Genomic DNA, 55,633 nt, shown 5'->3' on the forward strand with positions numbered 1-55,633 from the left:
GTTCCGGCAGCCTTCAGTGGTCTTTGCAGAGTTAAGACAGGCGGCTTAGCGTTGCACTTCGAACTTGAATCCGCCGTTACTTAAGACTGAAATGGACCCTATGACACCCCCGCCAGAGCGGGAAAAAGAGCCGCGGGTGCCGCTCGATGATGCGCAGTTTGCCATCGTGGTGCTTGCAGTGACCTCTTTTACACTTATAATCTTCGTTCTGATGATTACGCTGTGGATGACCTGAGATCTCCGGCAGCGCAATACCAGTCATGAACGGAGAGCTGGATGATGGAAAACAGAGATGACAAACTTATCGCGGTAATTGGTTTACTCTGTGCCTGTCTGATTTGCGTGATAATCCTGTTTGTGATGACCTGGCTGTCAGATGTGCGTCATCCGCCAGAACCACCCATCGATGTCCAGTCCTGTTACCAGAAAGATCACGCCTTACGTCCCTGAGCATTCTGCATTTTGATTTGCTGACTTCGCAGTTCCAGCGCCAGTGGTTCATATACCGTGCGGTTACCATTTGGGTCGGGCAGTCCCAGCAGCGCACCAGGTGAACGGCGATAATCCGCCCATGACGGATACTCTGCCACCGGATACAGGGAAACCCCTTCAAGCGGAACCCCGTTCTCCAGCGTAATATTGACCTGCTCCATCACCGAACGCAGCCAGCCTGCGCGTGCATCGCCTTCGGCGCCAGTTTCCGCTAGCAACAGTGGCCGCTGATAGCGCAGCCAGACTTCCTCCAGTAACTGACTGAGCGGACGCCAGGCAGGTTGTTCCTGCGTCAGCGGCTCGCCATTACTGAACCACTGATTATCGGGATAGTAATTGACGCCAATAATATCCAGATAACGCGGGTCACCACCCAGTTCTGGGTGCAGGCGGCCGCTCAGCATATCCCAGGCTTCAAACTGCGCCAGATGCTGGCGCTGCGCTTCCTCAATCGTCGCTTCACTGGCGTCCGCCGCCGCGATATGCACCAGTGGATCGGTCAGCACAAAACGCGCCTCTGGCAGCACATCGCGAATGGCATCCATCGCCGCCAGGCTGGCGCGCACCAGCTGGCGCTTGAGGTCTTTTGCGCGGGCGCTGCTGTTGGGATTGAGCCACGCCACTTCCGCACCGGCCCAGGACCAGAAAGAGATCTGGTTGACGGGGGTGAAAAACGGCTGCGTATGGCCTTCATCCCGCATCACTTCGGCCATCGCCCGGGCAAAACGGGCAAAACTGTCAATAAACTGCGGCTGCCAGATATCAAGGTGCGCCGGATAGCCGAAGTGTGCCAGTTCCCAGATAATTTCCACGTCATGGCGTTCCGCCGCGTGCAGCATTGGCATAAAGGTGGACCAGTCATATTCGCCGGGTTGCTGCTCAATCAGATACCAGCGTGCACCGTCACGCGCGGTGTGCAGATGGTGTGTGGCCAGGGCTGCGTAGTCGTTGTCCAGCAGCATATCGTGTCCGCTGTTAATCACCAGGTCGACACGTTTCCCTTCGGCGCGGCAGGCGGTGGAACAGGCGAAGCTACCCTGGAAAAAGCTGCGGAACAGCTGCGGCTGGTGGCGCGGTTGTACGGACATAGGGCGATCCTCCGGTGCGCGGACTCTGTTCGCTAAGTCTAGACGAAATTGCACTTAAGGATTGTGGGCCGTCCAAAGGTATTCCGCTGACCGGCATATCCGGTATTATCTGCACAGAGCACCATCAGTCTGATAGAGGAACCACCATGTCCGACGCTTTTGCTGCAAAGGCTGGCTGGGATGATGCACCCGAGGCCACCCGTCTGGCGCAGGCGATTACACCGCGGCTGGCACGCCACCCGTTACAGAGTGGCATTCATCCGCTGGAAGAGGGGCTGGATGCGTTTGCGGCGCGCTATCTGCTGATTTCCATGGCTGAACGCAGCATCGACGTGCAGTATTATATCTGGCAGAACGATATGTCCGGGCGGTTGCTGTTCAGCGCGTTACTGGAAGCGGCGGATCGCGGGGTGAACGTGCGTCTGCTGCTGGATGACAATAACACCATGGGGCTGGATCGCACCCTGAGTGAGCTGAACCGCCATGCCAATATCGATGTGCGGCTGTTTAATCCCTTCTCGTTTCGCACCCTGCGTGCGCTCGGTTATCTCACCGATTTCGCCCGCCTGAATCGCCGGATGCACAATAAAAGTTTTACCGTTGATGGCATCGCCACCCTCGTTGGCGGGCGCAACATCGGCGATGAATACTTTGCGGCGGGCGATGAGCCGCTGTTTTCCGATCTCGATGTACTGGCGATTGGGCCGGTGGTGATAGAAGTGTGCGCGGATTTTGAGCGCTACTGGCGCAGCGACGCCGTTTCACCACTGCAGTCGGTGGTGGAGGTGGATGATGACTCTGAGGGTTCGGCGGTGCGCCTGCCGGAAGCGTGGCGCGACAGCGATCAGGTGCAGCGATATCTGCAGCGGCTGCAAAGTTCGTCATTTGTCACCCAACTGGAGAGCGGCGAGTTAACACTGATTTGGGCCACGACGCGCTTACTCAGTGACGATCCGCGTAAGGGGCTGGGCAGGGCGCGCGCGTCAACCATGCTGCCGCAGCGCATGCTGGAGGTGATCGGCACGCCGCAACAGCAGTTCGATATTATTTCCGCTTATTTTGTGCCGACACGTGCCGGGGTGGCACAGCTGGTGGCGCTGAAGCGGCGCGGAGTCAATATTGCCATTCTGACCAACTCGCTGGCGGCGAATGATGTCTCGATTGTTCATGCCGGTTACGCCAAATGGCGCAAGAAACTGCTGCGCCGCGGTATTGCGCTGTATGAAATGAAACCGGGCAGTGACAGTCCGGAAGCCAGTCACGATCGCGGCCTCACCGGGCACTCCGGCTCCAGCCTGCATGCCAAAACCTTTAGCGTTGACAACCAGAAAGTGTTTATCGGTTCGTTTAACTTCGATCCCCGTTCGGCGATGCTGAATACTGAAATGGGTTTTGTGATCGACAGTGAGACGCTGGCAACCGCAGTGCATGACCGCTTTACGCAGCGAATGCGTGACAAAGCTTGGAAGCTGCGGCTGGATCGCTGGGGACGGATTAACTGGGTGGAATATGAAGGGGAAGCGGGGGAGGTGGTGCATAAACACGAACCGCGTACCCGGCTGATGCAGCGTTTACTGGTGCGTCTGGTGTGGCGTCTGCCAATCGAGTGGTTGCTGTAAACGGCGGGGAATATCCCCGCCGTCGGGCGTCAGGCAGTTGCCGGTTGCGGCTTGCCGGAAAACAGGAAGCGCAGCAGCGGAATGCGCAGATGAATTTCATACAGCAGGAAGGCAATGCCAAATACAAACGCCAGTCCGACAAAAAAGCCCAGCGTATCATTGCTGATCGACGGAGTAATAAAGATGCCGTACAGCAGTGTCAGCGGGTGGTGCACCAGATAAATAAACAGCGATGCATTGACCAGATAAGTGACGCGCGGGGAATGTGAGTTCAGCAGGCGATGGCCGAGGGCGAACAGCACATTGACCATCCAGACTCCCAGCGGCATGGTAATCAGCACATCAATCTCATACAGCCAGCCTTCGCCGAGGTTATAGCGCTGGTTCAGCATATAGGCGACAAACGCCAGCGCCGCGCCGACCAGTGTCCACGGGTTAAACTTCACCAGCAGCGATTTAATCGCTTCATGCTTCCACGCCATCGCCCCCAGCATAAAGAACGGCAGATAGAACAGCGTCTGCATCACCGCAAAATTAAACAGCGCATCACGCAGTAAATCCGGGTGAAAAATAAACAGCAGGCGACGAATCGTTCCCCAGATCAGCGCAAACGCGACAAAACTCAGCGTTAATTTTGTCCAGTTAAGCTCGGAATAGTCCGTTTTTTCTGCACGGCGATAACCGAAATCACGCAGGATGCGGAAGGTTAACAGGCTTAATGAGGTTAACAGCACCAGCACCAGCAGGAACCATAAATGCGAGATCAGGTTCCACGCCAGCGCATTGTACTTGTCATACAGCGAAAAGCTTGGCCAGTCGCCGACGGCGGGCGTCCAGTCTTTCAGCAGGAAAAACTGCGGCAGCGTCAGTAACGGTACGGCGGTGAGCATCGGAATCGCGACACGCTCCACACGTACTTTCAGCCAGCGCTGAGGCTGATAACGCAGGTACAACATATAGGAAAAGTAACCGGAAATAACAAAAAACACCTGCATACGGAAGGCGTGAATGATGTCATTCAGTACCGTCAGCCAGACGCTGGTTTCCGCGCTGTTAACGGACCACTGATGACTGGAGTAAATCAGGGACAAATGAAAGGGTACACCCAGCAGCATCAGGTATGCGCGGATGGAATCAAGGAAATACTCACGTTGTGGTTTTTTTATGCTCATAGTTATCCATTTTTTGACCAAATTAATCCTCTGGTTCGCCCTGAACCAGGCTAAAGCATGGGCTTACTTTACTGTAGCAACAAAGAGTATACTATCAGCCAAATCCGTATCCGCTAAACGCTTGAGATATGGGCGCTTAGCGAGCAAATACACGGGAACAAAATCCCGCGCAGGCTGTCGGAAACCAGAATTATCCATTAAGATTTACCGGATTGCTTTAAGCACACGAAAGGGGGAGATGTGCTGATTAAAATGAAAAATGAACCAAAACTGATCAAGATGCGCGGGATTGGCGCGGCAGTTTTGCTTTCGCTGTATGCCAGCTCCAGCTGGGCGTTCAGCATCGATGATGTGGCAAAGCAGGCGCAAGAGCTGGCCGGAAAGGGTTTTGAAACCCCGAAAAGCAATTTACCTTCACAATTTCGTGAGATGAAATTTGCTGATTACCAGCAGATTCAGTTCAACCACGATAAAGCGTACTGGAGCAAGCTGAAGACCCCATTCAAGCTTGAGTTCTATCACCAGGGCATGTATTTCGATATGCCGGTGAAACTGAACGAAGTGACCGCCACCTCGGTGCGCGAGATCAAGTACAACCCGGACCTGTTTACGTTTGGTAACGTGAAACACGATCCGGAAACGGTGAAAAACCTCGGTTATGCCGGTTTTAAAGTGCTTTATTCGCTGAACAGCAAAGATAAACACGATGAAATTGGCAGCTTCCTCGGGGCGAGCTATTTCCGCGTGATTGGCGGCGATCAGGTGTATGGCCTGTCTGCCCGTGGTCTGGCGATCGACACCGCGCTGCCTTCTGGCGAAGAGTTCCCGCGTTTCAAAGAGTACTGGATTGAGCGGCCGAAACCGCAGGATAAGCATCTGGTGATCTACGCGCTGCTTGATTCACCGCGCGCAGCGGGCGCTTACCGCTTTATTATCCGTCCGGGCAAAGAGACCACCGTCGACGTGCAGTCTAAGGTCTATCTGCGTGATAACGTCGGTAAACTGGGCGTCGCGCCACTGACCAGCATGTTCCTGTTTGGTCCAAATCAGCCTTCTCCGATAGTGAACTACCGTCCGGCGCTGCATGATTCCAACGGTCTCTCCATTCATGCCGGTAATGGCGAGTGGATCTGGCGTCCGCTGAATAATCCGAAGCATCTGGCGGTCAGCACCTTTACCGTTGAGAATCCGAAAGGATTTGGCCTGCTGCAGCGCGGTCGTGACTTCAGTCAGTTCCAGGATCTGGATGACCGTTACGACAAACGTCCAAGCGGCTGGGTAGAGACGCAGGGTGACTGGGGCAAAGGACGTGTTGAGCTGGTGGAAATCCCAACCGCGGATGAAACCAACGACAACATCGTCGCGTTCTGGTCGCCGGAATCGCTGCCGGAGCCAGGCAAAGAGATGAAGTTTAACTATCGTCTGCACTTCACGCGCGACGAAGGTCAGCTGCACTCGCCGGAAACGGCGTATGTGAAGAGCACGCTGCGCTCTACCGGTGATGTGAAACAGTCCAACCTGGTGCGCCAGCCGGACGGCACTATCGCCTTCCTGGTGGACTTTGTTGGCCCGGAAATGAGCAAGCTGGCGGCGAACACGCCGGTAGCACCACAGGTTAGCGTAGGTGCTAACGGTGAAGTGGTCGAGCAAAGTGTGCGCTACAACGACGTGACTAAAGGCTGGCGTCTGACGCTGCGTCTGCGTGTGAAAGACAATAAGCAAGCGACCGAAATGCGTGCTGCGCTGATCAATGGCGACAAAACGCTGACGGAAACCTGGAGCTATCAGTTGCCTGCCAATGAATAAGTCTACCGTAACCCCTGCTGATTACATCGACTTGCTGCCTGCTTCCGCTGAGCGGAAGCAGGGACTGCAACAGGCGCTGCCGGAAAGCGGCGCGTCTGATGAAGTCTGGAGCAAGCTTCACCGCCAGCTGGGCCAGCATGGCCCGGAGGAAAGCCGCGCGGACGACACGCCGCTCGAATCGGTCAAATCCCGTATCGAGATGGCGTGGCCGGACTCTGTCGCCGGTGGTGAACAGTTCGATAACGACTATGTCGGTCGCACCACGCTGAAAGCGATGCCACCGGTAAAACGTTCACTGATGTTCCCGGAAGCCTGGCGTACTAACCCGCTGGCGCGCGCCTGGGATTCACTGCGTGGCCGCAAAACCACCCATCGCTATGCCAGTGCGGAAGAGCAGAAGTCAGAAGATAAATGGCGTCATGTCGGTTCTATTCGCCGCTATATTCTGCTGCTGCTGACGCTGGCGCAGACCGTGGTCGCCACCTGGTATATGAAAACCATTCTGCCGTATCAGGGCTGGGCGTTGATCGATCCCATGGAGATGATCAACCAGAACTGGCAGCAGTCTTTCCTGCAGATCCTGCCTTACATTCTGCAGACCGGGATTCTGTTCCTGTTTGCCATTCTGTTCTGCTGGGTGTCGGCCGGTTTCTGGACCGCGCTGATGGGCTTCCTGCAACTGCTGATTGGCCGCGACAAATACAGCATCTCTTATGCCACCACCGGCGATGAACCGATTAACCCGGAACATCGCACCGCGCTGATTATGCCGATCTGTAACGAAGACGTAGAACGCGTGTTCGCCGGTCTGCGCGCCACCTGGGAATCCGTGGTGCGTACTGGTGAGCAGCAGCACTTCGACGTCTACATCCTCAGCGACAGCTATGATGCGGATATCGCCATGGCGGAGCAGAAAGCGTGGATGGAGCTGGTGCGTGATGTTGGTGGTGCGGGCAAGATTTTCTATCGCCGTCGCCGCCGTCGTGTGAAGCGTAAAAGCGGTAACATTGATGACTTCTGCCGCCGCTGGGGCAGCCAGTACAGCTATATGGTCGTGCTGGATGCGGACAGCGTGATGAGCGGCGAGTGTCTCACCGGCCTGGTGCGCATGATGGAAGCCAACCCGAATGCCGGCATTATCCAGTCGTCGCCGAAAGCGTCCGGCATGGATACCCTGTATGCGCGTTGCCAGCAGTTTGCCACCCGTGTTTATGGCCCGCTGTTTACCGCCGGTCTGCACTTCTGGCAGTTGGGCGAGTCACACTACTGGGGTCACAACGCCATTATTCGCGTGCAGCCGTTTATTGAGCACTGTGCGCTGGCGCCGCTGCCGGGTGAAGGTTCGTTTGCCGGTTCAATTCTGTCTCATGACTTTGTTGAAGCCGCGCTGATGCGCCGTGCTGGCTGGGGGGTGTGGATTGCCTACGATCTGCCGGGTTCTTATGAAGAACTGCCGCCAAACCTGCTGGATGAGCTGAAGCGTGACCGCCGCTGGTGTCACGGTAACCTGATGAACTTCCGCCTGTTCCTGGTGAAAGGGATGCACCCGGTGCACCGTGCGGTGTTCCTGACGGGCGTGATGTCCTATCTCTCCGCGCCGCTGTGGTTTATGTTCCTGGCGCTTTCCACCGCTTTGCAGGTGGTGCATACGCTGATGGAGCCGCAGTACTTCCTGCAGCCGCGGCAGCTGTTCCCGGTATGGCCACAGTGGCGTCCGGAACTGGCGATTGCGCTGTTCTCCACCACACTGGTGCTGCTGTTCCTGCCGAAACTGCTCAGCGTAGTGCTGATCTGGTGTAAAGGCGCGAAAGAGTACGGTGGTGCGTTGCGGCTGTTCGTCTCGCTGCTGCTGGAGATGCTGTTCTCAGTGCTGCTGGCACCGGTGCGTATGCTGTTCCATACCGTGTTTGTGGTCAGTGCCTTCCTCGGCTGGGAAGTGGTGTGGAATTCACCGCAGCGTGATGACGACGCGACCCCGTGGAGCGAAGCCTTTGCCCGTCACGGTTCGCAGCTGCTGCTGGGTGCGGTGTGGGCGATTGGGATGGGCTGGCTGGACCTCAACTTCCTGTGGTGGCTGGCACCGATTGTCTTCTCGCTGATCCTGTCGCCGTTTGTTTCGGTGATGTCCAGCCGGGCAACGATTGGTCAGAAAACCAAACGTGCGCAGCTGTTCCTGATCCCGGAAGAGTATGCGCCGCCGCAGGAACTGCGTGATACCGATGCGTACCTGCAGCAGAACCGTGAACGTGCACTGAAAAATGGCTTTATGCATGCGTTGTTCCACCCATCGTTCAATGCGCTGGCCAGTGCAATGGCGACTTCGCGTCACCTGAAGAGCGATCTGCTGGAGTTTTCGCGCGATCGCCGTGTTGAACAGGCACTGAGCGATGCACCGGCGAAACTCAGTCGCGATCAGCGTCTGCAACTGCTGAGCGATCCGGTTACACTGGCGCGTCTGCATTTCCACCTGTGGCAGAATGCGGATAAGTATCATGACTGGTTCGAACAGTACCATGCCATGAAACTGAATCCGCTGGCGCTGCAGCCGGTGGACAAAGCAAGGCTGTAATCTCTCGCCATACGGCATCAGCGGTGTGGCGACAAATATGGCGTTCATCAAGACGGACGCGCAAAGGCGGCAGAAATGCCGCCTTTTTTACGCTACATTTACAGAGAATTTGCGCGCGTTTGCCGTCGCTGGCACGGTAGAATACGCGCCGGTAACAAACACGAGAACAGGCATGATAGCGAAAATTGGCCGGCTGGCGGTGACAGCTCTTTGCGTAGTGGCATTAAGCGGATGTGGCAGTATTATCAGCCGCACGGTTGCAGGTCAGGGGCAGGGACATCAGTATTATCCAGGTGTGCGCTGGGATGTGCGTGACACCCCATGGCGCTTTCTGACGATTATCGATCTGCCGTTGTCGCTGGTGGCGGATACGCTGCTGCTGCCGGTGGATATGAAACACGGCCCTTATGAGTAATTAGCGTTCGCGCTCATCATACTGATTGTCGGCGTCGGTGTTGTCATCTTCCCACTCTTCTGCGGCGGCGCGAGCTTCCTCACTGTCCAGTGGCGGCTCCAGCTGAAATTCACCTTCATCCCATTCATATAAGGTATTTTCCGCCTGCCACTCCTGGCGCAGATCGGGTTCATCGAAGTCACCATCAAAAATCATCTGGGCGGCCTCTCCGTTGCGTATCGGCAGACATTCACCTTCTTCATCTTCGTCGGTGAAAAATTCAGCCTGCCACATAATTTCGCCATCCTGCATCACATATTTTTGCAGGGCGAACTGGCTGACCGCCGCGTCATCTTCCGCGATATCCGGGTTGTTCGCCAGATACTCTTCACGGGCGTTATCAATGGCTTCTTCCAGAGTAGAAAACAGTGACATCTGAGCCTCCTTACAGTGTAACGGGGTGTCAGAAAAGAATAGTCGAAGATGCTGGCAGTAAAGCGGATGAAGGATGTTTTTTTATCCCGGCCGATCAGCGTGTTAAATAAGGCGTGCAGCCTGTCTTTATATTCAGATGCGCAGGAGAAAAGGATGAACAGTATGGGCATGCAGGGCACAAAAAATATGCCCCGTAACCCTCGCCTGAGGAGAGAAAAACAGCGTGCCTGTCAGGGCGGCTTTTGCCCGTTAATCCCCTGAAACCACTACTCTTTCAGAATTTGACGCAGTGCATTTCCCCGTACAATCCGTAATGATACTATCATTACAACAATATTGTTGAGGGTACTACGATGAACTACATGAAGGAATCAGCGTATCACCATGTCGAAGAGTCGCAATCCATGGTGACTATCACACGCAAGAAAGGCTCCCGCTGCGAGCATTTTAATCAGATCGTTGATGAAGTGCTGCACGAGCATATGGATGCTAAAACCCATATCGACAGTGACAGCGGCGGTTACGACAAAGTCATTATCCTGAAATAATCCGGGGGCGCGATGCCCCCGTTTATTTTCTGTTTCCTGCCCGTTTTACTCTTCCGTCAGATTGCTTGCTGTCTCTGGTTGCCCCGCCTGGCGTAGTGTCAGCCAGGAATAAAGTGCGTTAAACAGCACTACCAGCGCGGTGACCAGAAAGACCGCGCGGAACCCCCAGTTAGCCGACACCGCCGCCCCCATCAGTGGCCCCGATACATTACCGATATCGCGAAACGACTGGTTATAGCTGAACAGTCGCCCGGCGACTTTATTGCTGGCGTTATAAATCAGCAGGGTCTGTACCGCGGGCAACAGCGCGCCATCTGCAGCGCCGAGCAGAAAACGCAGAATCCCCAGCTGCAGCGGCGACTGTACCAGCGACATCGGGATCAGCAGCAGAACGGAGATCAACAGCATAGCAATCAGGATACGTTCCGGGCCTATGCGATCGCCCAGCTGACCCAGCCGTGGGGCACTGATCAGCGCTGCCACACCCGGTATCGAGGCAATCATGCCGCTGATAAACGCCAGGTTTTGCGTATGGCCTGCCAGCTCGCGGACGTACAGCGTCAGGATGGGGGCGATGGAACCGGTGGCAATCTGAATAATCATGGTGGTGACAAACAACGCCAGCACCAGCCGGGGATTTTTCAGTGATGAAAACACCTGACGCATATGCAGCATGTCTTTTTTCTGCACCGGAATAAACGATTCGCGCACAAAGCACTGAGTGATGATAAAGCAGAGAAACAGCACACCGGCGGTGATATAAAACACCATGCGCAGGCCAAAGGTATCTGCCAGCAGGCCGCCAATCAGTGGACCAATCAGCGCGCCGCTGACGGCGCCGGTCGACAGTGTGCCCAGCGCCCAGCCGCTTTTATGGCGCGGCACCTGCGTGGCGATCAGGGCATTGGCATTGGGCACAAAGCCGCCGAGCAGTCCCAGCAGGGCGCGCAGTACCAGTAATTGCCAGATATTGGTGGCAAATCCCATCAGCAGCATCACCACCGCCATGCCCAGCGCTGAGCGCAGCAGCATGATTTTGCGTCCTTTACGGTCAGCCAGCCCGCCCCAGAACGGGGACGCGATAGCAGAGAACAGAAAGGTAATACTGAACACCAGACCGGACCAGATATTCAGCTGTTGCGGGTCAGTGACGCCCAGCACTTCGACATACAGGGAGAGAAAAGGCATCACCAGGCTGAAAGCCATTCCGGTGAGAAAGCAGCCCAGCCAGGCAATATAGAGATTGCGTATCCAGTTAACCGGTTCGTCGTCCGCCGACATGAGTGCGGCTTCCTTTATGCATTATAAGCAGGCTAACTATATTAGCGACTGGTGTGTTGATTACAAGGGCGTAAAGTGGCAATAGATATGAAACGGGCAGCAAAGGTGGGGGTTTCTATACGGGTTTGCAGCTGCTCCTTCCCCCACAATGTGGGCTGGGATGAGGGAATTAACGGCCCGGGTTGCCTGTTTCCCCTCCCTGACCCGCCCCCACAATGTGGGGGAGGGGATTGTACGGTGCTGCCTGCACGTGAGGCGATTTGTATCGTGATGATCGGCAAATTAGTACAATGACGCCTCGCCCTCCGGGCGCGTCTTAAAGCGGCGATGCAGCCACATATACTGATCCGGCGCCATCAGCACGCCTTCTTCCACCACTTTATTCATCCGTGCGGCGGTAACGATTTCATCATCCAGCGGCATATCTGTCACGTCTGGCATAATGATCATTTCATAGCCTTTACCATGCGGCAGGCGGCGCGGCACAAACGGAATCACCGCCGGGCTGGCACTGCGGATCAGCAGATAGCTGCCTTTGGTCGTCGCGGCTTTTTCAACACCAAAGAACGGCACAAATACGCTGCTGCGTGGGCCGTAATCATGGTCCGGGGCATACCAGATAATGTCGCCATTCTTCAGCGCGCGGATCATGCCTTTCAGGTCTTTGCGGTCCAGCATGCTTTTGTTGGAGCGCATACGTCCCCAGGTTTGCAGCCAGTCGAGCAGCTTATTGTCGTTCGGCCGGTAAACGCCAATACCTGGGTTATAAATACCAAAAATACGTGCACCCAGTTCCAGGGTGAGAAAGTGCATACCGATCAGCAGCACGCCTTTTTGCTGCTCACGGGCGCGATCAAGATGTTCAAGACCACTAACGCTAAACCAGTGTTTGATACGCCAGTCCGGCCAGAACCAGGCCATTCCGGTTTCCAGCAGGCCCATGCCAACGGATTCGAAGTTGCGCACCACCATCGCTTCACGCTCTGCTTCCGGCATCGTGGGAAAACTGAGTTCCAGATTGCGGCGTGCAACAGCCACGCGTTGTTTCAGAAAACGCATCGATAACCGGCCCAGACCGCAGCCGGTGTAGTACAAAACCGGATAGGGAAGTAACACTATCAGATACAGCAGTACAATGCCGATCCAGCTGAGCCAGTAACGCGGGTGCAATAATTCGCGAGAAAATTGTGGCAGTTGAGTCATGTTTTTCCAGTAAAAATTGTCCAGGCCGTTATTATGGCTTTCATTCATTCTGTTGATTATGGCCTATTGTGCCATTTTTGGGTCCCAGACTGAAATAACTGACGGATTTTGTGAGTCAGCGCAGTGTTACTGGCCACTGAATATGGCAGGGAAATCAGCCGTTGTGCTATCAATTTGGGCGAAATCAGGTATTATGTCGCCGCTAAATTTCTCTCAGTTGTTTACAGGAAAAAAACACCATGCCAGTGTTACATAACCTTGTGTCCAATGAAGAGCTGAAGGCGCGTATGCTGGCTGAAACCGAGCCGCGCACCACAGTCTCTTTCTATAAATACTTCACCATTGCCGATCCAAAAGCGTTTCGTGATGCCCTGTGGAAGACCTTTACCGCCCTGAACGTGTTTGGTCGCGTTTACGTCGCGAAAGAGGGTATCAATGCGCAAATCAGCGTGCCGCAGAGCCGCTATGACGCGATGAAAGACGCGCTGTATGCGTTTGATCCGGCACTGAATAATCTGCGCATGAATATTGCGCTGGATGATGACGGCAAATCCTTCTGGGTTCTGCGCCTGAAAGTGCGCGAGCGTATTGTGGCGGACGGTATTGATGATGACTCGTTCGACGCCAGCAATGTCGGCGCTTATCTGAAGGCGGACGAAGTGAATGCCATGCTCGATGACCCGGATGCGGTGTTCGTCGATATGCGCAACCACTATGAATATGAAGTGGGCCACTTCGATAATGCGCTGGAAATTCCGGCGGATACCTTCCGCGATCAGCTGCCAATGGCGGTTGATATGCTGCAGGAAGACAAAGATAAGAAAATCGTCATGTACTGCACCGGCGGTATCCGCTGTGAAAAGGCCAGCGCCTGGATGCTGCATAACGGTTTTGAGAATGTCTACCATATCGAAGGCGGGATTATTGAGTACACCCGTCGCGCGCGCGAACAGGGTTTGCCGGTGCGTTTTAAAGGCAAGAACTTTGTGTTTGACGAACGTATGGGTGAGCGCATTTCGGATGATGTGATTGCGAACTGCCATCAGTGCGGCGCGGTGTGTGATACGCATGTGAACTGCAAAAACGATGGCTGCCATCTGCTGTTTATCCAGTGTCCGAGCTGTGCCGAGAAATACCAGCACTGCTGCAGTCCGCAGTGTATGGAAGAGCTGGTGCTGTCACCGGAAGAGCAGCGCGCCCGCCGTGCCGGACGTGAAAATGGGAATAAAATTTTCAATAAGTCACGCGGCCTGCTGAACAGCACGCTGCAGATCCCCGACCCGGAATAAGTTCACGACTGGCCTGCCGTCACCGATGGCTGCGGCGAGAGTGATATCGCCGTTGCCATCGGTGGCAGTCCCCCTCATCAGCAATAAAATACAAAATCATGGTGACATCCCGGCACGCTCTGTGCAGGATGAGATTTTTCTTCGCAGGGAACCGCCATGAGCGCAAAAGCCGCCTCGTTAGAAGGCCGAATCCGCCAGCACTGGCAGCAACTTTCCAGCCATGAACAGCGGCTGGCCGATATTCTGCTTGCGGCGCCCGGCCAGCTGGCGATGAATACCGCCACTGAACTGGCACAAAGCGCGGGCGTTTCTAAAGCCACCACCACCCGTTTTTTCCGCCATCTGGGCTATGAGAGTTACGATACTGCACGCCGTCAGGCGCGTGAGATGCAGAGCAGCGGATCGCCACTCTATCTGCAGCCGCTGTCCAGCGCTTCCCCGCTGGATGCGGTGATGCAGCAGCATCTGGAAAAAGAGATCGCCAACATCGTCAACAGCTACCGCAATCTGGAAAGTGCAGAGCTGCAGGGTGCCGTCAATGCACTGGCGCAGGCAAGACGTGTGGTGGTGATGGGCTGGCGGCACAGCCAGACTATCGCCCAGCTGATTTATCGCGACCTGGTGCATATTCATCCTGATGTGCGGCTGCTGCCGCGTCCGGGGGATTCGCTGGCGGAGCATCTGGCGGCACTGGGACCGCAGGATATGGCCATCTGTGTCGGGCTGCGTCGGCGCATGCCCGCGCTGGATGCCGCGATGGGGGTACTGGCGGAACGCCAGGTTCCCATGCTCTATCTGGCCGATGTGTTGTCCGGCAAACCCGCGCGCCACGCGCAGTGGGTAATTCGCTGTCATACCGACAGCACGCTGATTTTTGACAGCACGGTGGCACTTTCCGGTGTCTGCAATCTGCTCTGTTCGCTGGTGGCGCGCCAGATGGGCAAAGCCAGCAATGATTATCTCGCGCAGGTTGAAGCCCTGCACCAGTCTCTCGACGAACTCGAATAATGCCCCGCGCTGGCGCATGTTGCGCCAGCACTCTCCCCATAATGGTGCGCCCTGTTGATCGCGGGATACGGGTTCGCCTGCTTTTGTGAAATGTGAGAAAAATATAATTAATTTAAAGAAACATTTGTTTCTTCATGATTTTATGGAGAAAAAGGGTTTTCTCCGCCATGGCTGGTTGCGGTGGTGAAAAAACTGGCACAAGAAATGCTCTGTAGAAAAAGAGATTTCACCAACACCAGGGGAATACCACAATGAAAAAAACAGCATGGCTTATCGCCGCATTACTCACCGTCGGCACTCAGGCTTACGCAGATACGCTGGCTGATATCAAAAGCAGCGGCAAACTCACGGTCGGCATTGACCCGACGTTCCCGCCTTACGAATACACCGATGATAAAGGCGAAATTATTGGCTACAGCGTGGAAATCATGCGCTCCTTAGCCAGCGATCTTGGCGTGAGACTGGAATTTCAGAAAACGGCGTTCAGCGGCATTTTGCCCGGACTGATTTCCGGCGCGTTCAATGCTGAAGGTTCTTCACTGAACGTCACGGCAGAGCGCGCGAAGAAAGTGCTGTTTACCGTGCCTTACAGCAAAACGGTTAACGGCGTGCTGGTACGGGAAGATGAAGTGAAAACCTTCAGCGGTAAAACGCTGAGTGCGGAAAGCCTGTCTGGCCTGCGTGGCGCGGTAAAAGTCGCCAGTGTGCCGGAGCAATTGCTGAAAGGCTTTAATGAGCAGCTGAAACAGGCGGGTAAAAAGCCGATCACGATCATCAGCGTTGACTCGCTCGATCAGACCGTCAGCACCCTGATGACCAAACGTGCGGACTTCGTCTATGACGATATTTCAGTGCTGGCGCCAGTGGTGAAGAAATATCTAGAAAAAGTGGCGCAGGTGGGTGAAGTCGGGCCTGCACAGTGGATGGGCTGGGCGACACGCAAAGAAGACGGCAGCCTGAATAAAGCGCTGAGCGATCATATTCTCGCGCTGCAGAGCAGTGGTCAGCTCGGCAAGCTGCAGCAGCAGTATCTGGGCACCACCTTTACCGTACCCGCCAGCGATTTCATTCCCAAGGAGTAGTTATGTGCCAGTCAAACCTGACGGTGCCTGCGGGCCACGGGAAAACGTTCCTGGTGCGTAAAGGGCAGTTTATTACCGTCATTGACAGTGAAGGGCAGCAGGCCGCGGATTTCGTCGCGGTCAATGCGGACAACCTGAACGAGAAGCTGTCGCCAGTACACACCCGTCAGCACCTGCGTTCACTGTTTTTTAAGCCAGGGGATGCCTTGTGGTCGAGCGAAAACCGCCCAATGCTGCGCATTATTGCCGATACCATTGGCATTCATGATGCCAACGTACCGGCTTGCGACCGCACGCGTTTCAGTGTCGATTTCGGCGTCGATGGTCATCGCAACTGCGTGGACAATCTGCTGGAAGGCATGAAAGCGCACGGCGTCACCTACTTCAGCTTGCCGGAGCCGTTCAATCTGTTTCAGAACGGCCCGGTGACGGCAGATGGGCGGATGGAGGTTACCGATCCACACAGCAAAGCGGGGGACGCTATTGTATTTGAAGCGCTGTGCGACCTGATTTGTGCCGTCTCTTCCTGCCCGCAGGACATCATTCCGGGTAACGGTTTGCAGGTCACGCCAATCGATATTCGCGTCAGCGATCACCATCACGCAGAGGAGTTGCATCATGCTGTTAATGCGTGACGCCTGGCTGGAAACAGAACAACGCTCACTGGCGGATACGGTCGATGTCGCCGCGGGCAGTGTCGGAGCGATTCGTGTGCTGCGTGGTCAGCTGTTGCGTATCACGGCGCTTGGTGACGGGGCAGTGGCATCACTGTTTGGTTTCAGTCTGCAGGACCCGGAAGTGTGGCTGTCGGTACATCACACACGCGTGTTCAGTAACAGCTATCTGCTGGGTTCGGGGATGCGGCTGGTGAATAACCGCCGCCGCCCGATGATGGTGCTGGGTAAAGACAGCGTGAAACGTCACGACCTGCTGTTGCCAGGCTCAACGCGGGCGTTTCTCGCCGAGCGTGGTTACCACGGTGAAGGTTGTGTTGAAGCCGTCAGTGGCGAACTGGCTCGTCTTGGCATGACGGTGCCAAAGCTGCCGGACCCGATCAACCTGTTTATGCATGTGCAGCTGACGCGGGCAGGGGAGATTCTGCCGGAAAGCAACCTTACCAAAGCCGGCGACAGCATCACCTGCCGGGTGGTGATGGATACGCAATTCATTGTCTCGGCCTGTAACACCGGTATTGAGGGGAACGATCGGCCTGCGCCGCTGCGACTCTCAGTGGCGGAGAACCTGACAGGCTTCAGTACGGAGTAAAGGCATGGGGCTGGATCAACAGGTACTGGCGGCACTGCCGGAACTGGGGCACGGGCTGCTGATGACGCTGCTGTTAACCCTGCTGGCCTCGCTGGTGAGTGTGGCGATGGGGCAACTGGGGTGCTTTCTGCAGCTGCGTCGCTCCTGGATCTGGCGGGCGATCGGCAGGGTGTATGTCAGCCTGATGCGTGGCACGCCAGCGATGGTCCAGCTGTTTGTGGTGTTTTTACCCTGCCTTTCCTGGGCCTCGGCGGCCAGCCAATGCTGGCGGCGGTGCTGGCGATTGGTCTGAACAGCGGGGCGTATGTGGCGGAAATTCTGCGCGTTAACCGCTCGCTGGTCACGCGTGGTCAGCTGGAAGCCGCCCGCACGCTGGGGCTGAACCGTATGCTGACCTGGTGGTATGTGATTAACCCTCAGGTGATGCGCGCCAGCCTGCCGATGCTGGTCAATGAGTTCACCATTTTGCTGAAAACCACGCCACTGGCGTCCGTGGTGGCGCTGACGGAGCTGACCTATGCCGGGCAGATCGTGATTGCCCGTACCTATGAAGCGACGCAGGTGCTGTTGCTGGTGGCGGCGGGGTATCTGCTGATCGCGCTGCCGCTGATTGCCACCGCACGCAGGCTGGAAGCGAAACGGAGGCTGGCATGATGGACTGGCAGGCAATAATTCACTCGCTGCCTTCACTCGGCGAAGGGCTGGTGGCGACGCTGCAACTCTGTGTGGTCGCCGCACTCTGTGCGTTACTGTCGGGCGCAGCGATGGCGGTGGCGCTGATGCGGGCGCGGGGCTTGTGGCTGCGGCTGTTGCACGGGTACAGCAATCTGACCCAGGCACTACCGCTGCTGGTGGTGATCTACCTGCTCTATTTTGTGCTGCCGGAATATGACATCACGCTCTCTTCACCGCTGGTCGGAGTGCTGGCGCTAACGCTCTACTACGCGCCTTATATTGCGCAGGTGATCCGCGCCGCGATTGAGGCGCTGCCGAAAGGGCAGTGGGAAGCCTGCCGGGTACTCGGGCTGAGCCGCAGTGAGCAACTGCGCGATGTGGTGCTGCCGCAGACCTTACCGCAAATGCTCTCGCCTCTGGTGGGGCTGATGATTGGCCTGATCAAAGACTCCGCGCTGCTGTCGATTATCTCGGTGCAGGAGTTTATGTACGCGGCAAAACAGGCGATTTCCGAAACCTATGCGCCGCTGGAAATTTATCTGACGGTGGCGCTCTGTTACTGGCTGCTGAACAGTCTGATTGACTGGCTGGCTCGCCTTCTTGAATCCCGCATGACGCGTTATCGTCGCGGCATGCTGCTTTAACCAGGAGAAATAAACATGTCGGCTGAATTTCAGCAACGTGAGGTGGTAACTGTTCCGGCGCGCTTCGGCAAAGCAGTGCGCCTGCAGAAAGGTGAAGCCGTGCAGGTGATCAACCTGCATGGCACGCAGGTGGTCGACTGCTGGGCATATAATGCGCAGGATGTGACGGAATATATGTCTATGGAGGCGACGCGTGTCTGGAACCAGCGCCTCAACCCGAAAGTGGGTGACAGCTTTATCACCAGCCAGCGCCATCCGATTCTGACACTGGTGGCGGATACGTCGCCGGGCGTGCACGATACGTTTATGGCTGCCTGTGATGCGCGCCGTTATGAGCTGCTGGGCTGTCGCGAACCGCATCGTAACTGCCATGATAACCTGCATGAAGGGATGGCGGAACTGGGCGTAACGCTGCCGCACGGTAACCTGGCGTCGTTTAATATTTTTATGAATATCCAGGTACAGCCAGACGGTATCACACTGAAAACCCTGCAGGTGGTCACGAAGCCGGGGGATTACATTATTCTGCGTGCGGAGATGGATTGCTATGTGGCGTTTTCTGCCTGTCCGCAGGACATTGTCAGTATTCAGGGGCAGGGCGATAACACACCGCGTGATGCCGAACTGCGTATTCTGACGGGTGGTTTCCCGCAGATTACGCTGCAGGGCCCCTGGGTGCCGAGCCGGTTGTCTGATGCCGGAGGACGGCGGAGAAGAGTGTTATTTCCGCCGTCCGCCGTCAAGTGACGATGCCCGGGGATGCGCTGCACCGCCCGGCATCGTCAGTGGCCGGTTACTGGCGCACACCTTCGACAGAAATGATTAGCTCAACGTCCTGCGATGCTGGGCCGAGATCTTTGGTGATATTGAAGTCTTTCAGTGCAAATTTCCCTTCCGCTTCAAAGCCCGCGCGGTAGCCACCCCATGGATCTTTACCTTCGCCCGTTTTCTTCGCTTCCAGGGTTACTGGTTTGGTGACGCCATTCAGGGTCAGATTACCGGTAATTTTCAGCTCGTCGCCCTCTTTCTTCACCTCTGTTGAGGTAAAGGTTGCCTGTGGATGTTTCGCCACGTTGAGGAAGTCGCCGCTGCGGATATGCTTGTCACGCTCGGCGTGGTTAGTGTCCACGCTGTTGGTGTTAATGGTTACATTCACTTTATCTGCAGCCGGATTCTTTTCATCAAACGTGAAAGAGCCGTCGAAATCTTTAAAGGTGCCGTACAGCCAGCTGTAACCGAGGTGCTGAATACGGAACTGAACGAAGGCGTGCTGGCCCTCTTTATCAATTTTGTAGTCAGCAGCAGCGGCGGAACCCGCACCCAGCAGCAGGGCGGCAGTAGTCAATCCTAAGAGGCTCTTTTTCAACATGTCGGTTCTCCATTTAACAAAGTTAATCAATGCGATGACCCAGCATCCGTTTTAAGGTGATGTCACGGTCAACAAAGTGGTGTTTCAGCGCAGCGAGGCCATGCAGTACGGAAATAATCACCACGGACCACGCCAGATACAGATGAATGTCACCGGCCAGGTCGGCCTGTTCACCGCTGCCTGCCAGTGTGGCTGGTACGGAAACCAGGCCAAAGACATTGATAGCGGCGCCGTCAGCGGTGGAAATCAGATAGCCGGTAATCAAAATGGCGAACAGCAGTGCGTACAGCAGCAGATGTGCGGCAACCGCGCTGATGCGTACCAGCGGTGAATAGCTGCTGAGGGGTTTGGGCGGTGGCGAGATAAAACGCCAGACGAGGCGAATAATCATCACGGCAAATAACACCATACCGATGCTCTTATGCAGCTCCGGCGCCTGGTGATACCAGTTGTCATAGTAGCCCAGTGTGACCATCCACAGGCCGAGGGCGAACATGCCATAAACGGCTAACGCCACCAACCAGTGCAGGATGATCGAGACAGAGCCAAAGCGGGTTGATGTATTTCTTAATGGCATAAAAAGAGTCCGCAAAATCGTTAATGGTAATGAGACTGTACAACTGGACACAAAAATGCAACCAGTAGTTTACCCGAAGAATAAATTAATCAATCTTGATGATTTTATTTGAATGACATTTTCATGAAAAATTCAGTTTTATCGTAGGACTGCGATTTTTTTCACATTTTGTTCCGATACTATCAATGATAGTTCGATAAAATCGAAGTGGGTGGTTTTTATCTAATTCTAAAAAACTGAATGTTTGTTCAATTAATTGTCAGTGCATTGTCATTTTATGTAAGCGTGAGACGCTAGTTTATCTGCGGTAGGGTCTGCGTTGGTGGCGCAACAGCAGAACTGCATGGACAAAAAGCAACTCATTATCAATCATGATAAAAATAACTATGGAAATCGTAACGATGATAATTTTCGCGCGGGCGATAACGTGTGGCGGGAATATTTATTGGCGAAGGAACAGGCGACGGGGATATACCGCCGCCTTACAGGATAGCGTGTTATTTAAACCGCGCCAGAGAGAAAGGCGTTAAGTCAAATTCGCTGTGCTGTCCTGCGGCGAATTTCGCCGCAATTTCACCCAGCACGCTGGCGAATTTAAATCCATGCCCACTTAGCCCGCTAATGATCAGGCGCTGTGGATGGCCGGGTTGTGTATCAATAATAAAGTCTTCATCCGGCGAATTATCATAGGTGCAGGCTGCACCATGTAAACAAACACCGACGCCAGGCAGGAAGTGGCGGATAAAATTAAACACTTCACTGCCATCTTCGGCAAAGGCACCAAAGGGTTTGCGCTGGTCGGGGCGATCAATCGGTTGCCCGCCCTGGTGTTTGCCCACTTTCAGCGCGTTATTGTCCGCCGGGAAACCGTAATACTGCAGGCCATCGGTCATTTCGACGCTAAAGGCCGGGAACTGGTTATTTTCACTGTAGCGGCCATCGGCCTGATGCCAGGAGAAGACTTTGCACACGGGGGTGACAGGCAGTTCCGGGCAGAGAGACTTCACCCAGGTGCCGGCACTGATCAACAGACGACGGGCGCGGAAACGGCCATCAGCCGTGTGAACAATTTCCAGTTCACCTTCTTTTTCAATACGATGCACGGCGCAATTAAACAGCTGCGCACAACCCGCTTTTTCCGCCAGGCTAATCCAGCTGCGGATGGCGACTTCACATTTCAGGTAACCGGAATTCGGCTCAAAGACACCGATATAGCCATCGGGAACCTCAAATTGCGGCCAGCGTTTACGCACTTCATCCGCCTGCAGTACCTGGACATTGAGCGCAAATTCCGCCGCGCTGTCGATGACATTATTAATAAATGTAGAGGCGATGGGGGCCAGGTTGAGCACGCCGCTGCGCTGCATAATGCGTTCGCCACTCAGCTGCTCCAGCTGATCCCACAGCTGCTGCGCGCGCAGCACCAGCGGCACGTAACGCGCACCTTCGCCGTAAGCATGGCGGATTAAGCGGGTTTCGCCATGATGGCTGCCTTCCTGGTGCGGCGGATGCGCGCCATCAATCATTAATACTTTCAGACCTGCCTGGGTAGCATAAAAACCTGCGGCGGCGCCTACCGAACCACTACCCACCACGATGAGATCGTAAACCATCCGTGCTCCTCACTGCTGTAATCGGTTTCAGTCAGAATAGCAAAAAGTCGCAGACAATAAAAAGGCACCCATGATGGGTGCCTCTGTTCACATAGCATTGCATTAATGCTTCTTGTAATCACGTTCCTGGTAATCTGCAGCTTCGATTTTCGCGATGCCCGCTTCTAAAATGGAAATAAACTGTCTGGCGACATCCGTGGTAAGCCAGTAAGTCTGCCCCACGTCTGCATCTTCCACAGCCTGCTCTCCCGAAGAAAGCGAATGCAAACGAATCATCATCGCATCATAGCTGTCTACTGTGCTGATATCCCACCCAACCAGGGGATGTGTTTGGATAACATCTTTGTTTCTGTCCATTATAACCCCCTTATTACTCGTGAGAACGAAGTGATTTATCGAGGTTCAATGCGGCTTTTTTTCATAGAGCGAGTTAATTATAACAGCTTATTTAGCATTGGCAGGATGAAAAATGCGCAACCAGTAAAATGAATCGCTGGTTAAATTATATTCGGCAGAATACTTATTCACTTTAGGGGGCAGGAAAAATAAAAACTCCCGCAGCAGATGACGGGAGTTTTTTGCTCAGCTGGTGGCGTCCGGCTGCGCTTTAATCAGTCCGGTACGCTTTTCCAGCTCAGTCGCGAGGCGGGAAAAATGCTGTTGCATATGTTCATGATGATTCTGGTTTTGCGCTTCCAGGCGCAAATTGTGAATCAACAACTGGTTCGATTTTTCATCCAGGCAAAATGAGAGAGAGGTAAACGCATTCTCCAGCACCGCAAGACGATGCTGCTGATCGCGGATCAGCTCCAGTAACTCACCAAAAGTCATTGCCTCTTCAGGTTTCTCTGTTGTCATGGGGTGCACCTCCTGTAAAGCATGACGAGCGCCAGAATATGTCATCATCCGATCACAGTCTATACCAGAGATACAGCCGTGAAAGGGCGTAAGGCACAAAAGCGTACAATAAAAAAAGCCGGGTGGCGACACCCGGCAAGCAACACCAGCACAGTGTTAATCCGTGATAAACCAGTCGTCAGCGTTTTCCCAGGTTTCCTGCAGAATATCGCTGATCAGGTCTTTATGTTCTTTTCCGGCGCCCAGCACGCTGAGATTATTGGCGCTGGCATAACGTACCGATACGCTGTTTTCCATTTCAGGAAACTGTTTATCGATACGTTTGGTCAGTTCCTGCGCCAGCGCGTCGATCGCGCCAGCGGGCAGGGGAGTGGTTTTTGCTACAGTGACTTCTACACGCATGAGAGCCTCCGATGAATATACTGTTTATTTATACAGTTAATTATTCAGGGAGGCAAGCGGGAAATAATAAATCAGTCTTCCACAGCCCAGTTCAGCGTTTCACCAGCGAGGAATGGCACCAGGGTGTCGTCGCCCGCCGGGATGCTTTCGGTGACGGTGTACGGTTTACGCACCAGGGTAATCGTGCCTTCGTTCAGAGGCAGACCGTAGAAGTTCGGACCATTTTCGGAGCAGAACGCTTCGAAGTGCTGCAGTGCATTCATCTCTTCGAATACCGTCGCGTAGGCTGGCAGCGAGGTTGGTGCGTTAAACACGCCCGCGCAACCGAAGCTGTTTTCCTTGCGATGGCGTGCGTGTGGCGCGGTGTCGGTGCCAAGGAAGAAACGCGGGTTGCCGCTGGCAATCACTTTGCGCAGTGCGTCCTGGTGCACGTTACGTTTCAGGATTGGCAGGCAATACAGGTGCGGGCGCACGCCGCCGACCAGCATATGGTTGCGGTTAAACATCAGATGCTGTGGTGTGATGGTGGCACCGAGGAAGTGGTTACCTGCCGTGACGTAATCAGCCGCTTCTTTGGTGGTGATATGTTCAAACACCACTTTCAGTTCCGGGAGCTGTTTACGCAGCGGGTCCATTACGTTTTCAATAAAGCGCGCTTCGCGGTCGAAGATATCGATATGACTGTCGGTCACTTCACCGTGGATCAGCAGCGGCATACCGATTTTTTGCATGCGCTCCAGCACTGATGCGATGGCGGCAATATTGGTCACGCCGTGGCTGGAGTTAGTCGTGGCATGAGCCGGATAAAGTTTGGCAGCGGTAAAGACACCTTCGCTGAAGCCTTTCTCAATCTCATTCGGGTCGAGAGAATCGGTGAGGTAGCAGGTCATCAGTGGGGTGAAATGATGGCCTTCCGGGATGGCTGCGAGGATGCGATCGCGATAGGCAATGGCGCTGGCGACGCTGGTCACCGGTGGCACCAGGTTTGGCATCACAATCGCGCGACCGCACACCGCACTGGTATAAGGCAACACGGCTTTCATCATCTCATCATCACGCAGATGGATGTGCCAGTCGTCAGGGCGGCGGATAATTAATTTCTCGGGTTGTGCAGTCATCAGTTGTGCTCCGGCATAGAAGGGAATTCATATGGCGCATTTCAGCCGGGATATAAGCATAAGGATAAAGGCAACCGATTGCACATGCTTTATAGTGTCTGGCAGAAAAAACTGGGGTTTTGCTGGGGAACATCTGGTTTGGAAGGTATCCTCAGACGGCTACTTCCCCCGCAAGCGGGCGAAGGCCGGGATGGGGGCGCTGCCGACCCGGTGCCATTTGCTCCCTCTCCCCCATGCGATGGGGGAGGGGATCACGGCAGTGAAACCTGTTAATCCGTAAATGGAATCACCAGCTCACCCGGTTTCACTTCCAGCCCTTTAGCAAATTTCTTCGCCAGCGACTCCGCCTCACTGCGATCTGCGCTCAGCACATAGGCAGGCTGTTGTTCGAAGTAGCTTTTTAGCGACTGTTCCAGGTAAGGCGTCAGCGCTTTCAGCACCGACTGCATTTTCTCCGGCTGCACCTGCACATCAACAATCTGCAGATCTTTCAGGAAAATGGCTCCCTGCTGCTGGTCAAACACTGGCTGTGTTTTCAGCGTCAGGTTCATTTCTGCCTGCTGCGGACCAAACAGCGAGCTGATATCGACTTTCGCCGTGCCGGTCAGGGTGACTTTGTTGGGTTCCTCGCGGCCAATCTTGCTGCTGAGGTTGCTCAGCACAATATGCGCGTTCGCCAGTCCGGAAACGCCAATATCTTTTTCGTAGTTGTTGTGTTTCTGCAGCGCCTGGTTCACTTCCTGTTCGCTGATGCTGTACTGTGTCAGTTTGCTGCAACCGGCAAGCAGGCCGATAAAAGTCAGGGCCATCAGCCCGAAAAATGCCTTTTTCATTAACTGTCCTCTGGTGTGAACGTTCACGGCTGCCAGCTTGCCCTGGCGGGCAGCATTAGTCACCAGGATATCACTGAATCCCGTCAACCATAAGGCGACAAAAGATGTCCGGCAGCGCCCGCCGGACAGGGAAGGGGAATTACAGTGCGACGGAGGAGAGCAGATTAATCTGCGTCTGCTTCGCCATATTATCGCGGTAATCAGCAACGCGTGTTGGATACTCGATACCCGCGACCAGTGACAGCGAACGCAGCAGCGGGAACAGATGGATATCATCCTCCGACAGCTCGCCATTCACCGCGTTAGCTTTCACAATTAATTTATCCAGCTGGCGCAGGTCGTCGCTGATTTTTTTAATCAGTCCGACAGAGTGCTGCTTCAGTTCCGTGAAACTGCCCGCGCTGGCCTCTTTTTTGTTTTTAAAGTAGTTGCGTGCTTCCGGCGTGGCGAATTCGGCAAACGGCGCGGCCGCGATGCGTGGGTAAAGCAGCTTGTTAATGTATTCGCTCCCGTGGCGCAGCCAGGTGCTGATTGCCGGATTGGTTTTACCGGTCAGCAGCGGTGCGCCATCGAGTTTGTCGATGAAATGGACGATGTCCATGCTTTCCGGCATCGCGCTGCCATCGTCTTTCTGCAGGATTGGCGCCATCTTCTGGCCAATCAGGCGTTTTGGGGTCTGCTCATCGTCATTGAGCAGGACCACCAGTTCAACCGGTAAATTTTTTAAACCGAAAATCATGCGTGCTTTGACGCAGTATGGGCAGTGGTCGTAGATATACAGTTTCATCTGAGCCTCTCCTTATCAGTGTTGCTCACGCTATTGGCGCGAGCAATCATTTGATCATACTGGAGAAGTATGGGCCAGATTGAGGGCGACGGCAAACCCGTGCTTAGCCGCCGCTGAGCATCGCGGGCGCCACCGGGCGCGGGGTGAACTGCCACCATAGTGCAGCAAGCGTAATGAATCCGATGCCACCCAGCAGCAGCCATGGCAGTGTCGGCATGGCTAAATCCTGGCCAATATCGAACATCCATCCGCCGCCGCTGTATCCCAGTGCCCCGCCGAGCGCCAGGCCGAGGCGACTGAAACCGAGATAACTGCCGCGCGCCCGGGCGCTGGCCAGCGAGGCGCTGAGTGTTTCCCGCGCCGGTTCGGCGATAATTGAGCCGATGTAGAAGGTGCAGATCAGCATAAACACCTGCTGCAGACTGCTGACCATGCCCATTGGCAGCAGACTCAGCGTCATCAGCAGCAGTCCAGCCATTAGCCGCTGCTCCAGCCGGAAACGTTTTTCACTCCAGCGCGCCAGCGGGTAGAGCAGCGTCAGTGACAGCGCCGCTTCAATGGCGTACATCCATTTCACCGCGCCAGGTGTGCCGGCAATCTTGTTGACGACGATAGGCAACATCAGCATCACCTGTACTGCCAGCGCGTAATAACCGGTCAGCGTCAGCACATAGGCGCAGAAACGACGATCTTTCAGCACCCGCGCCATGCCTTCCCGCATTGGTGTATGAATGGTCGAGATGCGCCAGGCCGGCAGCAGCAGGGCGTTGAACAGTGCCGCCAGTACAAAGACGCCAGCGCCCACCCAGCACACCAGGCGGAAGTCATAAGCCAGCAGCCAGCTGCCGATCAATGCACCAATAACGGCGCCTGCGCTGTCCTGCATCATCAGCAACGAGAAGAAACGTCCACGCTGCTGTGGACGCACCAGTTTTACCACCAGTGCGGTGCGTGGCGGGTCGAACAGCGTACCGCCAAGTGCAGAGAGCACGCAGGAGAGGATCAATACCCAGGGATCGTGTGCCAGCGCCATGGCGGCGAAGCCAGCGGCACGCAGCAGCATGCCAATAATAATCATCGGCTTGGCACCAAAGCGGTCGGTAATCGCCCCGCCAAAAATACCCAGTCCTTGTTGCACCAGCTGACGCAAACCAAGCGCGATGCCCACCAGCAGTGCGGCCCAGCCCAGCTGTTCAACAAAGTGAATCGATATCAGCGGGAAAACGACAAAAAAACCCAACACCACCAGCATGTTGTCTAATAATAGAAAGTACTGACCGAGGCGACGCGCCCGTGTAACCCGAGACATGCTTGTTCCTGAGCAATAAGAGAGAGGAAACCTTCCAGTTGGTCTATTTTCCTCCTAAGTTACTGGTTTTCACAGCATTAACGACATGATATTTTTTAATCGTAGTGGTGCAAATCGTGCGGTTACGCTGGTTTCGCGTCACGTGCATAACGGCGTATTTTACCCGTGCGGGTGAGGGCGGTTATAGTGGAGACAGGCTGAGCCAAAATGCCCGCAGCTGTGGATGAGCTGCGCCAGGTAAGTCGTGGTGTCTGCTTCAATTAATTTCTTTTATCGGCCGTGAAATTCAGGAGAGAAGATGTTTGGCTATCGTTCTGCTGCGCCCAAGGTGCGCCTGACTACAGACCGGCTCGTGGTGCGTCTGGTCCACGAACGCGACGCCTGGCGACTGGCTGATTATTACGCGGAAAACCGCGCCTTTCTGAAACCCTGGGAGCCGGTGCGTGATGAGAGCCACTGCTATCCCTCTGGCTGGCAGGCACGGCTGGGACTGATTGCCGATCTGCATAAGCAGGGCAGCGCGTTCTATTTTATTGTGATGGACCCGGAAGAGACTGAAGTGCGCGGCGTCGCTAACTTCAGCAATGTGCTGCACGGTTCGTTTCATGCCTGCTACCTCGGTTACTCCCTCGGTGAAAAATGGCAGGGGCAGGGCATGATGTTTGAAGCGCTGCAGTCGGCGATTCGCTATATGCAGCGCCAGCAGCGTATGCACCGTATTATGGCCAATTATATGCCCCACAATGCGCGCAGTGGCGCGTTGCTGGCCCGGCTCGGTTTCGAGAAAGAGGGCTATGCCAAAGATTATCTGCTGATTGATGGCCGCTGGCAGGATCATGTGTTGACGGCTTTAACCTCCCGGGAATGGACACCAGACCGCCGCGGGCAACAATAACAAGAGGTTATGTAATGAAAACCGTTCTGACGCCCGCAGAAGCGCGGGTGATCGGTTGCCTGCTGGAGAAGCAGGTCACCACGCCGGATCAGTATCCGATGTCGCTGAATGGCGTGGTCACCGCCTGCAATCAAAAATCCAACCGTGAACCGGTGATGACGCTGAGCGACAATCAGGTACAGGATACGCTCGACCTGCTGGTGAAAAAGCATCAGCTCAGTACGCTGAGTGGTTTTGGCAATCGGGTGGTGAAGTATGAGCAGCGTTTCTGCAACTCCGAATTTGGCAATCTGAAACTCAGCAGTGCGGAAGTGGCGCTGGTCACCACGCTGCTGTTGCGTGGCGCACAGACGCCGGGCGAACTGCGTACCCGCAGCACGCGCCTGCATGAGTTTGCTGATATGACGGAAGTGGAACAGACGCTGGAACAGCTGCAGCAACGCGAAGACGGGCCTTTCGTGGTGCGCCTGACGCGTGAGCCGGGTAAACGCGAAAGCCGCTATATGCACCTGTTCAGCGGTGAGGTGAACGAAGCTGAACTGGCGGATGCAATGGCGTCGTCAAGTAATGACAGCGAGCTGGCCGGGCGTGTGGCGCAGCTGGAAGAGGACGTCGCGGCGCTGAAGCAGCAACTGGCGGCGTTGTTAGCGGAAAAAGGAGTCTGAGATGGCACAGCAGTTACGGGTGGGTGTGGTTGGGCTGGGCGGTATCGCGCAGAAAGCCTGGTTGCCGGTGGTGACGCATACTGATGGCTGGACGCTGGCGGGGGCAGTCTCACCGAATCAGGACAAGGCGCAGCGTATCTGCGCCAGCTACCGGATGCCATGTTTTGCCACGCTGGATGAGCTGGCGGCGCAGAGCGATGCCGTGTTCGTGCATACCAGCACTGCCACCCATTTCACGATTGTCGATCAACTGCTGCGTGCCGGGGTTGATGTCTGTGTCGATAAGCCACTGGCGGAGCATCTGGCGCAGGCGGAGCAACTGGTGGAGCTGGCGCATAAACGTGGCCGTAAACTGATGGTGGCCTTTAACCGCCGCTTTGCCCCGCGCTATCTGCAGCTGAAAGCCAGTCTGAACAATACCGCGTCGATTCGCATGGATAAACATCGCAGCGACAGCGTCGGGCCGCACGATTTACGTTTCACTCTGCTGGATGATTATCTGCATGTGGTGGATACCGCGCTGTGGCTGGCAGGTGGCAGCGGACGGTTGCAGAATGGTTGTCTGCACACCAACGACGCGGGCGAAATGCTGTATGCCGAGCACCACTTTACGGTCGGTGACACTCAGGTGACCACCAGCATGCACCGTCGTGCGGGCAGTCAGCGTGAGTCGGTGAGCGCCATTTGTGATGGTGGCGTGTATCAGGTCAGTGATATGCGCGACTGGCAGCAGGAAACCGGCGGTCGTCTGTCGGCTGATCCGGTGCCAGGCTGGCAGAGCACACTGGAACAGCGCGGTTTCGCCGGCGCGGCGCGTTATTTTATCGACTGCGTGAAAAATCAGACTTTACCTGAAACCTCCGGCGAGCAGGCACTGCTGGCGCAGCGTGTGGTCGAAAAAATGTGGCGCGACGCCGATCGTGAATAATCTGCTGTTCAGTCAAAGAAATTGGAGTTGCAACAAGGCGGCAAGCGAGTGAATCCCGATGAGCTGACGCTGGTCAGTGATTCGGGTGAGCGAACGCAGCCAACGCAGTTGCGGCTTCAATTTCGATGGCTGCACAAAGTATTATGTGTATCTCTCGTCCTCAAAGTAGACTAGCCGCTACTTCGGGGGCGTGGCGTTTTCCTGCCCTCACTTCGCCGGCTCGCTTATTTTCAGGAAGTGCAGTAAACCATGAATTTGTTGAAATCACTGGCTGCGGTCAGTTCGATGACTCTGTTTTCGCGTGTGCTGGGATTTGCCCGCGATGCCATTGTGGCGCGTGTGTTTGGCGCCGGGATGGCGACGGATGCCTTTTTTGTCGCGTTCAAACTGCCTAACCTGCTGCGGCGCATTTTTGCCGAAGGGGCATTTTCGCAGGCTTTTGTGCCGATCCTCGCCGAATATAAAAGCAAACAAGGGGAAGACGCGACCCGGGTGTTTGTCGCCTATGTGTCCGGACTGCTGACACTGGCGCTGGCGCTGGTCACCTTCCTTGGCATGATCGCCGCGCCATGGGTGATTATGATTACCGCGCCGGGGTTTGCCGATACCGCCGATAAATTTGCGCTGACCTCCTCGCTGCTGCGCATTACCTTTCCCTATATCCTGCTGATTTCACTGGCCTCGCTGGTGGGGGCGATTCTCAATACCTGGAACCGTTTTTCCGTTCCGGCTTTCGCCCCGACGCTGCTGAATGTCAGTATGATTGGCTTTGCGCTGTTTGCCGCGCCACACTTTAATCCGCCGGTACTGGCGCTCGCCTGGGCGGTCGTTGTCGGTGGGGTGTTACAGCTGGGTTATCAGCTGCCCCATCTGAAGAAGATTGGCATGCTGGTGATGCCGCGGCTGAACCTGAAAGATGCCGGGGTATGGCGTGTGATGCGGCAGATGGGCCCGGCAATCCTGGGGGTCTCGGTCAGCCAGATCTCGCTGATTATCAATACCATTTTCGCCTCTTTCCTTGTCTCCGGTTCCGTGTCGTGGATGTATTATGCCGACCGTCTGATGGAGTTCCCTTCCGGCGTGCTGGGCGTGGCGCTGGGTACGATTCTGCTGCCTTCACTGGCGAAGAGTTTTGCCAGCGGCAATCAGGAAGAGTATTCACGTCTGATGGACTGGGGGCTGCGTCTCTGTTTCCTGCTGGCGCTGCCGAGTGCGGTGGCGCTGGGTATCCTGGCGCAGCCACTGACCGTAGCGCTGTTCCAGTACGGTAAATTTACAGCTTTTGATGCCGCGATGACCCAGCGTGCGCTGATCGCCTATTCGGTGGGGCTGATGGGACTGATTGTGGTGAAAGTGCTGGCACCCGGCTTTTACTCGCGGCAGGACATTAAAACGCCGGTCAGGATCGCCATTGTTACGCTGATTGTGACACAGCTGATGAACCTGGCGTTTATCGGTCCGCTGAAACATGCCGGGCTGGCGCTGTCGATAGGTCTGGCGGCCTGTCTGAATGCGGCACTGCTTTACTGGCAGCTGCGTAAGCAGAAAATCTTCCAGCCACAATCGGGCTGGCGGGGTTTCCTGTTCCGCCTCGCGATTGCGGTGACGATGATGGCGGCGGCGCTGGTGGGGATGAATATGCTGATGCCGGACTGGTCGGTGGGCAATATGGCCTGGCGCTTGCTGCGTCTGGCGGCGGTGTGCGCGGTCGGTGGTGGGGTTTACTTTATCATGCTGGCGCTGATGGGCTTCCGGGTGCGTGATTTTGCCCGTCGCACGGTGGCGTAGCTTTTAGCCCCTTCCCCCGCATGAGCGGGGGAAGGAGATAAGCAGATTGCCCCCATAAATGGGGGCAATAAAGTGGTTGCTGTGTGTATCTTTATGTTTTGAATGGGCTGACGGCGTTATACCGTCGGCAAAAATATTATACTTTTGGCAGGGCTGAGGCTGTTGCCTGCCCCTGACCATTTGGACCGTAGAACGCCTGGCTGTGGTGCGGTTTGAGTATCGCCAGCGCCTGCTCGTTATATTTTATTTGCTGTTTGAGCAGCAGACCGCTGTGCTGATTGGTGTTATGCAGTTTTCGCGTCATCTTTTGCACGCGTTCCCAGCGCTGGGCCAGCTCCGCCTGAGAAGCGTAGGGTGCCTGAATGCCCAGCACCTTCTCCGCCTGATGGCGCATCCCGTCGAGGTAGTTCAGGGTATTCAACAGCGAACTTTTATCTTCAGTAATTTTCTGCAGTAAACTACTGTTGATGCGACCTGATGAAAGCTGAAACTGTTCAGCATCGAGCACTTCCGTCAGTGTCGAAAGGACTTCCAGCATTTTATCCAGCGCGGTCAGTAAGCTGTTCATAGCCATTAGTTACCCTGTAAGTAGTCCTGAGTTTCCTGAAGCAGGGCGTCGGCGATTTTGCCGCTGTCCATTTTCAGTTCGCCATTACGAATAGCGGTTTTAAGTTGTTCCACGCGCTCGAGGTTAATATCCTGGCTGCCTGGCTTCATCAGTTGCGCCTGGGCTTCGCTCAGTTTAACCTGTGTTGCGCTGCTGTCTGTGACCTTAGCGCTGTCCGCCTGGCGGACTTTACTGCTGCTACTGTCATTGTTATCACGTGCCTGAACTGTGCTGGCTGGTTTGATTGCCTGAGTTCTGTCGATGCTCATAATTCTGCTCCTGTCACTTCCCACGACGATGGATGATTAAAATAGTAATATCTTTGTTAATCCCTCTATCGGCAGAATAGCGACAAGCTTTAGCCTTTTATAGCGATATAAGAATATTCCCATCCGCGTCGGCTTTTCCGCTGACCACCTGGCCATTATTCATCTTGACGCGTACCGGTTGCGTGGCGGTGGCATTGTTCAGTACCCGGCCTTCACCGGTGGCGCTAAAACCGTCGCCCTGCGCGATCACCACCACGTTTTGTCCCGCTTTTACCCGCCACGGCTGACGTACCATCGTCAGGGTCAGCGGCTGGCCGGGCGCAATGTCACGCATGCTGATGGCATCCATCGCCTGCTGCGGACTGGTCATCGCGCGGGATGGCAGTGTATCCAGTCGCCCGCGCTTAATGGCCATATCATCCGCCTCCAGCGCTTTGCCGCGAGGCACCTGGCGCTTCGCCACTACATAGTCACCTGTCACCTGGACCTGTACCTGCAGATAGCGGCGATTCTGGTCGCAATTGGCGGCCACACTGATATTGCCCCACATCCGGGCGTTGCCGGGCAGGCTGAAAGAGGGCACATCACATTGCGGCCACTGCTCGGCAGGGGTGCGTACCACCACCGTCATACCGGCGGCATGAGCAGGATCGCGCGCTTTAAAAAACTGTGTCAGTTGAGCAGTTAAATCCGCTGCATGACTTTGCAGACTCAACAGGCCGAGCAGGCCCGCCAGTAAAGGAGTTGCTATACGCATCGTCATCTCTCCACTTAGCAAGATGGCGTTGATTCTACGCGTACGCGCGACAAGTCAAGCCGGAAAATAACGACGATTTTTAGCGCTATTCATTCGATAGCTCTTTACTCCCCACGCTTATGCTGTCAGCTCGAAATTCTCACTTTGCGGAGGAAGCATGCTCGACAAACTGGACGCAGCGCTCAATTTTGGCACTGAAGCGCTTAACCTGCGGGCTCAGCGCCAGGAGATCCTGGCGTCCAATATCGCCAACGCTGACACGCCGGGCTATCAGGCGCGCGACATTGATTTTGCCAGCCAACTGAAAAAGACACTGGAGCAGGGTCGTGCGCAGGGCTCAGGCATGTCGCTGGCGTTAACGTCGGCACGCCATATTCCGGCGGAGACCGTGCAAAAGCCTGCACTTGACCTGATGTACCGCATTCCCGATCAGCCCGCGGCTGATGGCAACACGGTAGATATGGATCGTGAGCGTACGCAGTTCGCGGATAACAGCCTGAAATATCAGACCGATCTGACGCTGATCAGTAGTCAGCTGAAAGGGATGATGAACGTCCTGCAGGGGCAATAACGTATGGCACTTCTGAATATTTTTGATATCGCCGGTTCGGCGATGACTGCACAGTCACAGCGTATGAACGTCAGCGCCAGTAACCTGGCAAACGCCGACAGCGTCACCGGGCCTGATGGTCAGCCTTATGTGGCGAAGCAGGTGGTGTTTCAGGTCAATGCTGCACCGGGGCAGGCAACCGGTGGGGTGAAAGTGGCTGAAGTGGTTGATGATCCGACGCCTGCCAGGCTGGTGTATGACCCGGGCAATCCGATGGCGGATGAGAAAGGTTACGTGAAGATGCCTAACGTGGACGTGGTGGCCGAGACGGTCAACAGCATGTCTGCGTCGCGTAGCTATCAGGCCAACGTTGAGGTCCTCAACACCGTGAAAACGATGATGATGAAAACACTGACCATGGGTCAATAACGGAGAATAACCATGAGTATTTCAGTAAACGTCAACGACACAACAGCCACCAGTGTCAGTACGACCAGTACCAGCAGCACTGGTAACAGTTCTTCCGACCTGCAAAGTCAGTTCCTGACGCTGTTAGTTGCACAGCTGAAAAACCAGGACCCGACCAACCCGCTGGAAAACAACGAACTGACCACCCAGCTGGTGCAGATCAACACCCTGAGCGGTATTGAGAAGCTGAACACCACGCTGTCTTCGATTTCTACCCAGATTAACAGCAACCAGTCGCTGCAGGCGGCGACGCTGGTCGGTCAGGGTGTGATGGTGGATGGTTCGCAGATTCTGGTCGGCAGCGGTGTGACCACACCATTTGGTCTGGAACTGGAGCAGGCTTCTACTGCGACGACGGTCACCATTAAAGATTCCAGCGGTGCCGTGGTTCGTACCATCGATCTCGGCGCGGTGACAGCAGGTGTTCACAGCTACTCATGGGATGGCACGCTCACTGATGGCACTACCGCACCAGACGGCAAATATACCTTCACCATTTCCGCAACCAGTGGTTCAGACCAGCTGGTCGCTCAGCCGCTGAACTACGCGCTGGTGAACGGTGTGAGCACCAATGATGATGGCGCGGTGCTGGATCTGGGCACCATGGGTACAGCCACCCTTGATGACATTCGTCAGATTATCTAACACAGGCCTGGATTATGGATCACGCGATATATACCGCAATGGGCGCTGCCAGCCAGACGCTCAACCAGCAGGCAGTGACTGCCAGTAACCTGGCAAACGCCTCGACACCGGGCTTCCGTGCGCAGCTGAATGCGCTGCGTGCCGTGCCGGTTGAAGGGCTGTCGCTGCCAACACGTACGCTGGTGACTGCTTCAACGCCTGGTGCCGATATGTCGCCGGGTTCGATGGAATACACCGAACGTCCTCTGGATGTCGCGGTGCAGCAGGATGGCTGGCTGGCCGTACAGACCGCCGATGGCACCGAGGCGTACACCCGCAACGGTAACATCCAGGTCAGTCCGACCGGACAGCTGACCATTCAGGGCAACCCGGTGATGGGTGACAACGGCCCGATTGCGGTGCCGGAAAATGCTGAACTGACCATTGCCGCAGACGGTTCTATTACTGCGTTAAACCCGGGCGATGCACCTAACGCCACTATCCAGCTGGGACGCTTAAAGCTGGTTAAGGCCGAAGGTTCTGAGCTGACGCGTGGTGATGACGGCATGTTCCGCCTGACGACGACGGCCCAGCAGCAACGTGGCGCCACGCTGCAGGCTGACGCGACGGTACGCGTAAACCCTGGCGTGCTGGAAGGCAGCAACGTCAACCCGGTTGAAACCATGGTCGATATGATCGCCAACGCCCGCCGCTTTGAGATGCAGATGAAGGTTATCTCCAGCGTCGATGAAAACGCCCAGCGCGCGAACCAGATCCTTAACATGAGCAGTTAAGGCCAGAGGAAAATAACATGATTCGTTCTTTATGGATTGCAAAAACCGGCCTTGACGCCCAGCAGACCAATATGGACGTTATCGCCAACAACCTGGCGAACGTCAGCACCAACGGTTTTAAACGTCAGCGTGCGGTATTCGAAGACCTGATGTATCAGACTCTGCGTCAGCCAGGCGCACAGTCTTCCGAACAGACGACACTGCCAACCGGTTTACAGATTGGTACCGGTACGCGTCCGGTCGCGACTGAGCGTCTGCACAGCCAGGGTAACCTGTCACAGACCAGCTCATCGAAAGATGTGGCGATCAACGGCCAGGGTTTCTTCCAGGTGCAGATGCCCGATGGCACCACGGCGTACACCCGTGACGGTTCTTTCCAGACCGATTCTAACGGCCAGCTGGTGACTAACAGTGGCTTCCCGGTACAGCCAGCGATCACTATCCCGGCGAACTCTCTGAGTATGACCGTGGCCCGTGATGGTACTGTCAGCGTGACCCAGGCGGGCAACGCAGCATCGGTGCAGGTTGGACAGTTAACGCTGGCGACCTTTGTCAACGATGCTGGTCTGGAGAGCGTGGGCGAGAACCTGTACATGGAAACCCAGGCTTCTGGCGCGCCAACGGAAAGTGCGCCAGGCAACAACGGCGCGGGCACGCTGTATCAGGGCTACGTCGAAACCTCTAACGTCAACGTGGCGGAAGAACTGGTTAGCATGATCCAGACGCAACGCGCTTACGAGATCAACAGTAAGGCGATCAGCACCTCGGATGCAATGCTGCAGAAACTGTCGCAGTTATAAGGTCGCAGACCTTAGCAGTAAGGGCGGGAATCTCTCCCGCCCTCATACAGACTCTTAAAAAGGTAGTGATTCCGTGGCGAAGCAATTACATCTCAAGCCTCGTTTGTTGGTAGCCGGTTTGCTGCTGACGCTTAACGGTTGCGCCATTATCCCGCGCACCCCTTTGGTTGAAGGTTCGACGACGGCGCAACCGACGCCATCTTCACCACCTGTGGTGAACGGGTCGATTTTCCAGGGGGTGATGCCGATGAACTACGGCTACCAGCCACTGTTTGAGGATCGCCGTCCACGTAATATTGGCGATACGTTGACGATCACGCTGCAGGAAAACGTCAGCGCCAGTAAGAGTTCTTCGGCTAACGCCAGCCGTGACGGCAGCAGCACTGTTGGCCTGACTGCTGTACCACGTGCGCTTGCCGGCTTGCTGGATGGTGATAAAGCCAGCGCCGAAGCCAGCGGCAAAAACGATTTCGAAGGCAAAGGTGGGGCATCTGCCAATAACACCTTTACCGGCACCATCACCGTTACCGTTAATCAGCTATTGCCGAACGGTAACCTGAAAGTGGTGGGTGAGAAGCAGATTGCCATCAATCAGGGCACTGAATTTATTCGCTTCTCCGGCGTGGTCAATCCACGCACCATCAGCGGAAGCAACACGGTTGTCTCCAGCCAGGTGGCAGACGCGCGTATCGAGTATGTCGGCAACGGCTACATCAACGAAGCGCAGAATATGGGCTGGCTGCAACGTTTCTTCCTGAACGTGGCACCGTTCTAAGAGGTTACTATGCGTAAATCACTTTTCCTTCGTGCAGCATTTTCCCTGCTGCTCGGTTTCAGTACGCTGGCATCGGCCGACCGCATTCGCGATCTGACCACCGTGCAGGGCGTGCGTGATAACTCGCTGATCGGTTACGGTCTGGTGGTTGGCCTTGATGGTACTGGCGACCAGACCACGCAGACGCCATTCACCACCCAGTCGCTGAACAACATGTTGTCCCAGCTGGGCATTACCGTGCCGTCTGGTACCAATATGCAGCTGAAAAACGTGGCGGCAGTGATGGTCACGGCCAAACTGCCGGCTTTCGGTCGTCAGGGGCAGCAGATTGATGTTGTTGTTTCCTCGATGGGTAACGCCAAAAGTCTGCGTGGCGGCACACTGTTAATGACGCCGCTGAAAGGCGTCGATAACCAGATCTATGCGCTGGCGCAGGGTAACGTGCTGGTCGGCGGTGCCGGTGCAGCAGCAGGCGGCAGCAGCGTGCAGGTGAACCAGCTTAACGGTGGCCGTATCACCGGCGGCGCGACGATTGAACGTGAACTGGCCAGCAACTTTGGTACCCAGAACACCATCAATCTGCAGCTGAACGAAGAAGACTTCTCGATGGCGCAGCGAATCGCCGATGCGGTTAACAGCCGCGGCGGTTATGGTTCTGCGACTGCGCTGGATGCCCGCACGGTGCAGATCCGCACTACGGCGAATAACAGTTCACAGGTTCGTCTGCTGGCAGATATTCAGAACATCGACGTTTCCGTACCAATTCAGGACGCGAAAGTGATTATCAACTCGCGTACCGGTTCGGTGGTGATGAACCGCGAAGTGACACTGAGCAGCTGTGCGGTCGCGCAGGGCAATCTGTCCGTGACAGTGAATCAGACTCAGAACGTCAACCAGCCGAATACGCCGCTGGCCGGTGGTCAGACGGTGGTGACGCCACAGACTCAGATCGATCTGCGTCAGGAAGGCGGTGCGTTGCAGCGTGTGAACGCCAGCGCCAACCTGAATACGGTGGTCCGTGCGCTGAACGCGCTGGGTGCCACGCCGATGGATCTGATGTCTATCCTGCAATCCATGCAGAGCGCGGGTTGTCTGCGCGCCAAACTGGAAGTGATCTAATGAACGATACGCAATCGCTGATGAGCGCGGCTTACGACAGCCGCTCACTGAACGACCTGAAACATCAGGTCAGCCAGGATCCGAAGGGCAAGGCGTTAGAAGTGGCGAAACAGGTCGAAGGCATGTTTGTGCAGATGATGCTGAAAAGCATGCGTCAGGCACTGCCGCAGGATGGCCTGTTCAGCACGGAACAGACGCGTATGTACACCTCAATGTACGATCAGCAGATTGCGCAACAAATTGGTGCCAAAGGGCTGGGGATGGCAGATCTGATTGTGAAACAGATGATGCCTTCCACCGCGCCGGATGAGAAAGCCGGAACCATCCCGATGGCGCTGGATCGCACCTTCTTTAACAATATGCCCTCTGCAGAACTGGAGCGTATGGTGCGCCGCGCGGTGCCGAAGCTGTCCACCTCGGGCGGCGGAGCAGAGATGAGCGGCAGCAGCAGCGAGTTTCTTGCCAGGTTGTCACAACCCGCGCAGCAGGCCAGTGCGCAGAGCGGCATTCCTCATCATCTGATTCTGGCGCAGGCCGCGCTGGAGTCCGGCTGGGGTCAGCGGCAGATTATGACCGCCGACGGACGGCCAAGTTACAACCTGTTCGGCATTAAAGCCACGGGCAACTGGGACGGTGAGAAAACCGAAATCACCACTACCGAATATGAAAATGGCGTAGCGAAAAAAGTGAAAGCCAGTTTCCGTGTTTACGGTTCTTACACCGAAGCATTAACAGATTACGTCAATCTGCTGAGTAATAACCCGCGTTATGCCGCGGTGGCGAATGCCTCAACCGCAGAACAAGGTGCCCGTGCACTGCAGGCGGCAGGGTATGCGACCGATCCAAACTATGCGCAGAAACTGACGGGAATGATCCAGCAATTTAAGCAAATGGGCGACAAAGTGGCGAAAGCCTACAGCAGCGATCTGAGCACCTTATTCTGATTTTTTTCTCTCAAGTTTTACTTAAGAACGCCGATAACAACTACAGGCCGGGCAGAAGGAACAACGTCTCACCGGCGACCTGATAGTCAAATGCCGGCCCGCGCGTTGCACGGGAAAACGAGGAACCGACATGTCCAGCTTAATTAACTCCGCACTGAGCGGTTTGTCAGCCGCACAGGCGGCAATTAATACCACCAGTAACAATATCAGTAACTATACAGTTAGCGGATACACACGACAGACCGTTCTGTTAAGCCAGGCAAGCAGCACCATGGTGGGCAACAGTTACTATGGTAACGGTGTCAATGTGGTCGGTATCAACCGTGAGTACGATTCCTTTATCACCAATCAGCTGCGTGGCGCCAGCGCCAGCAGCAGTGCGCTGACGACGCAGTACAACCAGATCTCTAACATTGATGATCTGTTTGCCAGCTCAACCACCAGCCTGTCTACCACCCTGCAGAGCTTCTTCACTGCGGTACAGAACGTGGTGAGCAGTGCCGACGATGCGTCTGCGCGCCAGACGCTGCTGAGTCAGGCACAGGGACTGGTCAGCCAGTTCAAGACCACAGATGAATATCTGCGTAATCTGGATGCGGGTGTGAACACCACCATCAGCTCCAGTGTCGATCAGATCAACACCTATGCCACCCAGATTGCCAGCCTGAACCAGCAGATCACCAAGCTGACGGCGGCAGGTGGCGCAACGCCAAACAACCTGCTCGACCAGCGCGACCAGCTGGTGAGTGAACTGAACGATGTTATCGGTGTGACCGTTTCTGAACAGGATGGTAACTACAACATCTCTATCGGTAACGGCCTGACACTGGTCACGGGCAACACGACCCGTCAGCTGGTGGCGATGAATTCCAGCGCTGACGCATCGAAACTGACTGTCGGTTATGTCGACAGCGCTGCCGGTAATGTTGAAATTCCGGAAAGTCAGATTACCACCGGTTCACTGGGCGGTACGCTGAAGTTCCGCAGCGAAGACCTGACCACTGCACGTAACAACCTGAACCAGATGGCGCTGGTATTCGCGGATGCGTTCAACGCGCAGCACGCTGAAGGCTATGATGCCGATGGTGCACAGGGCGGCACATTCTTTAACATTGGCGCGGCATCTGTGACCGCCAACAGTAAAAATACCGGCACCGCAAGTCTGTCAGTGACCAGCCGCGACAGCAGCGAAGTGCAGGCGAGCGATTATAAAGTGGCTTACAACGGCACCAGCTGGACCGTCACGCGTTTGTCAGACAATACCACGGCTACCGTGACCACTGGCACCAATGCAGATACTGGCGAACCAACCCTGAGCTTCGACGGGCTGGAAGTCACCATCAGCGATGCAACGGGTGCGGCAGCGAAAGACAGCTTTGTCGTGAAGCCAGTGTCCAATGCCATCGTCAATATGAGCGTTGCTATCACTGATGAAGGCCAGATTGCTGCAGCATCAGCTGCTGACAGCGGTGCCAGCGATAACACCAACGCGCAGAAATTACTGGATCTGCAAACCGCATCATTAGTCAGTGGCGGCAAGACGCTGAGCCAGGCCTATGCGAAGATGGTCAGTGTGGTTGGTAACAAAACCAATTCACTGGAAACCGCCAGCACCACTCAGTCTGAAGTGGTGACCCAGCTGACTGAGCGCCAGCAATCCATTTCCGGCGTCAGTCTGGATGAAGAGTATGTCAACCTGCAGCAATTCCAGCAGTATTACCTGGCAAACGCCCAGGTGTTGCAGACAGCATCCACCATCTTCGATGCGCTGATGAGCATTCGTGGTTAATCAGTAACGAATAAGGATTTAACACCATGCGTATTAGTACCGTGATGATGTACAGCCAGCAGACCAAGTCAATTCTTGACGCACAGTCTTCCTGGCTGCAGGCCGGGGAGCAGATGTCCTCCGGCAAGCGGGTGGTTAACCCGTCAGATGACCCGATTGCATCAGCGAACGCCATTCTGCTGGCACAGACTCAGGCGCAGAGTAAGCAATACTCGCTGGCTCGCGACTTCGCTACCCAGAACCTGTCGCTGGAAGAGAGCACGCTGCAAAACGTCACCACCAGCATTCAGTCTGCACAGACGCTGATTGTTAACGCCGGTAACGGTACGCTGAACGACGATGACCGTGCCTCGCTGGCAACCCAGCTGGAAGGTATTCGCGATCAGATTCTGAACCTGGCGAACACCACCGACGGTAATGGCCGCTATCTGTTTGCCGGCTATAAGACCGATACGGCACCCTTCGTGCAGGATGAGGCCACCGGTGCAGTGACTTATGTGGGGGGCGATGAAGCGATTACGCAGAAAGTTGACTCCACGCGTACCATGACCGTCAGCCATACCGGTGAGCAAATTTTCCAGTCGCTGACCAGCACCGCCAAGCTGGAAGATGATGGCACCGCTGAAAACGATCTGTTCACCATGCTGAATGATGCGATTGCCGCACTGAAAGTGCCGCAGGATGGTCAGGATTCAACGGTGACAGAGGCGTACAGCGCGGCAATTGACAAGGCGAACCGCAGCCTGAGCAACTCACTGAACAATGTGCTCTCTGTACGTTCTGAAACTGGTACTCAGCTGCAGGAACTGGAGAACCTGGATAGCCTGGGTGATGATCGCGATCTGACCTACACCACTCAGATGAGTAATCTGGTGGATGCCGATATCACCAGCTCTATTTCTTCATACACCATGCGTCAGGCGGCATTGCAGGCATCTTATTCGACCTTTAGCAGTATGTCGCAGATGTCACTGTTCCAGCTGAATTCATAACCTTATCTCAAAAATTTAAACGTGCTTAAACCGGGCACGTTTGTTTTTTCCCGTTAGCTGCGCAAGTGGATAACGGGATTTTTTTTGCCTGTGATGTGAGCGGAGCCGGCGAGTCATCAGTTTCCAGGCTGTAGCCTGCAGACTGGCTGACTGGCTGACTGGTTGCACTGACCGCACCTTCCCCCGCGACGCGGGGGAAGGTTGGGATAGGGGAACAATTAACACCGGGTTACTTCCTTTCCCTGCCTGATTCTCCTCCCATGTATGGGAGAGAAGATGTCCGGTGATGCCCGTAGCAGACAGGATAAGGTGGCTGCAGATAAAAAAAATCCCCCGGCATTGCCAGGGGATTTTATGTTGCTCTCAGAAACAGTATCAGAGAACCGGCTTATTCCTGTCTCTCCCGTCACCGGGAGAGAGTGCAGGTTACGGACGGGTCGCTGGTGCAGTCGCCTGATGCGTAGCGCTATGGCCACCTGCTGCGCCTTTACCTTCAAAGTTGAAAGCAGGGCGCACCCAGTTGCTGTGACGCACAGGTTCTGGCTGCCACTCTGGTGCCGGTGCTTTGGTCATTGGTGCGCTGGCATAGTGTTTCCAGTTACCTGACGCAGCCGCTTGTGGCGCCGCGACAACCGGTGCAGGTGCGCTGACCGCTGGCTCAGCGGCGGCTTCCGGCGCTGCAGAAACTTCCTCAACTTGTGCAGTCACGGCTTCGCTGACATCCGCCGGCGCGGTGCTGGCGATGTCTGCGGCAGCGTCAGCTGCAGGTTGTGGTTGCTCTTCAGTAACCTGCGGCTCGGCGTCTTCTTCAGTCGCTTTTGGTGCCGCTTCCGCTGCTTCCAGCGCGATGGCAACCGCTTCACGCGCTTCTTCCTCGGCAACCTCAGCAGGTTCAGCCTCGGTTTCATCCGCTGGTTGTGCGGTAGCAGCAGTCTGCTCAGCAATCACTTCCTGCGCGGGTTCGATAACCGCAGGCTGCTCATTCACCGGTGCGTCGATAGCCGCAGTCTGCTCGCTTTCAACCAGCGTTGCCGGTGCATCGGATACCTGCTCAGGCGTGACGACGTGCACAGCCTGCTGCGCTTCAGTGGCGACAGCTGCGGCAGCAACGATGTTCTGCTGCGGCTCGTCAGCCAGTTCGGTCACTGCATCAACAACGGCTGGAACTTCCTGCGTCTGTGGCTGTGAATAGTTGATCCACACTTTACCTGACGCCATTTCCGGCGCAGCAGCCGCAAAGCTGACTGGCATCGGCGACTGGGTCGGGTAACGCTCATCACGGTAACGACGACGGCGCTGACCACTGACGCGCAGATGACGCGGTGAACGACGGGAGCGGCGCGGCATATTTTCGCGGTTCTCTGCATCATCCTGCTCATCATTGCTGTTTTCTACTGGTGCTGGCAGAGCCGCGACAGGAGCCTGTGTTTCGGCCTGTGCTGGTGCTGCCTCGTCAGTTGCGCCGATACGAATCTTCTGGCTCAGCTGGCGCGGTTTACGGCGCGGCATCACCTGGACGTTCTCTTCGCTGTCGACGTTTGGCTGAGTTACGTTCTCTTCGCTGGTCGCCGGTTCTGTTTTGACTTCCTGCTGCTGACGCTTCTCTTCCTGACGGCGACGCTGACGCTCAGCACGCTGCTCACGACGCTGCTGTTGCTGCTCGTCACGCTGCTGAGTACGTGCTTCGTCATTGACCGGTTGCTGACGATCATCGCGCGGTTCAGCCGGAGCGGCGTTACGCTTGTTACGACGATTGTCTTCACGCGGCTCACGATTCTCACGGCCTTCACGATTGTCGCGGTTGTCACGACCCTCGCGACCTTCACGACCTTCGCTGTTGCGCTCACGATTTGAACGGTCACCGTTACGGTCACGGCGGTTGTTGTTGCCGTTACGACGGTTGCTGCGACGTTCACCACGTGGTGCTTTCTCGCCGTCAGCGGCTGTTTTCTCATCTGCCGCTTGTTGCGTCTGAACGCTGGTGGTTTCTTCAGTGCCAAACAGTTTCTTCAGACCACCCAGCAGGCGGCTGAACAGACTTGGCTGCGGCGCGACGGCCGCGCTGGTCTGCTGAACAGCGGGCTGACGTTCTGCCGGTGCCGGTGCTTTTTCCTGCGGCGCAGGTGGCGCATCAGGCATCACAAACGCGGCCAGAGCTGGCTGCTCAGGGCGTTTACGCTCAGCATGTTCTTCTTCAGAAGGCAGCGCCATTTCGGCTTCATGCAGCTTCGGCAGATGGTAGCTGAGGGTTTGCGTCTCTTCGCCGTTGCGCACACGCAGTACGGAGTAGTGCGGGGTTTCCATCTGATCGTTTGGCACGATGATGGCGCGCACGCCGCCCTGACGTTTTTCAATCGCGCTGACGGCATCACGTTTCTCGTTCAGCAGGTAAGAGGCAATCTGTACCGGAACAATGGCGTGAACTTCGCGGGTGTTCTCTTTCAGCGCTTCTTCTTCAATCAGACGCAGAATGGAGAGTGACAGCGATTCGTTATCACGGATGGTGCCTGTACCGCTACAGCGTGGGCAGACATGGTGGCTGGATTCACCCAGTGACGGGCTGAGACGCTGACGTGACATCTCCAGCAGGCCGAAACGGGAAATGTGGCTGATCTGGATACGCGCACGGTCCTGACGCACCGCTTCACGCAGACGGTTTTCCACTGCGCGCTGGTGGCGCACTGGCGTCATATCGATAAAGTCGATCACGATCAGGCCGCCGAGGTCGCGCAGACGCAGCTGACGTGCGATCTCATCGGCCGCTTCCAGGTTGGTGTTAAACGCGGTTTCTTCGATATCGCCGCCGCGGGTGGCGCGTGCGGAGTTGATATCGATCGCGGTCAGCGCTTCGGTGGTGTCGATAACGATAGAACCACCCGATGGCAGACGCACTTCGCGCTGGAAGGCGGATTCAATCTGCGACTCAATCTGGTAGTGGCTGAACAGCGGGATTTCACCGGTGTACAGTTTGATTTTGCTGCTGAAATCCGGACGACCCAGCGCGGCGATATGCTGACGTGCCAGCTCCAGCACTTTCGGGTTATCAATCAGGATTTCGCCGATGTCCTGGCGCAGGTAATCGCGGAAGGCACGCACAATAACGTTGCTTTCCTGGTGGATCAGGAACGGCGCCGGACGGCTCTCTGCAGCTTTCTTGATCGCTTCCCAGTGCTTCATACGGAAGCTGAGGTCCCACTGCAGCGCTTCGGCTGATTTGCCGACGCCCGCGGTACGCACGATCAGGCCCATGCCATCTGGCAGTTCCAGCGAAGAGAGCGCTTCTTTCAGTTCAGTACGGTCATCGCCTTCAATCCGGCGCGAGATACCGCCTGCGCGTGGATTGTTTGGCATCAGAACCAGATAGCTGCCCGCGAGGCTGATAAAGGTGGTCAGCGCAGCGCCTTTGTTGCCACGTTCTTCTTTATCAATCTGGACAATCACTTCCTGACCTTCGCGCAGGACGTCTTTAATATTCGGACGACCATGGGCGTTGTAGTTAGCAGGGAAGTATTCGCGGGAAATTTCTTTCAGAGGAAGGAAACCGTGCCTTTCAGCGCCGTAATCAACAAAAGCGGCTTCGAGGCTGGGTTCAATACGGGTGATCTTGCCTTTATAGATGTTGGCTTTCTTCTGTTCGTGTCCAGGACTCTCAATGTCCAGATCGTACAGGCGTTGTCCATCAACCAGTGCAACACGCAACTCTTCCTGCTGAGTTGCGTTTATCAACATTCTTTTCATCGTAACTTACTCATTATTCTTACATTAGTGACAAAGCTACGGGCATGGTAACGCTGGACGAGGGTGAACCGATGGCCCCGTGACTGTTCGCAAGGTCGTCAACCTCCCGGTTGTCGCCTGCTAAGGGGCGCAAAATCTCGGCAGCCTGTTTTTCATACGGAAAAAACAGCGCTTTTATCGAGGGAACCACTGCTGAATTACCAGAGAAAGTTAATCCCGTCTTGTCGTCCAGGCTGCAAACCCGCAGCCCGCTAAATGCCTGATTGCACAATACGTCTTACGCCATTGCCGCGTGTATGCGCTATCCGGCAAAATTCCTTTATTCGCTCCACCCTTAATACTTTGGGTGTGAATGACCTTGTTTTAACAAGGTACAACGCGAAAATCACCAGCATTATTCCATTGCTAACCTTGTTATAGCAAGGTTACTTTTACCGCCTTGAGAAGTTTATTCCAGGTTTAATCCGTGTTTTATTGACGGCACGATAAATCCGTCTAAAAAGCGCGCATATCACCTGCTTAACAGGGCAGACTGTCAGTTAAGCACATAAAAACCAGTGGCGCTATTTTCTGTCACTTATTAGAATCGCCGCCATGAAAACCAATACGCCATCCGTTCAGATTGTTGCCATTTCCGCTGATGAAGCGGGGCAGCGCATCGACAATTTTTTACGCACGCAGCTAAAAGGCGTGCCCAAAAGTATGATTTACCGCATTTTGCGTAAAGGCGAAGTGCGTGTGAATAAAAAACGCATTAAACCGGAGTACAAACTGGAAGCCGGTGATGAAGTACGCATCCCGCCGGTGCGAGTCGCCGAACGCGAAGAAGAGGCGGTTTCGCCGAAACTGGCCAAAGTCGCTTCACTCGCCGATGCCATTGTGTATGAAGATGAGTACATCCTGGTGATGAACAAGCCTTCCGGCACCGCGGTACATGGCGGCAGCGGGCTGAGCTTCGGCGTGATTGAAGGGCTGCGCGCACTGCGCCCGGAAGCTCGCTTCCTTGAACTGGTGCATCGTCTTGATCGTGATACTTCCGGTATTTTGCTGGTGGCGAAGAAGCGTTCGGCGCTGCGTTCGCTGCACGAACAGCTGCGTGAGAAGGGGATGCAGAAGGATTATCTGGCGCTGGTACGCGGTCAGTGGCCATCGCATCTGAAAGTGGTGCAGGCGCCACTGCTGAAAAACATTCTGCAAAGCGGTGAGCGTGTTGTTCGCGTCAGCAGTGAAGGTAAACCGTCGGAAACGCGCTTTAAAGTTGAAGAGCGTTACGAGAACGCCACGCTGGTGAAAGCCAGCCCGGTGACCGGCCGTACTCATCAGATTCGTGTGCATACCTTGCATGGCGGGCACCCGATTGCGTTTGATGATCGTTATGGCGACCGCGAGTTTGATCGTCAGCTGGCGGGAACCGGGCTAAACCGTCTGTTCCTGCATGCCGCGGCGCTGCGTTTTACTCATCCGCATACTGGTGAAGTGATGCGCATGGAAGCGCCGCTTGATGATCAGCTGAAGCATTGCCTGGCGCAGCTGCGTAAGAAGTAGGTTTTCAGCGAATGCTGCTCTTTACACGGACTACTGCCTGAAACGCATGTCCAGAGGACATGGTAAAAGGTTTGATATACCTGAAACCCGGCAGTAACACAGACGCGAAGGCGCAGGGAACAGGGCCAGCGGAGGAAAGCGTCCCGCGCCATGGACGGCGCGGGCCGAGCGGTCAGGGATGACGAACAGCGACTTTCCGGAGCTGGCCCTGTTCCCGGCGCTGATCACGAGACTCACCGCGACACCCCTGAACAAGGCTCAGGAACAGTAGCGGGTTCTCTGAGCCTTATCTGCGTATGGTTCATTTTGCAGAAAAGAGCAGCGGGTCCATCCCGGCTTCACGCAGCATGTCGCACAGTGCAATCAACGGCAGTCCCACCAGCGTATTCGGGTCACGTCCTTCCAGCCTGTCGAACAACGTGATGCCTAAACCTTCACTTTTAAAACTCCCTGCGCAGTTCAGCGGTTGTTCTCTGGCGATATATGCCGCAATTTCCGCATCGCTCAGCGTGCGAAAATGCACCGTAAAGAGTTCACAGCAGCTTTTTATGACCTGCTGCTGCCCGCAATACAGCGCCAGACCAGTGTAAAATATCACCGACTGCCCGCTGGCCATGCGCAACTGTTCACGGGCGCGCATTTCGGTATGCGGTTTGCCGGTAATCTGACCGTCTATCACGCAAACCTGATCGCTGCCGATAATCAGCTGGTCAGGCCAGGTGCCCGCCAGTGCCTGCGCTTTGGCGATGGCCAGTCGTGTCACCAGCTGTGGCGCGCTTTCCCCGTTGATCGGTGTCTCGTCCACCTGTGGGGCAGCAGTAATAAAAGGCAGGCCAAGTTTATTTAACAGCGCCTGACGGAAAGGGGATGTTGAGGCTAAAACTAATCCAGACATAATTTTTTAGCAGAATATATAGCGAATCGGATGCAGGCATTTTAAACTATGCGCCGCACTGGATGCGAATAATGGGTGAAAGATGCTGTAAAACGGCCTTTTTCTTTGACTCTGGCTCATTACAAAGTTAATATGCGCGCCCTATGCAAAAGGTAAAATTACCCCTGACGCTCGATCCGTTACGCACTGCTCAGAAACGCCTTGATTACCAGGGCATTTATACACCTGAACAGGTGGAGCGTGTGGCCGAATCGGTAGTCAGTGTGGATAGTGATGTCGAATGTGCGATGTCGTTCGCGATTGATAACCAGCGCCTCGCGGTACTGAAAGGTACTGTTGAAGTTGCGGTGACGTTATCCTGTCAGCGTTGCGGTAAGCCGTTTGCTCACCAGGTCCACGCAAGCTATTGTTTTAGTCCGGTGGTTAATGACGACCAGGCTGAAGCACTGCCGGAAGCGTACGAGCCGATCAACGTCGACGAGTTTGGCGAGATTGATCTGCTGGCAACAATTGAAGATGAAATTATCCTCGCGTTGCCGGTCGTTCCGGTTCATGATTCTGAACACTGTGAAGTGTCCGAGGCGGACATGGTCTTTGGCAAATTGCCTGCAGAGGCGGAAAAACCAAACCCATTTTCCGTATTAGCCAGTTTAAAGCGTAAGTAATAGGAGTAAGGTCCATGGCCGTACAACAGAATAAACCAACCCGTTCCAAGCGTGGCATGCGTCGTTCTCACGATGCTCTGACCACTACCACTCTTTCCGTAGATAAAGTTTCTGGCGAAACTCATCTGCGTCACCACATCACTGCGGATGGTTACTACCGCGGTCGCAAGGTCATCGCTAAGTAATTCTTGCGGATGCGCAAGGCGATACTTTGACGCGTTTGACCCTGGCGATAGATGCCATGGGCGGGGACTTCGGTCCCTGCGTGACAGTGCCTGCTGCAATGCAGGCACTGGCGTCAAATTCGCAGCTGCACCTTCTTCTGGTCGGCGACCCCGACAAAATCACGACATCACTTGCCAGAGCTGATTCCGCTTTACTGGGGCGTCTGCAGGTTATCCCTGCCGAATCGGTTATTGCCAGTGATGCCAGACCCTCACAGGCGATCCGCACAAGTCGCGGCAGCTCAATGCGCATGGCGCTGGAGCTGGTCAAAGAGGGAAAGGCGCAGGCCTGCATCAGTGCCGGAAATACCGGCGCACTGATGGGGCTGGCCAAATTATTGTTAAAACCGCTGGACGGCATTGAGCGTCCGGCGTTAATGAGTGTCTTGCCAAACCAGCAGCAGGGGAAAACCGTGGTGCTGGATCTCGGCGCGAATGTCGAATGCGACAGCGACATGCTGGTGCAGTTCGCCATTATGGGCGCCGTGATGGCAGAGCAGGTGGTTGGCGTGGATAATCCACGCGTCGCATTGCTGAATATTGGTCAGGAAGAGAGCAAAGGTCTTGATACAATTCGCGATGCTGCGGCTATACTGCGCACCATGCCGGATATCAACTATATCGGTTATCTTGAAGGTAATGATTTGTTGACCGGCAAAACAGATGTATTAGTCTGCGATGGTTTCGTGGGCAACGTCACGCTGAAGACAATGGAAGGCGTGGTAAGAATGTTCCTCTCGCTGTTGAAATCACCGGGCGGAGGCAACAAAAGGGCGTGGTGGATGACATTGCTGGGACGCTGGTTAAAACATCGTCTGGCAAAACGATTTGGTCACCTCAACCCCGACCAGTACAATGGCGCTTGTCTGTTAGGATTGCGTGGCACTGTGATTAAGAGCCATGGAGCAGCAAATCAACACGCATTTGCTGTGGCGATACAACAGGCAGAGCAAGCGGTGCGGCGGCAGGTTTCGGAACGAATTGCCGCTCGCCTTGAGGCTGTATTACCTAAGAGTGACTGAGCGTACATGTATACGAAGATTATCGGTACGGGCAGCTATTTGCCCGAACAGGTGCGGACGAACGCCGATCTGGAAAAAATGGTCGAGACGTCGGATGAGTGGATTGTCACACGCACCGGAATTCGTGAACGCCGCATTGCAGGTCCGGATGAGACGGTCGCTACAATGGGATCCCAGGCTGGACAGCGTGCGCTGGAGATGGCCGGCGTTGATGCCAATGATATTGGCCTGATCATCGTCGCAACCACCTCATCAAGCCATGCGTTCCCCAGCTCGGCCTGTATGATTCAGCAAATGCTCGGCATTAATGATGCTGCAGCCTTTGACCTTGCCGCCGCCTGTGCGGGCTTTACCTATGCGCTAAGTGTTGCCGATCAATATGTGAAGAACGGCGCGGTGAAGCATGCGCTGGTGATTGGCGCGGATGTTCTGGCGCGTACGCTGGACCCGAACGATCGCGGCACCATCATCCTGTTTGGCGACGGTGCCGGTGCGGTCGTGCTGGGCGCCAGCGAAGAGCCGGGGATTATCTCTACCCACCTGCACGCGGATGGCCGTTACGGTGAGCTGTTAACGCTGCCGAACCAGGATCGTGCGAATCAACAACAGCCAGCGTATCTGACCATGGCGGGCAACGAAGTGTTTAAAGTTGCCGTAACAGAACTGGCTCATATTGTTGATGAAACGCTGCAGGCGAATAACCTCGATCGCGAAGCGCTCGACTGGCTGGTGCCACACCAGGCCAACCTGCGTATTATTAGCGCCACGGCCCGTAAACTGGGCATGGGCCTGGATAAAGTGGTGGTGACGCTGGATCGTCACGGCAACACCTCAGCGGCATCGGTGCCTTCTGCACTGGATGAAGCCGTCCGCGATGGCCGTATTCAGCGTGGCCAGCTGATTCTGCTGGAAGCCTTCGGTGGCGGCTTTACCTGGGGTTCGGCGCTGGTTCGTTTTTGATCAACAGGAATTTATGATGACGCAATTTGCAATGGTATTCCCGGGACAGGGTTCTCAGACGGTTGGCATGCTGGCAGAACTGGCTGCGGAAAATCCGGTGGTTGAGAATACGTTCCGTGAAGCTTCCGCTGCGCTGGGTTATGACCTGTGGCAGTTAACGCAGCAGGGACCAGCTGAAGAGCTGAACAAAACCTGGCAGACTCAGCCTGCACTGCTGGCAGCTTCCGTTGCCATCTACCGTGTCTGGCAGGAAAAAGGCGGTAAAGCGCCAGTGATGATGGCCGGTCACAGTTTAGGCGAGTACTCTGCGTTAGTCTGCGCGGGTGTGCTGGATTTTGCCGAAGCGATCAAACTGGTCGAACTGCGTGGCAAACTGATGCAGGAAGCGGTGCCGGAAGGGACTGGCGCAATGCAGGCGATTATCGGTCTTGACGACGCGGCAATTCAGCAGGCGTGTGACGAGTCCGCGCAGGGCCAGGTGGTTTCTCCGGTGAACTTTAACTCCCCGGGTCAGGTGGTTATTGCCGGCAACAAAGACGCTGTCGAGCGCGCAGGCGCAGCCTGTAAAGCCGCGGGTGCAAAACGTGCGCTGCCGCTGCCGGTTAGCGTGCCGTCACACTGTGCGCTGATGAAGCCGGCGGCCGACAAACTGGCACTGGCGCTGGAAAACATCACCTTTAACGCCCCGGCTTTCCCGGTGGTGAATAACGTGGATGTGAAATGTGAAACCAGCCCGGAAGCAATTCGCAGTGCGCTGGTGCGCCAGCTGTACAGCCCGGTGCGCTGGACGGGTTGCGTAGAATTAATGGCGGCGGAAGGCGTGACCTCGCTGCTGGAAGTGGGGCCAGGCAAAGTGCTGACTGGCCTGACAAAACGTATTGTTGACACCCTGACAGCTGCGGCGGTAAATGATCCCGCTGGCCTGTCAGCGGCTCTTGAACAATAACTCGAGGAAAAACATGAGCTTCGAAGGTAAAATTGCACTGGTGACGGGCGCAAGCCGTGGTATCGGACGCGCGATTGCGGAAACGCTGGTCGCACGTGGCGCCAAAGTGATTGGCACCGCCACCAGCCAGAGCGGCGCAGACGCTATCAGTGCTTATCTGGGTGCTAACGGCAAAGGTCTGCTGCTGAATGTGACCGATGCCGCTTCCATTGACAGCGTACTGGAAAACATTCGCGCTGAATTTGGCGAAGTGGACATTTTAGTCAATAATGCAGGCATTACGCGTGATAATCTTCTGATGCGCATGAAGGACGATGAGTGGCAGGATATCCTGAACACCAATCTGACTTCTGTGTTCCGCTTATCTAAAGCGGTAATGCGTGCGATGATGAAAAAACGCGTAGGCCGAATCATTACCATCGGTTCCGTTGTCGGAACCATGGGTAATGCGGGCCAGGCAAACTACGCTGCAGCAAAAGCGGGTTTGATCGGCTTTAGCAAGTCACTGGCGCGTGAAGTCGCGTCACGTGGTATTACCGTTAATGTTGTGGCACCGGGCTTTATTGAGACGGACATGACACGTGCGCTGAATGAAGATCAACGTGCAGGCATTCTGGCGGAAGTGCCAGCGGGTCGTCTTGGCGACGCGCAGGAAATCGCCAATGCTGTCGCATTTTTAGCCTCTGATGAGGCGGCGTACATCACTGGTGAGACGCTGCACGTCAATGGCGGAATGTACATGGTCTGATAATCACGAAAATTATTTGCGTTATTTGCAGCAAAAGCCGCAAAATAGGGTAAAATCGTGGTTTGACCAGACTGGATTTGGTTGCATCTTTTTCAACTTTTTATACACTACGAAAACCATCGCGTAAGCGAGTTTTGATAGGAAATTTAATAGTATGAGCATCGAAGAACGCGTTAAGAAAATCATTAGCGAGCAGCTTGGCGTTAAATTTGAGGAAGTTAAAAACGAGTCCTCATTTGTTGAAGATTTAGGCGCAGATTCTCTTGATACTGTTGAGCTGGTGATGGCTCTGGAAGAAGAGTTTGACACTGAGATCCCGGATGAAGATGCCGAGACGATCACCACTGTTCAGCGTGCTATTGATTACATCAATAATCATCAGCAGGCTTAATTGAACACCATCAGGCGGTCGCTCGACCGCCTGATTTTTTTGTCCGTCCCACTAGTTGCAATATTTTCCCTCCCTGGAGGACGAACGTGTCTAAGCGTCGTGTTGTAGTGACCGGTCTTGGCATGCTTTCTCCTGTCGGCAATACCGTAGAGTCCACCTGGAGTGCTCTCCTTGCCGGTCAGAGTGGCATCAGCCTGATCGACCATTTTGATACTAGTGCCTACGCAACGCGTTTTGCTGGCTTAGTTAAAAATTTTGAATGTGAAGATATCATCTCGCGTAAAGAACAGCGCAAGATGGATGCTTTTATTCAGTACGGTATTGTTGCGGGCGTACAGGCCATGCGCGATTCCGGTCTGGAAGTGACTGAAGCGAATGCAGAGCGCGTTGGCGCAGCGATCGGTTCAGGTATCGGTGGTTTAGGTCTGATCGAAGAAAACCACAGTTCACTGGTTAACGGTGGACCGCGCAAAATCAGCCCATTCTTCGTGCCTTCCACAATCGTTAACATGATCGCTGGTCACCTGACCATCATGTATGGCCTGAAAGGCCCAAGCATCTCCATCGCGACTGCCTGTACCTCTGGCGTGCACAATATCGGTCATGCGGCGCGTATCATTGCCTATAACGATGCTGATGTCATGCTGGCGGGCGGTGCGGAAAAAGCCAGTACCCCGCTGGGAATTGGTGGTTTCGGCGCGGCTCGTGCATTGTCCACGCGCAACGACAACCCGCAGGCGGCAAGCCGTCCGTGGGATAAAGATCGCGATGGCTTCGTGCTGGGCGATGGCGCAGGCATCGTCGTGCTGGAAGAGTACGAACACGCGAAAAAACGCGGCGCGAAAATCTATGCCGAAGTGGTCGGTTTTGGTATGAGCAGTGATGCCTACCATATGACCTCACCACCGGAAAACGGCGCAGGCGCGGCTCAGGCGATGGTGAATGCGCTGAAAGACGCACAAATCAGCCCGGAGCTGATTGGCTACGTCAACGCTCACGGTACGTCTACTCCGGCAGGCGATAAAGCTGAAGCCCAGGCGGTGAAGTCCGTATTTGGCGCTGCAGCCAGCACGGTGATGGTCAGCTCGACCAAATCCATGACTGGCCATCTGCTGGGTGCGGCGGGTGCGGTTGAAGCGATTTATTCGATTCTGGCGCTGCGCGACCAGGCGGTTCCGCCAACCATCAACCTGGATAATCCGGATGAAGGTTGCGATCTGGACTTTGTGCCGCATACCGCGCGCCAGGTGCAGGGAATGGAATACAGCCTGTGTAACTCTTTCGGTTTCGGCGGCACCAATGGTTCGCTGATTTTCCGTAAGATTTAATTCCGCTGATGCTGTGAAAAGGCCCGCGTTTGCGGGCCTTTTTGTTGCTGATGATTGCGTTGACTCAGCCAGTCATTTAAACAACTTCTGCACAAACCCGGCATAGGCCGGACGCCAGACATCCATTTCATGTCCCAGACCGGGGTAGAGTTTGTAATCGAACTTCACGCCTTTCTCTTCCAGCGTCTGTTTCAGGGCAGCGATATCTTTCCCGGTGATACTGTCAGTTTCGCCGACCACCACGGTGAAGTTTTTCAGCTGACGGTTAACTTCCTGTGGCTTATTCAGCTGTGCTGAGGCTTCAGCATCTGGCACGGTCGCCATACTGACACCACTGAGTGTCGCCAGCGCGCTGAAATACTCCAGATGGCCTAAGCCAGAAACCAGTGTCTGGTAACCACCCTGTGATAATCCGGCGAGTGCACGGCCCTGTGCATCTTTACGCACGTTAAAGCGCTGAGAGATCAGCGGAATAATGTCGTGAATCAATTCGCGGTCAGCGGCTTTCGCGTTGGCAGGATAGAACACTTTGCGCCGCTCCTGCGGAATGTAGTTTTCCGGCGTGGTCGTGGCGGTATCGGTTTCGGTATCCGGGATCACCACCAGCATCGGTGTGATTTTGCCTTCCGCCAGCAGATTGTCCATGATTTGCGGAATGCGTCCCTGGTCGATAGCAGAACGGCCGGAATCACCAAAGCCGTGGTAAAAGTAGAGTACCGGCAGTGGCGCTTTGTGGGTGTCATAACCTGGTGGTGTCCAAACCGCCAACTGACGCTCCGATTTGAGTTCTTTAGAGTGATAGGTGAGGGTGCGGACATCACCATGTGGCACGGCGCGGACATCAAGAATACTGCCTGGCACCAGCACCTGACTGGTATTCACCTGGCGCTGTGGTTTTGGATTTGCGCTACCGGTATCAATCGACCGGAAACCATCGACACTAAAGAAGTATTCGTACAGATTCGGTTTC

General features: G+C 55.2%; 58 protein-coding genes and 1 pseudogene (1 of these 59 cut by a window edge). 38 read left to right on the plus strand and 21 right to left on the minus strand.

Going from position 1 to position 55,633, the window contains the following annotated elements:
* Nucleotides 1-276 precede the first annotated feature (276 nt).
* On the plus strand, nt 277-450 hold the full coding sequence (locus ACSZO1_RS06385; RefSeq protein WP_437610763.1) for a hypothetical protein: 174 nt from the start codon (nt 277-279) through the stop codon (nt 448-450).
* On the opposite strand, the gene ACSZO1_RS06390 is transcribed toward ACSZO1_RS06385, so the two are convergent.
* Nucleotides 432-1,580, minus strand: a complete 1,149-nt coding sequence (locus ACSZO1_RS06390; RefSeq protein WP_437610652.1) for a beta-glucosidase — start codon at nt 1,578-1,580, stop codon at nt 432-434. The genes ACSZO1_RS06385 and ACSZO1_RS06390 overlap by 19 nt on opposite strands.
* A 146-nt stretch (nt 1,581-1,726) precedes the next feature.
* On the opposite strand from ACSZO1_RS06390, the gene ACSZO1_RS06395 reads away from it, so the two are divergent.
* Nucleotides 1,727-3,199 carry a phospholipase D family protein gene (locus ACSZO1_RS06395; protein ID WP_437610653.1) on the plus strand — a complete coding sequence of 491 codons (1,473 nt, stop codon included), beginning with the start codon at nt 1,727-1,729 and terminating at the stop codon, nt 3,197-3,199.
* A gap of 29 nt (nt 3,200-3,228) precedes the next feature.
* On the opposite strand, the gene mdoC is transcribed toward ACSZO1_RS06395, so the two are convergent.
* Nucleotides 3,229-4,371, minus strand: coding sequence for a glucans biosynthesis protein MdoC (gene mdoC, locus ACSZO1_RS06400; protein WP_437610655.1), 1,143 nt, complete (start codon nt 4,369-4,371; stop codon nt 3,229-3,231).
* Between the two features lie 270 nt (nt 4,372-4,641).
* Between mdoC and ACSZO1_RS06405 the strand changes: the two genes are divergently transcribed.
* The 3 genes from ACSZO1_RS06405 (at nt 4,642) to ACSZO1_RS06415 (ending at nt 9,161) form a co-directional block, all read left to right on the plus strand.
* Nucleotides 4,642-6,177, plus strand: coding sequence for a glucan biosynthesis protein G (locus ACSZO1_RS06405; protein ID WP_437610756.1), 1,536 nt, complete (start codon nt 4,642-4,644; stop codon nt 6,175-6,177).
* A complete protein-coding gene (gene mdoH, locus ACSZO1_RS06410; RefSeq protein ID WP_437610657.1) occupies nt 6,170-8,746 on the plus strand; it encodes a glucans biosynthesis glucosyltransferase MdoH in 2,577 nt (858 codons plus the stop codon). Before ACSZO1_RS06405 ends, mdoH begins: the two co-directional genes overlap by 8 nt.
* A 172-nt stretch (nt 8,747-8,918) precedes the next feature.
* Nucleotides 8,919-9,161, plus strand: a complete 243-nt coding sequence (locus tag ACSZO1_RS06415) for a YceK/YidQ family lipoprotein (protein ID WP_437610659.1) — start codon at nt 8,919-8,921, stop codon at nt 9,159-9,161.
* Here ACSZO1_RS06415 and ACSZO1_RS06420 read toward each other — a convergent pair whose 3' ends face one another.
* The gene (locus ACSZO1_RS06420; RefSeq protein WP_437610661.1) at nt 9,162-9,575 is read right to left on the minus strand and encodes a MysB family protein; all 414 of its coding nucleotides are present in this window, start codon (nt 9,573-9,575) and stop codon (nt 9,162-9,164) included.
* A gap of 353 nt (nt 9,576-9,928) precedes the next feature.
* On the opposite strand from ACSZO1_RS06420, the gene ACSZO1_RS06425 reads away from it, so the two are divergent.
* Nucleotides 9,929-10,123 carry a hypothetical protein gene (locus tag ACSZO1_RS06425; protein ID WP_437610663.1) on the plus strand — a complete coding sequence of 65 codons (195 nt, stop codon included), beginning with the start codon at nt 9,929-9,931 and terminating at the stop codon, nt 10,121-10,123.
* 45 nt (nt 10,124-10,168) lie between these two features.
* On the opposite strand, the gene mdtG is transcribed toward ACSZO1_RS06425, so the two are convergent.
* The gene (gene mdtG / locus ACSZO1_RS06430; protein ID WP_437610665.1) at nt 10,169-11,404 is read right to left on the minus strand and encodes a multidrug efflux MFS transporter MdtG; all 1,236 of its coding nucleotides are present in this window, start codon (nt 11,402-11,404) and stop codon (nt 10,169-10,171) included.
* A gap of 282 nt (nt 11,405-11,686) precedes the next feature.
* On the minus strand, nt 11,687-12,607 hold the full coding sequence (locus ACSZO1_RS06435) for a Kdo(2)-lipid IV(A) acyltransferase (RefSeq protein WP_437610667.1): 921 nt from the start codon (nt 12,605-12,607) through the stop codon (nt 11,687-11,689).
* Nucleotides 12,608-12,846: 239 nt separating this feature from the next.
* Between ACSZO1_RS06435 and trhO the strand changes: the two genes are divergently transcribed.
* The 8 genes and pseudogenes from trhO to ACSZO1_RS06475 all read left to right on the plus strand — a co-directional run bounded on the left by trhO (nt 12,847) and on the right by ACSZO1_RS06475 (nt 19,318).
* Entirely contained in the window at nt 12,847-13,896 is a 1,050-nt protein-coding gene (trhO, locus tag ACSZO1_RS06440) for an oxygen-dependent tRNA uridine(34) hydroxylase TrhO (RefSeq protein ID WP_437610668.1), read from the plus strand.
* A 156-nt stretch (nt 13,897-14,052) separates the two neighbouring features.
* Entirely contained in the window at nt 14,053-14,904 is an 852-nt protein-coding gene (locus ACSZO1_RS06445; protein WP_437610670.1) for a MurR/RpiR family transcriptional regulator, read from the plus strand.
* 251 nt (nt 14,905-15,155) lie between these two features.
* On the plus strand, nt 15,156-15,986 hold the full coding sequence (locus ACSZO1_RS06450) for a transporter substrate-binding domain-containing protein (protein ID WP_437610672.1): 831 nt from the start codon (nt 15,156-15,158) through the stop codon (nt 15,984-15,986).
* Nucleotides 15,987-15,988: 2 nt separating this feature from the next.
* The gene (locus ACSZO1_RS06455) at nt 15,989-16,621 is read left to right on the plus strand and encodes a DUF1989 domain-containing protein (protein ID WP_437610674.1); all 633 of its coding nucleotides are present in this window, start codon (nt 15,989-15,991) and stop codon (nt 16,619-16,621) included.
* Nucleotides 16,605-17,252: an urea carboxylase-associated family protein gene (locus ACSZO1_RS06460; RefSeq protein ID WP_437610676.1), complete on the plus strand. Its 648-nt coding sequence runs from the start codon at nt 16,605-16,607 to the stop codon at nt 17,250-17,252. Before ACSZO1_RS06455 ends, ACSZO1_RS06460 begins: the two co-directional genes overlap by 17 nt.
* Nucleotides 17,253-17,256: 4 nt before the next feature.
* A pseudogene (locus ACSZO1_RS06465) lies at nt 17,257-17,906 on the plus strand (amino acid ABC transporter permease).
* Nucleotides 17,906-18,571 (plus strand): amino acid ABC transporter permease, encoded by a 666-nt coding sequence (locus tag ACSZO1_RS06470; protein ID WP_437610758.1) that lies wholly within the window; start codon nt 17,906-17,908, stop codon nt 18,569-18,571. Before ACSZO1_RS06465 ends, ACSZO1_RS06470 begins: the two are co-directional and overlap by 1 nt.
* 15 nt (nt 18,572-18,586) lie before the next feature.
* Nucleotides 18,587-19,318 carry a DUF1989 domain-containing protein gene (locus ACSZO1_RS06475; RefSeq protein WP_437610678.1) on the plus strand — a complete coding sequence of 244 codons (732 nt, stop codon included), beginning with the start codon at nt 18,587-18,589 and terminating at the stop codon, nt 19,316-19,318.
* A gap of 46 nt (nt 19,319-19,364) precedes the next feature.
* Here the strand turns inward: ACSZO1_RS06475 and ACSZO1_RS06480 are convergent, their stop codons facing one another.
* Nucleotides 19,365-19,937 (minus strand): YceI family protein, encoded by a 573-nt coding sequence (locus tag ACSZO1_RS06480; protein ID WP_437610679.1) that lies wholly within the window; start codon nt 19,935-19,937, stop codon nt 19,365-19,367.
* Nucleotides 19,938-19,962: 25 nt separating this feature from the next.
* Nucleotides 19,963-20,517, minus strand: a complete 555-nt coding sequence (locus ACSZO1_RS06485) for a cytochrome b (RefSeq protein WP_437610681.1) — start codon at nt 20,515-20,517, stop codon at nt 19,963-19,965.
* Between the two features lie 343 nt (nt 20,518-20,860).
* On the opposite strand from ACSZO1_RS06485, the gene ACSZO1_RS06490 reads away from it, so the two are divergent.
* Nucleotides 20,861-21,010 (plus strand): hypothetical protein, encoded by a 150-nt coding sequence (locus tag ACSZO1_RS06490; RefSeq protein WP_437610683.1) that lies wholly within the window; start codon nt 20,861-20,863, stop codon nt 21,008-21,010.
* 4 nt (nt 21,011-21,014) lie between these two features.
* On the opposite strand, the gene solA is transcribed toward ACSZO1_RS06490, so the two are convergent.
* The 8 genes from solA to mdtH all read right to left on the minus strand — a co-directional run bounded on the left by solA (nt 21,015) and on the right by mdtH (nt 27,437).
* Nucleotides 21,015-22,130, minus strand: a complete 1,116-nt coding sequence (solA, locus tag ACSZO1_RS06495) for an N-methyl-L-tryptophan oxidase (protein ID WP_437610685.1) — start codon at nt 22,128-22,130, stop codon at nt 21,015-21,017.
* A 102-nt stretch (nt 22,131-22,232) separates the two neighbouring features.
* Nucleotides 22,233-22,487 carry a biofilm formation regulator BssS gene (gene bssS, locus ACSZO1_RS06500; RefSeq protein ID WP_437610687.1) on the minus strand — a complete coding sequence of 85 codons (255 nt, stop codon included), beginning with the start codon at nt 22,485-22,487 and terminating at the stop codon, nt 22,233-22,235.
* Nucleotides 22,488-22,712: 225 nt separating this feature from the next.
* A complete protein-coding gene (locus tag ACSZO1_RS06505; protein ID WP_437610689.1) occupies nt 22,713-22,988 on the minus strand; it encodes a hypothetical protein in 276 nt (91 codons plus the stop codon).
* 156 nt (nt 22,989-23,144) lie between these two features.
* The gene (dinI, locus tag ACSZO1_RS06510; protein ID WP_437610691.1) at nt 23,145-23,390 is read right to left on the minus strand and encodes a DNA damage-inducible protein I; all 246 of its coding nucleotides are present in this window, start codon (nt 23,388-23,390) and stop codon (nt 23,145-23,147) included.
* 71 nt (nt 23,391-23,461) lie between these two features.
* Nucleotides 23,462-24,508 carry a dihydroorotase gene (gene pyrC / locus ACSZO1_RS06515; RefSeq protein WP_437610693.1) on the minus strand — a complete coding sequence of 349 codons (1,047 nt, stop codon included), beginning with the start codon at nt 24,506-24,508 and terminating at the stop codon, nt 23,462-23,464.
* Between the two features lie 269 nt (nt 24,509-24,777).
* A complete protein-coding gene (locus ACSZO1_RS06520) occupies nt 24,778-25,341 on the minus strand; it encodes a lipoprotein (protein WP_437610695.1) in 564 nt (187 codons plus the stop codon).
* A 139-nt stretch (nt 25,342-25,480) separates the two neighbouring features.
* The gene (grxB, locus tag ACSZO1_RS06525; protein WP_437610697.1) at nt 25,481-26,128 is read right to left on the minus strand and encodes a glutaredoxin 2; all 648 of its coding nucleotides are present in this window, start codon (nt 26,126-26,128) and stop codon (nt 25,481-25,483) included.
* Nucleotides 26,129-26,231: 103 nt separating this feature from the next.
* Nucleotides 26,232-27,437 carry a multidrug efflux MFS transporter MdtH gene (gene mdtH, locus ACSZO1_RS06530; RefSeq protein WP_437610699.1) on the minus strand — a complete coding sequence of 402 codons (1,206 nt, stop codon included), beginning with the start codon at nt 27,435-27,437 and terminating at the stop codon, nt 26,232-26,234.
* Nucleotides 27,438-27,735: 298 nt separating this feature from the next.
* On the opposite strand from mdtH, the gene rimJ reads away from it, so the two are divergent.
* From rimJ to murJ, 4 genes are all read left to right on the plus strand, one after another.
* Entirely contained in the window at nt 27,736-28,332 is a 597-nt protein-coding gene (gene rimJ / locus ACSZO1_RS06535; RefSeq protein ID WP_437610701.1) for a ribosomal protein S5-alanine N-acetyltransferase, read from the plus strand.
* Between the two features lie 14 nt (nt 28,333-28,346).
* Entirely contained in the window at nt 28,347-28,997 is a 651-nt protein-coding gene (locus tag ACSZO1_RS06540) for a YceH family protein (RefSeq protein WP_437610703.1), read from the plus strand.
* Nucleotide 28,998: 1 nt separating this feature from the next.
* Nucleotides 28,999-29,925 carry a Gfo/Idh/MocA family protein gene (locus ACSZO1_RS06545; protein WP_437610705.1) on the plus strand — a complete coding sequence of 309 codons (927 nt, stop codon included), beginning with the start codon at nt 28,999-29,001 and terminating at the stop codon, nt 29,923-29,925.
* A 249-nt stretch (nt 29,926-30,174) separates the two neighbouring features.
* Complete coding sequence (murJ, locus tag ACSZO1_RS06550) at nt 30,175-31,713, plus strand: murein biosynthesis integral membrane protein MurJ (protein ID WP_437610707.1); 1,539 nt, start codon at nt 30,175-30,177, stop codon at nt 31,711-31,713.
* Between the two features lie 136 nt (nt 31,714-31,849).
* On the opposite strand, the gene flgN is transcribed toward murJ, so the two are convergent.
* From flgN to flgA, 3 genes are all read right to left on the minus strand, one after another.
* Nucleotides 31,850-32,281 carry a flagellar export chaperone FlgN gene (gene flgN, locus ACSZO1_RS06555; protein WP_437610760.1) on the minus strand — a complete coding sequence of 144 codons (432 nt, stop codon included), beginning with the start codon at nt 32,279-32,281 and terminating at the stop codon, nt 31,850-31,852.
* A 5-nt stretch (nt 32,282-32,286) separates the two neighbouring features.
* On the minus strand, nt 32,287-32,589 hold the full coding sequence (flgM, locus tag ACSZO1_RS06560; RefSeq protein WP_437610709.1) for a flagellar biosynthesis anti-sigma factor FlgM: 303 nt from the start codon (nt 32,587-32,589) through the stop codon (nt 32,287-32,289).
* A 97-nt stretch (nt 32,590-32,686) separates the two neighbouring features.
* The gene (flgA, locus tag ACSZO1_RS06565; protein ID WP_437610711.1) at nt 32,687-33,346 is read right to left on the minus strand and encodes a flagellar basal body P-ring formation chaperone FlgA; all 660 of its coding nucleotides are present in this window, start codon (nt 33,344-33,346) and stop codon (nt 32,687-32,689) included.
* Between the two features lie 157 nt (nt 33,347-33,503).
* Between flgA and flgB the strand changes: the two genes are divergently transcribed.
* The 10 genes from flgB to flgL all read left to right on the plus strand — a co-directional run bounded on the left by flgB (nt 33,504) and on the right by flgL (nt 42,201).
* Nucleotides 33,504-33,917, plus strand: coding sequence for a flagellar basal body rod protein FlgB (flgB, locus tag ACSZO1_RS06570; RefSeq protein ID WP_437610713.1), 414 nt, complete (start codon nt 33,504-33,506; stop codon nt 33,915-33,917).
* Nucleotides 33,918-33,920: 3 nt separating this feature from the next.
* A complete protein-coding gene (flgC, locus tag ACSZO1_RS06575) occupies nt 33,921-34,325 on the plus strand; it encodes a flagellar basal body rod protein FlgC (RefSeq protein ID WP_437610715.1) in 405 nt (134 codons plus the stop codon).
* A gap of 12 nt (nt 34,326-34,337) precedes the next feature.
* A complete protein-coding gene (flgD, locus tag ACSZO1_RS06580) occupies nt 34,338-35,009 on the plus strand; it encodes a flagellar hook assembly protein FlgD (RefSeq protein WP_437610717.1) in 672 nt (223 codons plus the stop codon).
* Between the two features lie 14 nt (nt 35,010-35,023).
* On the plus strand, nt 35,024-35,782 hold the full coding sequence (locus ACSZO1_RS06585; protein ID WP_437610719.1) for a flagellar basal body rod protein FlgF: 759 nt from the start codon (nt 35,024-35,026) through the stop codon (nt 35,780-35,782).
* A gap of 17 nt (nt 35,783-35,799) precedes the next feature.
* Complete coding sequence (gene flgG / locus ACSZO1_RS06590; RefSeq protein ID WP_437610721.1) at nt 35,800-36,582, plus strand: flagellar basal-body rod protein FlgG; 783 nt, start codon at nt 35,800-35,802, stop codon at nt 36,580-36,582.
* Between the two features lie 73 nt (nt 36,583-36,655).
* Nucleotides 36,656-37,357 carry a flagellar basal body L-ring protein FlgH gene (gene flgH, locus ACSZO1_RS06595; RefSeq protein WP_437610723.1) on the plus strand — a complete coding sequence of 234 codons (702 nt, stop codon included), beginning with the start codon at nt 36,656-36,658 and terminating at the stop codon, nt 37,355-37,357.
* Between the two features lie 9 nt (nt 37,358-37,366).
* The gene (locus tag ACSZO1_RS06600; RefSeq protein ID WP_437610725.1) at nt 37,367-38,476 is read left to right on the plus strand and encodes a flagellar basal body P-ring protein FlgI; all 1,110 of its coding nucleotides are present in this window, start codon (nt 37,367-37,369) and stop codon (nt 38,474-38,476) included.
* A complete protein-coding gene (gene flgJ / locus ACSZO1_RS06605) occupies nt 38,476-39,420 on the plus strand; it encodes a flagellar assembly peptidoglycan hydrolase FlgJ (protein ID WP_437610727.1) in 945 nt (314 codons plus the stop codon). The genes ACSZO1_RS06600 and flgJ overlap by 1 nt, the downstream gene beginning before the upstream one ends.
* 130 nt (nt 39,421-39,550) lie before the next feature.
* Nucleotides 39,551-41,209, plus strand: coding sequence for a flagellar hook-associated protein FlgK (gene flgK / locus ACSZO1_RS06610; protein ID WP_437610729.1), 1,659 nt, complete (start codon nt 39,551-39,553; stop codon nt 41,207-41,209).
* A gap of 26 nt (nt 41,210-41,235) precedes the next feature.
* Nucleotides 41,236-42,201 carry a flagellar hook-associated protein FlgL gene (gene flgL, locus ACSZO1_RS06615; protein ID WP_437610731.1) on the plus strand — a complete coding sequence of 322 codons (966 nt, stop codon included), beginning with the start codon at nt 41,236-41,238 and terminating at the stop codon, nt 42,199-42,201.
* Nucleotides 42,202-42,627: 426 nt separating this feature from the next.
* Here flgL and rne read toward each other — a convergent pair whose 3' ends face one another.
* Nucleotides 42,628-45,939, minus strand: a complete 3,312-nt coding sequence (gene rne, locus ACSZO1_RS06620; protein ID WP_437610733.1) for a ribonuclease E — start codon at nt 45,937-45,939, stop codon at nt 42,628-42,630.
* Between the two features lie 594 nt (nt 45,940-46,533).
* On the opposite strand from rne, the gene rluC reads away from it, so the two are divergent.
* The gene (rluC, locus tag ACSZO1_RS06625) at nt 46,534-47,484 is read left to right on the plus strand and encodes a 23S rRNA pseudouridine(955/2504/2580) synthase RluC (RefSeq protein WP_437610735.1); all 951 of its coding nucleotides are present in this window, start codon (nt 46,534-46,536) and stop codon (nt 47,482-47,484) included.
* A gap of 301 nt (nt 47,485-47,785) precedes the next feature.
* Here the strand turns inward: rluC and ACSZO1_RS06630 are convergent, their stop codons facing one another.
* Nucleotides 47,786-48,379 carry a Maf family protein gene (locus tag ACSZO1_RS06630; RefSeq protein ID WP_437610737.1) on the minus strand — a complete coding sequence of 198 codons (594 nt, stop codon included), beginning with the start codon at nt 48,377-48,379 and terminating at the stop codon, nt 47,786-47,788.
* 143 nt (nt 48,380-48,522) lie between these two features.
* Here ACSZO1_RS06630 and yceD point away from each other — a divergent pair, with 143 nt between their 5' ends.
* The 8 genes from yceD to fabF all read left to right on the plus strand — a co-directional run bounded on the left by yceD (nt 48,523) and on the right by fabF (nt 54,663).
* Nucleotides 48,523-49,044 carry a 23S rRNA accumulation protein YceD gene (gene yceD, locus ACSZO1_RS06635; RefSeq protein ID WP_437610739.1) on the plus strand — a complete coding sequence of 174 codons (522 nt, stop codon included), beginning with the start codon at nt 48,523-48,525 and terminating at the stop codon, nt 49,042-49,044.
* Nucleotides 49,045-49,058: 14 nt separating this feature from the next.
* Nucleotides 49,059-49,229, plus strand: a complete 171-nt coding sequence (rpmF, locus tag ACSZO1_RS06640; RefSeq protein WP_013508656.1) for a 50S ribosomal protein L32 — start codon at nt 49,059-49,061, stop codon at nt 49,227-49,229.
* 26 nt (nt 49,230-49,255) lie between these two features.
* Complete coding sequence (gene plsX / locus ACSZO1_RS06645; protein ID WP_437610742.1) at nt 49,256-50,290, plus strand: phosphate acyltransferase PlsX; 1,035 nt, start codon at nt 49,256-49,258, stop codon at nt 50,288-50,290.
* A gap of 6 nt (nt 50,291-50,296) precedes the next feature.
* Entirely contained in the window at nt 50,297-51,250 is a 954-nt protein-coding gene (locus ACSZO1_RS06650; protein WP_437610744.1) for a beta-ketoacyl-ACP synthase III, read from the plus strand.
* Between the two features lie 16 nt (nt 51,251-51,266).
* Nucleotides 51,267-52,196 carry an ACP S-malonyltransferase gene (gene fabD, locus ACSZO1_RS06655; RefSeq protein ID WP_437610746.1) on the plus strand — a complete coding sequence of 310 codons (930 nt, stop codon included), beginning with the start codon at nt 51,267-51,269 and terminating at the stop codon, nt 52,194-52,196.
* Nucleotides 52,197-52,209: 13 nt separating this feature from the next.
* On the plus strand, nt 52,210-52,944 hold the full coding sequence (fabG, locus tag ACSZO1_RS06660; protein WP_437610748.1) for a 3-oxoacyl-ACP reductase FabG: 735 nt from the start codon (nt 52,210-52,212) through the stop codon (nt 52,942-52,944).
* Nucleotides 52,945-53,098: 154 nt separating this feature from the next.
* Nucleotides 53,099-53,335, plus strand: a complete 237-nt coding sequence (gene acpP, locus ACSZO1_RS06665) for an acyl carrier protein (RefSeq protein ID WP_437610750.1) — start codon at nt 53,099-53,101, stop codon at nt 53,333-53,335.
* 86 nt (nt 53,336-53,421) lie between these two features.
* Nucleotides 53,422-54,663 carry a beta-ketoacyl-ACP synthase II gene (fabF, locus tag ACSZO1_RS06670; protein WP_437610752.1) on the plus strand — a complete coding sequence of 414 codons (1,242 nt, stop codon included), beginning with the start codon at nt 53,422-53,424 and terminating at the stop codon, nt 54,661-54,663.
* 72 nt (nt 54,664-54,735) lie between these two features.
* Here fabF and ACSZO1_RS06675 read toward each other — a convergent pair whose 3' ends face one another.
* Nucleotides 54,736-55,633, minus strand: the 3' portion of a protein-coding gene (locus ACSZO1_RS06675; RefSeq protein ID WP_437610762.1) for an esterase. It continues 230 nt past the right edge of the window; 898 of the gene's 1,128 nt are visible here — the last part of the coding sequence; its start codon lies beyond the right edge, outside the window — the gene reads right to left on this strand; the stop codon is at nt 54,736-54,738.

Source organism: Erwinia sp. V71 (assembly GCF_965644245.1).
Classification (GTDB): Bacteria; Pseudomonadota; Gammaproteobacteria; order Enterobacterales; family Enterobacteriaceae; genus Erwinia.

What these genes read in the sequence shown, in the direction of transcription:
- ACSZO1_RS06585 (WP_437610719.1), top strand. Translation starts at nt 35,024, where the DNA reads ATGGATCACGCGATATATACCGCAATGGGCGCTGCCAGCCAGACGCTC.
- rluC (WP_437610735.1), top strand. Translation starts at nt 46,534, where the DNA reads ATGAAAACCAATACGCCATCCGTTCAGATTGTTGCCATTTCCGCTGAT.
- flgJ (WP_437610727.1), top strand. Translation starts at nt 38,476, where the DNA reads ATGAACGATACGCAATCGCTGATGAGCGCGGCTTACGACAGCCGCTCA.
- mdoC (WP_437610655.1), bottom strand. Translation starts at nt 4,371, where the DNA reads ATGAGCATAAAAAAACCACAACGTGAGTATTTCCTTGATTCCATCCGC.
- acpP (WP_437610750.1), top strand. Translation starts at nt 53,099, where the DNA reads ATGAGCATCGAAGAACGCGTTAAGAAAATCATTAGCGAGCAGCTTGGC.
- flgA (WP_437610711.1), bottom strand. Translation starts at nt 33,346, where the DNA reads ATGCGTATAGCAACTCCTTTACTGGCGGGCCTGCTCGGCCTGTTGAGT.
- trhO (WP_437610668.1), top strand. Translation starts at nt 12,847, where the DNA reads ATGCCAGTGTTACATAACCTTGTGTCCAATGAAGAGCTGAAGGCGCGT.
- ACSZO1_RS06385 (WP_437610763.1), top strand. Translation starts at nt 277, where the DNA reads ATGATGGAAAACAGAGATGACAAACTTATCGCGGTAATTGGTTTACTC.
- rne (WP_437610733.1), bottom strand. Translation starts at nt 45,939, where the DNA reads ATGAAAAGAATGTTGATAAACGCAACTCAGCAGGAAGAGTTGCGTGTT.
- mdtH (WP_437610699.1), bottom strand. Translation starts at nt 27,437, where the DNA reads ATGTCTCGGGTTACACGGGCGCGTCGCCTCGGTCAGTACTTTCTATTA.
- ACSZO1_RS06390 (WP_437610652.1), bottom strand. Translation starts at nt 1,580, where the DNA reads ATGTCCGTACAACCGCGCCACCAGCCGCAGCTGTTCCGCAGCTTTTTC.
- ACSZO1_RS06425 (WP_437610663.1), top strand. Translation starts at nt 9,929, where the DNA reads ATGAACTACATGAAGGAATCAGCGTATCACCATGTCGAAGAGTCGCAA.
- flgC (WP_437610715.1), top strand. Translation starts at nt 33,921, where the DNA reads ATGGCACTTCTGAATATTTTTGATATCGCCGGTTCGGCGATGACTGCA.
- flgB (WP_437610713.1), top strand. Translation starts at nt 33,504, where the DNA reads ATGCTCGACAAACTGGACGCAGCGCTCAATTTTGGCACTGAAGCGCTT.
- rimJ (WP_437610701.1), top strand. Translation starts at nt 27,736, where the DNA reads ATGTTTGGCTATCGTTCTGCTGCGCCCAAGGTGCGCCTGACTACAGAC.
- mdoH (WP_437610657.1), top strand. Translation starts at nt 6,170, where the DNA reads ATGAATAAGTCTACCGTAACCCCTGCTGATTACATCGACTTGCTGCCT.
- ACSZO1_RS06650 (WP_437610744.1), top strand. Translation starts at nt 50,297, where the DNA reads ATGTATACGAAGATTATCGGTACGGGCAGCTATTTGCCCGAACAGGTG.
- ACSZO1_RS06540 (WP_437610703.1), top strand. Translation starts at nt 28,347, where the DNA reads ATGAAAACCGTTCTGACGCCCGCAGAAGCGCGGGTGATCGGTTGCCTG.
- fabD (WP_437610746.1), top strand. Translation starts at nt 51,267, where the DNA reads ATGACGCAATTTGCAATGGTATTCCCGGGACAGGGTTCTCAGACGGTT.
- ACSZO1_RS06470 (WP_437610758.1), top strand. Translation starts at nt 17,906, where the DNA reads ATGGACTGGCAGGCAATAATTCACTCGCTGCCTTCACTCGGCGAAGGG.
- ACSZO1_RS06490 (WP_437610683.1), top strand. Translation starts at nt 20,861, where the DNA reads ATGGACAAAAAGCAACTCATTATCAATCATGATAAAAATAACTATGGA.
- yceD (WP_437610739.1), top strand. Translation starts at nt 48,523, where the DNA reads ATGCAAAAGGTAAAATTACCCCTGACGCTCGATCCGTTACGCACTGCT.
- mdtG (WP_437610665.1), bottom strand. Translation starts at nt 11,404, where the DNA reads ATGTCGGCGGACGACGAACCGGTTAACTGGATACGCAATCTCTATATT.
- fabG (WP_437610748.1), top strand. Translation starts at nt 52,210, where the DNA reads ATGAGCTTCGAAGGTAAAATTGCACTGGTGACGGGCGCAAGCCGTGGT.
- ACSZO1_RS06475 (WP_437610678.1), top strand. Translation starts at nt 18,587, where the DNA reads ATGTCGGCTGAATTTCAGCAACGTGAGGTGGTAACTGTTCCGGCGCGC.
- ACSZO1_RS06505 (WP_437610689.1), bottom strand. Translation starts at nt 22,988, where the DNA reads ATGACAACAGAGAAACCTGAAGAGGCAATGACTTTTGGTGAGTTACTG.
- flgN (WP_437610760.1), bottom strand. Translation starts at nt 32,281, where the DNA reads ATGAACAGCTTACTGACCGCGCTGGATAAAATGCTGGAAGTCCTTTCG.
- ACSZO1_RS06450 (WP_437610672.1), top strand. Translation starts at nt 15,156, where the DNA reads ATGAAAAAAACAGCATGGCTTATCGCCGCATTACTCACCGTCGGCACT.
- ACSZO1_RS06435 (WP_437610667.1), bottom strand. Translation starts at nt 12,607, where the DNA reads ATGACTCAACTGCCACAATTTTCTCGCGAATTATTGCACCCGCGTTAC.
- ACSZO1_RS06485 (WP_437610681.1), bottom strand. Translation starts at nt 20,517, where the DNA reads ATGCCATTAAGAAATACATCAACCCGCTTTGGCTCTGTCTCGATCATC.
- grxB (WP_437610697.1), bottom strand. Translation starts at nt 26,128, where the DNA reads ATGAAACTGTATATCTACGACCACTGCCCATACTGCGTCAAAGCACGC.
- ACSZO1_RS06445 (WP_437610670.1), top strand. Translation starts at nt 14,053, where the DNA reads ATGAGCGCAAAAGCCGCCTCGTTAGAAGGCCGAATCCGCCAGCACTGG.
- ACSZO1_RS06545 (WP_437610705.1), top strand. Translation starts at nt 28,999, where the DNA reads ATGGCACAGCAGTTACGGGTGGGTGTGGTTGGGCTGGGCGGTATCGCG.
- ACSZO1_RS06520 (WP_437610695.1), bottom strand. Translation starts at nt 25,341, where the DNA reads ATGAAAAAGGCATTTTTCGGGCTGATGGCCCTGACTTTTATCGGCCTG.
- flgL (WP_437610731.1), top strand. Translation starts at nt 41,236, where the DNA reads ATGCGTATTAGTACCGTGATGATGTACAGCCAGCAGACCAAGTCAATT.
- flgK (WP_437610729.1), top strand. Translation starts at nt 39,551, where the DNA reads ATGTCCAGCTTAATTAACTCCGCACTGAGCGGTTTGTCAGCCGCACAG.
- murJ (WP_437610707.1), top strand. Translation starts at nt 30,175, where the DNA reads ATGAATTTGTTGAAATCACTGGCTGCGGTCAGTTCGATGACTCTGTTT.
- ACSZO1_RS06415 (WP_437610659.1), top strand. Translation starts at nt 8,919, where the DNA reads ATGATAGCGAAAATTGGCCGGCTGGCGGTGACAGCTCTTTGCGTAGTG.
- rpmF (WP_013508656.1), top strand. Translation starts at nt 49,059, where the DNA reads ATGGCCGTACAACAGAATAAACCAACCCGTTCCAAGCGTGGCATGCGT.
- ACSZO1_RS06600 (WP_437610725.1), top strand. Translation starts at nt 37,367, where the DNA reads ATGCGTAAATCACTTTTCCTTCGTGCAGCATTTTCCCTGCTGCTCGGT.
- pyrC (WP_437610693.1), bottom strand. Translation starts at nt 24,508, where the DNA reads ATGACTGCACAACCCGAGAAATTAATTATCCGCCGCCCTGACGACTGG.
- flgD (WP_437610717.1), top strand. Translation starts at nt 34,338, where the DNA reads ATGAGTATTTCAGTAAACGTCAACGACACAACAGCCACCAGTGTCAGT.
- ACSZO1_RS06630 (WP_437610737.1), bottom strand. Translation starts at nt 48,379, where the DNA reads ATGTCTGGATTAGTTTTAGCCTCAACATCCCCTTTCCGTCAGGCGCTG.
- flgM (WP_437610709.1), bottom strand. Translation starts at nt 32,589, where the DNA reads ATGAGCATCGACAGAACTCAGGCAATCAAACCAGCCAGCACAGTTCAG.
- dinI (WP_437610691.1), bottom strand. Translation starts at nt 23,390, where the DNA reads ATGCGTGTAGAAGTCACTGTAGCAAAAACCACTCCCCTGCCCGCTGGC.
- ACSZO1_RS06420 (WP_437610661.1), bottom strand. Translation starts at nt 9,575, where the DNA reads ATGTCACTGTTTTCTACTCTGGAAGAAGCCATTGATAACGCCCGTGAA.
- ACSZO1_RS06395 (WP_437610653.1), top strand. Translation starts at nt 1,727, where the DNA reads ATGTCCGACGCTTTTGCTGCAAAGGCTGGCTGGGATGATGCACCCGAG.
- ACSZO1_RS06460 (WP_437610676.1), top strand. Translation starts at nt 16,605, where the DNA reads ATGCTGTTAATGCGTGACGCCTGGCTGGAAACAGAACAACGCTCACTG.
- bssS (WP_437610687.1), bottom strand. Translation starts at nt 22,487, where the DNA reads ATGGACAGAAACAAAGATGTTATCCAAACACATCCCCTGGTTGGGTGG.
- solA (WP_437610685.1), bottom strand. Translation starts at nt 22,130, where the DNA reads ATGGTTTACGATCTCATCGTGGTGGGTAGTGGTTCGGTAGGCGCCGCC.
- flgG (WP_437610721.1), top strand. Translation starts at nt 35,800, where the DNA reads ATGATTCGTTCTTTATGGATTGCAAAAACCGGCCTTGACGCCCAGCAG.
- ACSZO1_RS06455 (WP_437610674.1), top strand. Translation starts at nt 15,989, where the DNA reads ATGTGCCAGTCAAACCTGACGGTGCCTGCGGGCCACGGGAAAACGTTC.